Origin of the sequence: Pseudomonas sp. ok266, from assembly GCF_900110195.1 — a bacterium.
GTDB classification, from domain to species: domain Bacteria; phylum Pseudomonadota; class Gammaproteobacteria; order Pseudomonadales; family Pseudomonadaceae; genus Aquipseudomonas; species Aquipseudomonas neuropathica.
This window is the reverse complement of sequence record NZ_FOCU01000010.1, coordinates 115,344-173,014: the sequence shown is the minus strand read 5'-3', so window position 1 is coordinate 173,014 and position 57,671 is coordinate 115,344. Positions and strand designations below refer to the sequence as shown.

The 57,671-nt window shown below is 59.4% G+C and carries 45 protein-coding genes (1 of these 45 only partly in view); 24 read left to right on the top strand and 21 right to left on the bottom strand.

Annotation, left to right across the window (positions count from 1 at the left end; translation table 11 throughout):
- From BMY54_RS19680 to mreB, 6 genes are all read right to left on the bottom strand, one after another.
- On the bottom strand, window positions 1-2,998 hold the 5' portion of the coding sequence (locus BMY54_RS19680; RefSeq protein WP_093435938.1) for a YhdP family protein. The gene continues 809 nt to the left of window position 1, outside the view; only the first 2,998 of its 3,807 coding nucleotides appear in the window; its start codon is at window positions 2,996-2,998; its stop codon lies beyond the left edge, outside the window.
- A gap of 75 nt (window positions 2,999-3,073) precedes the next feature.
- Window positions 3,074-4,531 (bottom strand): ribonuclease G, encoded by a 1,458-nt coding sequence (rng, locus tag BMY54_RS19675; RefSeq protein ID WP_034154470.1) that lies wholly within the window; start codon window positions 4,529-4,531, stop codon window positions 3,074-3,076.
- Between the two features lie 58 nt (window positions 4,532-4,589).
- On the bottom strand, window positions 4,590-5,186 hold the full coding sequence (locus BMY54_RS19670; protein ID WP_093435934.1) for a Maf family protein: 597 nt from the start codon (window positions 5,184-5,186) through the stop codon (window positions 4,590-4,592).
- A 37-nt stretch (window positions 5,187-5,223) separates the two neighbouring features.
- Window positions 5,224-5,715: a rod shape-determining protein MreD gene (gene mreD / locus BMY54_RS19665; protein WP_034154468.1), complete on the bottom strand. Its 492-nt coding sequence runs from the start codon at window positions 5,713-5,715 to the stop codon at window positions 5,224-5,226.
- Entirely contained in the window at window positions 5,715-6,857 is a 1,143-nt protein-coding gene (mreC, locus tag BMY54_RS19660) for a rod shape-determining protein MreC (protein WP_093435930.1), read from the bottom strand. Before mreC ends, mreD begins: the two co-directional genes overlap by 1 nt.
- 141 nt (window positions 6,858-6,998) lie before the next feature.
- Complete coding sequence (gene mreB / locus BMY54_RS19655) at window positions 6,999-8,036, bottom strand: rod shape-determining protein MreB (RefSeq protein WP_002555108.1); 1,038 nt, start codon at window positions 8,034-8,036, stop codon at window positions 6,999-7,001.
- A gap of 211 nt (window positions 8,037-8,247) precedes the next feature.
- Between mreB and gatC the strand changes: the two genes are divergently transcribed.
- The 6 genes from gatC (at window position 8,248) to BMY54_RS19625 (ending at window position 13,467) form a co-directional block, all read left to right on the top strand.
- Entirely contained in the window at window positions 8,248-8,535 is a 288-nt protein-coding gene (gene gatC, locus BMY54_RS19650) for an Asp-tRNA(Asn)/Glu-tRNA(Gln) amidotransferase subunit GatC (protein WP_007901429.1), read from the top strand.
- Window positions 8,536-8,551: 16 nt separating this feature from the next.
- Window positions 8,552-10,003 carry an Asp-tRNA(Asn)/Glu-tRNA(Gln) amidotransferase subunit GatA gene (gene gatA, locus BMY54_RS19645; RefSeq protein ID WP_093435926.1) on the top strand — a complete coding sequence of 484 codons (1,452 nt, stop codon included), beginning with the start codon at window positions 8,552-8,554 and terminating at the stop codon, window positions 10,001-10,003.
- A 10-nt stretch (window positions 10,004-10,013) separates the two neighbouring features.
- A complete protein-coding gene (gene gatB, locus BMY54_RS19640; protein ID WP_093435922.1) occupies window positions 10,014-11,459 on the top strand; it encodes an Asp-tRNA(Asn)/Glu-tRNA(Gln) amidotransferase subunit GatB in 1,446 nt (481 codons plus the stop codon).
- A gap of 148 nt (window positions 11,460-11,607) precedes the next feature.
- The gene (locus tag BMY54_RS19635) at window positions 11,608-11,982 is read left to right on the top strand and encodes a septal ring lytic transglycosylase RlpA family protein (protein WP_093435918.1); all 375 of its coding nucleotides are present in this window, start codon (window positions 11,608-11,610) and stop codon (window positions 11,980-11,982) included.
- A gap of 46 nt (window positions 11,983-12,028) precedes the next feature.
- Window positions 12,029-13,090: a calcium/sodium antiporter gene (locus BMY54_RS19630; RefSeq protein ID WP_093435915.1), complete on the top strand. Its 1,062-nt coding sequence runs from the start codon at window positions 12,029-12,031 to the stop codon at window positions 13,088-13,090.
- Window positions 13,087-13,467 (top strand): carboxymuconolactone decarboxylase family protein, encoded by a 381-nt coding sequence (locus BMY54_RS19625; protein WP_093435910.1) that lies wholly within the window; start codon window positions 13,087-13,089, stop codon window positions 13,465-13,467. Before BMY54_RS19630 ends, BMY54_RS19625 begins: the two co-directional genes overlap by 4 nt.
- Window positions 13,468-13,575: 108 nt before the next feature.
- Here the strand turns inward: BMY54_RS19625 and BMY54_RS19620 are convergent, their stop codons facing one another.
- The 5 genes from BMY54_RS19620 to kdgD all read right to left on the bottom strand — a co-directional run bounded on the left by BMY54_RS19620 (window position 13,576) and on the right by kdgD (window position 20,242).
- A complete protein-coding gene (locus BMY54_RS19620; protein WP_093435905.1) occupies window positions 13,576-14,517 on the bottom strand; it encodes an AEC family transporter in 942 nt (313 codons plus the stop codon).
- 262 nt (window positions 14,518-14,779) lie between these two features.
- A complete protein-coding gene (garD, locus tag BMY54_RS19615; protein ID WP_093435900.1) occupies window positions 14,780-16,333 on the bottom strand; it encodes a galactarate dehydratase in 1,554 nt (517 codons plus the stop codon).
- An 11-nt stretch (window positions 16,334-16,344) separates the two neighbouring features.
- Window positions 16,345-17,709 (bottom strand): MFS transporter, encoded by a 1,365-nt coding sequence (locus tag BMY54_RS19610; protein ID WP_034154459.1) that lies wholly within the window; start codon window positions 17,707-17,709, stop codon window positions 16,345-16,347.
- Window positions 17,710-17,809: 100 nt separating this feature from the next.
- Window positions 17,810-19,255, bottom strand: a complete 1,446-nt coding sequence (locus BMY54_RS19605) for an aldehyde dehydrogenase family protein (RefSeq protein WP_093435896.1) — start codon at window positions 19,253-19,255, stop codon at window positions 17,810-17,812.
- A gap of 75 nt (window positions 19,256-19,330) precedes the next feature.
- The gene (gene kdgD, locus BMY54_RS19600) at window positions 19,331-20,242 is read right to left on the bottom strand and encodes a 5-dehydro-4-deoxyglucarate dehydratase (RefSeq protein ID WP_093435890.1); all 912 of its coding nucleotides are present in this window, start codon (window positions 20,240-20,242) and stop codon (window positions 19,331-19,333) included.
- Window positions 20,243-20,538: 296 nt separating this feature from the next.
- Between kdgD and BMY54_RS19595 the strand changes: the two genes are divergently transcribed.
- A complete protein-coding gene (locus tag BMY54_RS19595) occupies window positions 20,539-20,919 on the top strand; it encodes a hypothetical protein (RefSeq protein WP_093435886.1) in 381 nt (126 codons plus the stop codon).
- 4 nt (window positions 20,920-20,923) lie between these two features.
- On the opposite strand, the gene BMY54_RS19590 is transcribed toward BMY54_RS19595, so the two are convergent.
- The 4 genes from BMY54_RS19590 to BMY54_RS19575 form a co-directional block, all read right to left on the bottom strand.
- On the bottom strand, window positions 20,924-21,673 hold the full coding sequence (locus BMY54_RS19590) for a FadR/GntR family transcriptional regulator (RefSeq protein WP_175559635.1): 750 nt from the start codon (window positions 21,671-21,673) through the stop codon (window positions 20,924-20,926).
- A gap of 190 nt (window positions 21,674-21,863) precedes the next feature.
- Window positions 21,864-23,591 carry an ABC transporter ATP-binding protein/permease gene (locus BMY54_RS19585; protein WP_093435882.1) on the bottom strand — a complete coding sequence of 576 codons (1,728 nt, stop codon included), beginning with the start codon at window positions 23,589-23,591 and terminating at the stop codon, window positions 21,864-21,866.
- 96 nt (window positions 23,592-23,687) lie between these two features.
- Window positions 23,688-24,248: a response regulator transcription factor gene (locus tag BMY54_RS19580; protein WP_003221630.1), complete on the bottom strand. Its 561-nt coding sequence runs from the start codon at window positions 24,246-24,248 to the stop codon at window positions 23,688-23,690.
- Window positions 24,241-25,503, bottom strand: coding sequence for an ATP-binding protein (locus BMY54_RS19575; RefSeq protein WP_093435878.1), 1,263 nt, complete (start codon window positions 25,501-25,503; stop codon window positions 24,241-24,243). The genes BMY54_RS19580 and BMY54_RS19575 overlap by 8 nt, the downstream gene beginning before the upstream one ends.
- Window positions 25,504-25,818: 315 nt before the next feature.
- Between BMY54_RS19575 and BMY54_RS19570 the strand changes: the two genes are divergently transcribed.
- Window positions 25,819-26,535: an SIMPL domain-containing protein gene (locus BMY54_RS19570; protein WP_016984326.1), complete on the top strand. Its 717-nt coding sequence runs from the start codon at window positions 25,819-25,821 to the stop codon at window positions 26,533-26,535.
- Between the two features lie 171 nt (window positions 26,536-26,706).
- On the opposite strand, the gene BMY54_RS19565 is transcribed toward BMY54_RS19570, so the two are convergent.
- Window positions 26,707-27,063, bottom strand: a complete 357-nt coding sequence (locus BMY54_RS19565) for a DUF6124 family protein (protein WP_093435874.1) — start codon at window positions 27,061-27,063, stop codon at window positions 26,707-26,709.
- Between the two features lie 972 nt (window positions 27,064-28,035).
- On the opposite strand from BMY54_RS19565, the gene BMY54_RS19560 reads away from it, so the two are divergent.
- From BMY54_RS19560 to BMY54_RS19520, 9 genes are all read left to right on the top strand, one after another.
- Window positions 28,036-29,637, top strand: a complete 1,602-nt coding sequence (locus BMY54_RS19560; RefSeq protein ID WP_093435871.1) for an ABC transporter substrate-binding protein — start codon at window positions 28,036-28,038, stop codon at window positions 29,635-29,637.
- 260 nt (window positions 29,638-29,897) lie between these two features.
- Entirely contained in the window at window positions 29,898-31,523 is a 1,626-nt protein-coding gene (locus tag BMY54_RS19555) for an ABC transporter substrate-binding protein (protein WP_093435868.1), read from the top strand.
- A gap of 301 nt (window positions 31,524-31,824) precedes the next feature.
- Entirely contained in the window at window positions 31,825-33,423 is a 1,599-nt protein-coding gene (locus BMY54_RS19550; protein WP_093435865.1) for an ABC transporter substrate-binding protein, read from the top strand.
- A 176-nt stretch (window positions 33,424-33,599) separates the two neighbouring features.
- Complete coding sequence (locus BMY54_RS19545; RefSeq protein ID WP_093435862.1) at window positions 33,600-35,021, top strand: OprD family porin; 1,422 nt, start codon at window positions 33,600-33,602, stop codon at window positions 35,019-35,021.
- Window positions 35,022-35,098: 77 nt separating this feature from the next.
- Entirely contained in the window at window positions 35,099-36,694 is a 1,596-nt protein-coding gene (locus BMY54_RS19540; protein ID WP_093435859.1) for an ABC transporter substrate-binding protein, read from the top strand.
- A 73-nt stretch (window positions 36,695-36,767) separates the two neighbouring features.
- Complete coding sequence (locus tag BMY54_RS19535; protein ID WP_075947650.1) at window positions 36,768-37,778, top strand: ABC transporter permease subunit; 1,011 nt, start codon at window positions 36,768-36,770, stop codon at window positions 37,776-37,778.
- A gap of 10 nt (window positions 37,779-37,788) precedes the next feature.
- Window positions 37,789-38,715: an ABC transporter permease subunit gene (locus BMY54_RS19530; protein ID WP_093435855.1), complete on the top strand. Its 927-nt coding sequence runs from the start codon at window positions 37,789-37,791 to the stop codon at window positions 38,713-38,715.
- Window positions 38,716-38,725: 10 nt separating this feature from the next.
- The gene (locus tag BMY54_RS19525; protein WP_093435852.1) at window positions 38,726-39,694 is read left to right on the top strand and encodes an ABC transporter ATP-binding protein; all 969 of its coding nucleotides are present in this window, start codon (window positions 38,726-38,728) and stop codon (window positions 39,692-39,694) included.
- Entirely contained in the window at window positions 39,694-40,674 is a 981-nt protein-coding gene (locus BMY54_RS19520) for a peptide ABC transporter ATP-binding protein (RefSeq protein WP_007917625.1), read from the top strand. The genes BMY54_RS19525 and BMY54_RS19520 overlap by 1 nt, the downstream gene beginning before the upstream one ends.
- A gap of 213 nt (window positions 40,675-40,887) precedes the next feature.
- Here the strand turns inward: BMY54_RS19520 and BMY54_RS19515 are convergent, their stop codons facing one another.
- From BMY54_RS19515 to BMY54_RS19505, 3 genes are all read right to left on the bottom strand, one after another.
- Window positions 40,888-41,151, bottom strand: coding sequence for a hypothetical protein (locus tag BMY54_RS19515; RefSeq protein WP_093435848.1), 264 nt, complete (start codon window positions 41,149-41,151; stop codon window positions 40,888-40,890).
- Between the two features lie 160 nt (window positions 41,152-41,311).
- Entirely contained in the window at window positions 41,312-42,511 is a 1,200-nt protein-coding gene (locus tag BMY54_RS19510; protein ID WP_093435845.1) for an MFS transporter, read from the bottom strand.
- Between the two features lie 865 nt (window positions 42,512-43,376).
- A complete protein-coding gene (locus BMY54_RS19505; protein ID WP_093435841.1) occupies window positions 43,377-44,960 on the bottom strand; it encodes a peptide chain release factor 3 in 1,584 nt (527 codons plus the stop codon).
- 358 nt (window positions 44,961-45,318) lie between these two features.
- On the opposite strand from BMY54_RS19505, the gene BMY54_RS19500 reads away from it, so the two are divergent.
- The 5 genes from BMY54_RS19500 to BMY54_RS19480 all read left to right on the top strand — a co-directional run bounded on the left by BMY54_RS19500 (window position 45,319) and on the right by BMY54_RS19480 (window position 50,554).
- Window positions 45,319-46,008, top strand: a complete 690-nt coding sequence (locus BMY54_RS19500; RefSeq protein WP_169844036.1) for an ABC transporter permease — start codon at window positions 45,319-45,321, stop codon at window positions 46,006-46,008.
- Window positions 46,009-46,029: 21 nt separating this feature from the next.
- Window positions 46,030-46,935 carry a glycine betaine ABC transporter substrate-binding protein gene (locus BMY54_RS19495; RefSeq protein ID WP_093435838.1) on the top strand — a complete coding sequence of 302 codons (906 nt, stop codon included), beginning with the start codon at window positions 46,030-46,032 and terminating at the stop codon, window positions 46,933-46,935.
- Between the two features lie 12 nt (window positions 46,936-46,947).
- Window positions 46,948-47,601, top strand: a complete 654-nt coding sequence (locus tag BMY54_RS19490) for an ABC transporter permease (protein WP_093435835.1) — start codon at window positions 46,948-46,950, stop codon at window positions 47,599-47,601.
- Complete coding sequence (locus BMY54_RS19485; RefSeq protein ID WP_047291222.1) at window positions 47,598-48,755, top strand: osmoprotectant ABC transporter ATP-binding protein OsmV; 1,158 nt, start codon at window positions 47,598-47,600, stop codon at window positions 48,753-48,755. Before BMY54_RS19490 ends, BMY54_RS19485 begins: the two co-directional genes overlap by 4 nt.
- A gap of 635 nt (window positions 48,756-49,390) precedes the next feature.
- The gene (locus tag BMY54_RS19480; RefSeq protein ID WP_007915304.1) at window positions 49,391-50,554 is read left to right on the top strand and encodes a type III PLP-dependent enzyme; all 1,164 of its coding nucleotides are present in this window, start codon (window positions 49,391-49,393) and stop codon (window positions 50,552-50,554) included.
- A gap of 277 nt (window positions 50,555-50,831) precedes the next feature.
- On the opposite strand, the gene BMY54_RS19475 is transcribed toward BMY54_RS19480, so the two are convergent.
- Complete coding sequence (locus tag BMY54_RS19475) at window positions 50,832-51,587, bottom strand: tetratricopeptide repeat protein (RefSeq protein ID WP_093435832.1); 756 nt, start codon at window positions 51,585-51,587, stop codon at window positions 50,832-50,834.
- Window positions 51,584-52,264 carry a Fe2+-dependent dioxygenase gene (locus BMY54_RS19470; RefSeq protein WP_093435829.1) on the bottom strand — a complete coding sequence of 227 codons (681 nt, stop codon included), beginning with the start codon at window positions 52,262-52,264 and terminating at the stop codon, window positions 51,584-51,586. Before BMY54_RS19470 ends, BMY54_RS19475 begins: the two co-directional genes overlap by 4 nt.
- A gap of 207 nt (window positions 52,265-52,471) precedes the next feature.
- On the opposite strand from BMY54_RS19470, the gene BMY54_RS19465 reads away from it, so the two are divergent.
- Window positions 52,472-54,787 (top strand): TonB-dependent receptor, encoded by a 2,316-nt coding sequence (locus BMY54_RS19465; RefSeq protein WP_093435826.1) that lies wholly within the window; start codon window positions 52,472-52,474, stop codon window positions 54,785-54,787.
- 235 nt (window positions 54,788-55,022) lie between these two features.
- Window positions 55,023-57,551 carry a PepSY domain-containing protein gene (locus BMY54_RS19460; protein WP_093436294.1) on the top strand — a complete coding sequence of 843 codons (2,529 nt, stop codon included), beginning with the start codon at window positions 55,023-55,025 and terminating at the stop codon, window positions 57,549-57,551.
- Window positions 57,552-57,671: the final 120 nt, after the last annotated feature.

Below are 57,671 nucleotides of genomic sequence, written 5' to 3'. Positions count from 1 at the left end.
GAACCTTCGTCGGATCGACCGACGCCAACGGGTCTGGCGAATTTTCGTCAGCCTGTACCGTCGGGTCCGGCGCTGGCAGTTTCACGTACTGCAAATTCACCGCAATCGGCACGCCCTTGGCGTCCGGCAGGCTCGCCGAGCCCTTGGCCTGCTGGCTGTCGAGAGCCAGATTCCATGCGCCTGGTTTGCGATTGACCTGCACCGATGCCTGATCCAGCGTGGTCCCGAGTGCCGTGAGCTTGCCGACTTTGAAATCAGCACTGTTGAGCAATTGCTTGGCGCTGCCGCCCGGATCCTGCCCGGCGTATTTGTTCACCAGATCCTGCCACGGCGCGACGTCCAGTTCCGAGAGCACCCCGCGAACCCGCAAGCCTTTGGCGCCCGGCAGCACCGCTTCGCCGGCACCGAGGAACAATTCGCCACGGCCCTCGGCAAAATTGCTCGGCGGTGCTGCGAAGGTGAAATTGGCCAGTTGGTCGTAGTTGACCCAATAACGCCGCTCCTGCCCCTGCAAAGTCATGCGGAACACGGTATCGCGTCCGACATCTGCCGCCATACCGAACGGTGCCGGCAGATCCACCGCCACACCCTTCATGCTGGAACTGACCATCAACTGGCTGTCGGCGCCGTCCAGATTCAATTGCAACTGATAAGGAATGGTCCCGGAAACCGGCAATGGTTGCGTCACGCCCAGCCAGTCGGTGAGTTTCTTCACTTCGACCTGACCGGATGCGGCAACCCGGGTCTTGAGCTTGCCGGGGCTGCCATCAGCGAAGATCTGCGCGGTCACCGGTTTGTCGAACGCCCGCGCGGCGATGTTCTGCCCGCTGAGTCCTTTGGCGCTGTCGAAGCGGAAATCACCCTTGAGTTGGGTCAGCTCAAGCTTCGGCTCGGCGAGTTTCAGGCGCGCATTGGCGGTTTTGAAGTCGACCAGAATCTTCGGCAGGTCGCCGCCCTTGTCCAGCGGGATGTCCAGTTTGAGCTTGCCTTGCAGATCACCCGCCCCTTCCCATCCGGCAAAGGTCTCACCGGTGCCGATCGGCGCTTCCTGAAGAATCTTCAAGCCATCCCCCAACCCACCGGCAAAGGCGCCATCGAGGAACATATGCGTATGTTGTCCGGCCGGCACATGGGGAATATTGACGAAGACATCGCTGACTTGAGTGTCAAGCAACTGGCCCTTGTCGGCCACGATCCGCACACCGCTGTCTTCGATAAACACATCGCCACTGACCTTGCTCACGTGCGGCCAGCCCGGCTGGAACGCCAGTTCAGCGTCGTGCACTTTGAAGAACAGACTGATACTGCGATCGGCCTCCCCGGCATTTTTGCTCAGCGAGCCCTGATACTGGAAGAAGCCCTGATCGACTGCACCTTTGAGGATGGCCGTACGCAGCCACTCGTCGAGCGCTGGGCTGAGCACTTGAGGCAGGTACTTGGCCGTGTAGCGACCGTCGCCATCGACCAGACCGACCCGCAGGTCCATGTAGTCTTCCTGGCTATGGTCGAAATGCAGGCGTATCAGGAAATCGCCGGCAATCTTGCCTTCCTCGCCAAGCACCTTCAGGTACGGAGCGATCAGGGTGAAGCCGTCTTTGTCGAGCTTCCAGGTCAGCCGCGCATTGGCCTGAATGTACTGCCATGGCTTGGCGAAAATCGGGTCGAGGTGCAGGACAAAATCCTTGCTGTCCATGCGCAACTCGCCACCGTCCAGGTTACCGCTGAGGCTACCACTGACGTTTCGTGCTGCCGGAGCGCCGTGATAGGCATCGAAACCAACATTGTCCAGATTGCTGGCGAAACTGAATTTGTTGCCATCGGTGGCATTGGGGCGAAAATCCAGCAACACGTTACGCAGGCTACCGGTGACTTTCAGATGATCGACGGCCGTGGCGAAACCTTGCGGCAACGGCCCCAACGCATTGAGCAACGGGGTGATCGGAGTCAGATCGAGACGATCCGCCTGCAAGTGCCAGAGCTCTTCCACCTTGTCGGTTGCGCGCGTCTGCTTCAGTTGGACATGAGACTCCCAACGGTTTTCGCCGAAACTCATCGCCAGTGAATCGAGGGTAATGGTCGCACCCTCATCACTGTTCTCGTAGTAGGCATTAAGCGCCAGATTATTGATCTGGATCGGCTTGCGATCGGCATAGGCGCCGGTCAGTTGCGGAGCATTCAAGCGTAACGCGGCACTCTGCAGTGTGCCCTTGGCCCAATTGACCCAAAGTTCGCCACCGGCTTTGATCTCGGAAAAATTCCATTGCTGGGTCAGACGTTCTGGCAGCCACTTCGACCAGTCGCTTTGCGGCAGGCTGGCATAACCGTCCACCACACTGTCCTGCCATTGCTCCGGGCGAATCCGCGTGCGCAGGCTCAGTGCAACGGGCTGGCCATCCGGCAAGGTCAAACGCGCATCGAGCCGTTGACGGCTGGCGCCGGTTTTCAGATTGAGGCCGACATAGGTGAGGGTGAGCGGCGCGTGATCCAGCGGTTGCAAAGTTACCTGACTGTCGAGCACCGACAGTTGCTGAATCATTTGCGAACGATTGAACAGTTGCTGCGGGTCGAGCGGCTGATCGTGCTGCACCGGCAGACCTTCCAGCGCCCAACTGCCGTCCTCGGCTTCCTTGAGGCTGATTTTCAGGCCGTTGAGTTCAAGATGGGCAATGCGCACTTCGCGCGCCAACAAGCTGGCCCAAAGATCCGGTACCGCGCGCACTCGATCCAGACGCAACGCATTGGCGCCAGCGCCGACCATCACATCATGGGCCAGCAGGATCGGCGCAAAACCGCTCCAGTTGCCTTCAAGTTCGCCGATCTGCAACGGCATGCCGAGGGCGGCACTCGCTTTGTCTTCGATGTCGGCGCGATATTCGGCCACCAACGGGGTCAGCTCACGACCGAGACTGACGTACAACGCCATCAACACCAGAACCAACGCGCACAGGCCCAGCCCCCAGCGGGTGAGTGTGGCCAGAATGCGTGTCAGACGCTCCATGTCAGTTGGCTCCCATGGCAAAAATACTGCGAAAAGCTGAGGCCAGCCGCGGTGGAATAAAAGTGACGCAGGGGATCAGAGCAGCACCACGTCATATTGTTCCTGGGAATACATGGTTTCCACCTGGAAGCGTATGGTGCGACCGATAAACCCTTCAAGCTCGGCGACGTTACCGGATTCTTCGTCAAGCAAGCGATCCACCACTTTCTGGTTCGCCAACACCCGATAACCCTCGGCCTGATAGGCGCGCGCTTCACGGAGGATCTCGCGGAAGATCTCGTAACAGATGGTTTCCGCAGTCTTGAGTTTGCCACGCCCCTGACAACTGCTGCACGGCTCGCACAGCACCTGTTCGAGACTTTCGCGGGTACGCTTGCGGGTCATCTGCACCAGGCCCAACTCGGTGATGCCGATGATGTTGGTCTTGGCGTGATCACGCTCCAGCTGTTTTTCCAGGGTGCGCAACACTTGGCGTTGATGCTCTTCATCTTCCATGTCGATGAAGTCGATGATGATGATCCCGCCCAGATTGCGCAGGCGCATTTGCCGGGCGATCGCGGTGGCCGCTTCGAGATTGGTCTTGAAGATGGTTTCTTCGAGGTTGCGATGGCCGACGAAAGCTCCGGTGTTCACGTCGATGGTGGTCATGGCTTCCGCCGGATCCACCACCAGATAGCCACCGGATTTCAGCGGCACCTTGCGTTCGAGGGCTTTCTGGATTTCGTCTTCGACGCCATAGAGGTCGAAAATCGGTCGTTCACCCGGGTAGTGTTCCAGACGATCGGCGATTTCCGGCATCAGTTCGGCGACGAACTGCGTGGTTTTCTGGAAGGTTTCCCGGGAATCGATGCGAATCTTCTCGATCTTCGGGTTGACCAGGTCACGCAAGGTACGCAGCGCCAGACCGAGGTCCTCGTAAATCACGCTAGGCGCGGAGATGGTTTTGATCTGTTCGTTGATCTGGTCCCACAGGCGCCGCAGGTAACGGATGTCCATGAGGATTTCATCGGCGCCAGCGCCTTCGGCGGCGGTGCGCAGAATGAAACCACCGGCCTCCTTGATGCCTTCTTTGGCCACGCAATCGCTGACCACCTGCTTGAGGCGTTCGCGCTCGGCTTCGTCTTCGATCTTCAACGAGATGCCGACGTGGGCGGTGCGCGGCATGTACACCAGATAACGCGAAGGTATCGACAGCTGCGTGGTCAAGCGCGCGCCTTTGGAACCAATCGGGTCCTTGGTGACTTGCACCACCAGGCTTTGACCTTCGTGCACCAGCGCGCTGATACTTTCGACCGCAGGACCTTCACGTAGAGAGATTTCGGCGGCGTGAATGAATGCCGCGCGGTCCAGGCCGATGTCGACAAACGCTGCCTGCATACCCGGCAGCACGCGGACGATCTTGCCTTTATAGATGTTGCCGACAATCCCGCGCTTTTGTGTGCGCTCAACGTGGACTTCTTGCAGCACACCGTTTTCGACCACCGCCACGCGCGACTCCATCGGCGTGATGTTGATCAGAATCTCTTCACTCATGGCAGGATCTCGTTCAGGCGTGTTCACGATAATGGCCGCATCTGGATTCGTACGACGCTTATTGCGCGTTCAGGTTTTGCCAACAGGGTATGCCGAAATGGCCTAACAGTTCTGCGGTTTCGCAAATCGGCAACCCGACCACCGCCGAGTAACTGCCATTGAGGCCCGCGACAAACACCGCGCCGAGCCCCTGAATGCCATAACCACCGGCCTTGTCCCGTGGCTCGCCACTGGCCCAGTAAGCGGCCGCTTCCTCAATGCTGATCGCGCGAAACCGCACCAGACTGCGCACCACCCGCGACTCGCAGCGCTCGTCTTCAAGCACGGCGATGGCGGTCAGCACTTCATGCTCCTTGCCGGACAACATCATCAGCATGGCGCATGCATCGGCTTCGTCCACCGGTTTGCCCAGAATTTTGCCGTCCAGCACCACGGCAGTGTCAGCACCCAGCACGCAGAATGGCTGAGTGGACACGACCGTGCGGCGTCCGGCCTCGGCTTTGCCGCGCGCCAAGCGATCGACATAGGCCGAGGGCGACTCTTCGGGTGATGGGGTTTCGTCGATATCCGCACTGATGGCGGAGAACGGAACGCCGATCTGCGTGAGCAATTCACGCCGACGCGGCGATCCGGAGGCGAGGTAAAGCGGCTTCATCAAAACATCTCCCTGTTCAGTGCCCTGCTTCACCGGCTCAATTGATTTTGTAGCGTCGGCGCAATCCGCGTAGGGCAAAGCTGACCCAAGGCCAGAGCAAGGCGCTGACCAGCGCCGGAAGTACCAGCGCCAGGGTTGGTTGACGGTTACCGGTCAAGGCACTGAGCCACAGTTGCACCAGTTGCGCGAGGCCGAAGATCACCAGAATCACCAGGCATTGTTGCCACATCGGGAACATCCGCAGGCGTTGTTGCAATGACAATACGAGGAAGGTGATCAGTGTCAGGATCAGCGCGTTCTGACCGAGCAGATCGCCCTGCAGCACGTCTTCGGCCAGGCCCAGGCAAAACGCCGTGACCATGCCCACTGTGTGCGGCATATACAAAGCCCAGAATGTCAGGAGCAAGGCCAGCCATAGCGGGCGCAGGATTTCCATGAAAATCGGCAATGGCGACACGCTCAGGAGTATGCCGACAACAAACGTCAGCCAGACAATCCAGCCGTTACGCGATGCGGTAGCCCCGACCATTATTCTTGTCTCCCGGTTGTCGCTGGTGCGTTGACTGGCGGTTTGGCCGCAGGTCGCGCAGCCGGCTGGGCAGCTGGAGGTTTGGCCGCCGCTGGCGTCGCTGCCGGTGGTTTGGCAGCCGCTGGCGGTTTGCTTGCCGCGGGTTTGGCCGGTGTGGCGCTAGCGGCGGCGGTCGGTGCGGCAGGCGTCGCGGGCGTCGTAGCCGCTGCGGCAGGCGGGGTCACGGTTTTCGGTACAGTGGCCGGAATAATCGGACCGCCGCCAAAGGCATCAAGATTTTCCTGCGCTTGCGCCGCATCGTTGGCACGTTCTTCGGCGGTGCGGTTGTCGCTGAACACCAGCAACATGTAACGGCTGCGATTCAGCGCGGCGGTCGGCACGGCGCGGACGATGGCGAACGGCTGACCGGAATCGTGGATCACTTCCTTCACGGTCGCGACCGGATAGCCTGCCGGGAAACGCTGGCCAAGGCCGGAACTGACCAACAGGTCGCCTTCCTTGATATCGGCAGTGTCGGCGACGTGGCGCAATTCCAGGCGTTCAGGGTTGCCGGTGCCGCTGGCAATGGCCCGCAGCCCGTTGCGATTGACCTGTACCGGAATGCTGTGTGTGCTGTCAGTGAGCAGCAAGACACGCGAGGTGTAAGGCATCAACTCGACCACCTGGCCCATCAGGCCACGCGCATCGAGCACCGGCTGACCGAGCACCACGCCGTCGCGCTCACCTTTATTGATGATGATGCGATGGGTGAACGGGTTGGGGTCCATACCGATCAACTCGGCCACTTCGACCTTTTCGTTGACCAGTGCAGAAGAATTGAGCAACTCGCGCAGCCGAACGTTCTGCTCGGTAAGGGCGGCAAGCTTTTGCATGCGGCCCTGCAACAGCAGGTTTTCGGTTTTGAGTTTTTCGTTTTCGGCGACGAGCTCGGTGCGGCTGCCGAACTGGCTGGCGACACCTTCCCACAAGCGACCTGGCAGGTCTGTGATCCAGTAGGCATCCATCAGCACCAGCGACGCTTGTTTGCGCGCAGGCTTGAGCAGGTCAAAGCGGGCATCGACCACCATCAGCGCGATCGATAGCACGGCCAGCACCAACAGGCGCACGCCCAACGAAGGGCCCTTGGCGAAAAGCGGTTTAATAAGCCGCTCCTCCCAGGCAAATGTTCTGTTTATTCATACGGCATCAAACCGGCCTGGATGAAGACTGACAGAAGATAAACGCCAACAGGCAGCACTGCAAAGTGCTGCCTGCGCGCTCACCCACGTATTGCACTCGGCGACTTATTCGCTCGAGAGCAGGTCCATGGTGTGCTTATCCATCATTTCCAATGCACGGCCACCGCCGCGAGCCACACAGGTCAGCGGATCTTCGGCAACGATCACTGGCAGACCGGTTTCCTGGGCCAGCAACTTGTCGAGATCACGCAGCAGCGCGCCACCACCGGTCAGCACCAGGCCACGCTCGGCGATGTCGGAAGCCAGTTCCGGCGGCGATTGCTCCAGAGCACTTTTCACAGCCTGAACGATGGTTGCCAGGGACTCTTGCAGAGCTTCCAGCACTTCGTTGGAGTTCAGGGTGAATGCGCGTGGAACGCCTTCGGCCAGGTTGCGACCGCGAACGTCGACTTCGCGAACTTCGCCGCCCGGGTAGGCCGTGCCGATTTCCTGTTTGATGCGCTCAGCGGTGGATTCACCGATCAGGCTGCCGTAGTTACGACGCACGTAAGTGATGATCGCTTCGTCGAAGCGGTCGCCGCCAACGCGGACGGATTCGGCATACACCACACCGTTCAGGGAGATCAGCGCGATTTCAGTGGTACCACCACCGATATCCACGACCATCGAGCCGCGAGCTTCTTCTACCGGCAGGCCGGCACCGATCGCAGCGGCCATTGGCTCTTCGATCAGGAATACTTCACGGGCACCGGCACCAAGGGCCGATTCACGGATGGCGCGACGCTCAACCTGGGTGGATTTGCATGGAACGCAGATCAGCACACGAGGGCTAGGCTGCAGAAAGCTGTTTTCGTGAACCTTGTTAATAAAGTATTGCAGCATCTTTTCGCAGACGCTGAAGTCGGCGATCACGCCGTCTTTCATCGGACGAATGGCAGCAATGTTGCCCGGCGTACGGCCGAGCATGCGCTTGGCCTCGGTGCCGACAGCAACGACACTTTTCTGGTTACCGTGTGTCCGAATGGCCACAACCGATGGCTCATTCAGGACGATACCGCGCTCGCGCACGTAAATAAGGGTGTTGGCAGTGCCCAGGTCAATGGAAAGATCGCTGGAAAACATGCCACGCAGTTTCTTGAACATGGGAAAGGGACCCTAGGCAACGCGTGGGTAAAAAAGTGCGGCAAACTCTAACAACGACAGGGATTTTGGGCAAGGCGCCAATATGTTAAATTGGCCGCTTTTCTGTGCACCAAGCCCCACAATCGCGGCCTTATGACCGTAGAAGTGCGGTAGTGTTCCGACAATCTAACACACGGACGCCGTCCGTTCTGTTTTCCACAGGAGAATCCCGATGGCGCTAGAACGCTCCGACGTGGAAAAAATCGCTCATCTGGCCTGCCTTGGCCTCAATGATGCCGATCTTCCACACATTACTTCCGCTCTCAACAGCATTCTCGGTCTGGTCGACGAAATGCAGGCTGTTAATACCGACGGAATCGAGCCTCTGGCCCACCCGCTGGAAGCCAGTCAGCGCCTGCGCGCCGACGTTGTGACCGAGACCAATCACCGCGAGGCCTACCAGTCCATCGCACCAGCGGTCGAAAACGGCCTGTATCTGGTTCCGAAAGTCATCGACTAAAGGGAAAGAGCCTGCAATGCATCAAATGACTCTGGCCGAGATCGCCCGCGGTCTCGCCGATAAAAAGTTTTCCTCCGAAGAGCTGACCAAAGTCCTGCTGGCGCGCATCACCCAGCTCGATCCGCAGCTCAACAGTTTCATCAGCCTCACCGAAGAGCTGGCGCTCGAGCAGGCGAAAGCCGCCGATGCACGCCGCGCCAACGGTGAGAGCGGCGCCCTGCTCGGTGCGCCGATCGCTCACAAAGACCTGTTCTGCACCCAGGGCATTCGCACCAGCTGCGGCTCGAAGATGCTCGACAACTTCAAAGCCCCGTACGACGCCACTGTGGTCGCGAAGCTGGCGGCTGCCGGCGCGGTGACCCTGGGCAAGACCAACATGGACGAATTCGCCATGGGTTCGGCCAACGAGTCGAGCTGGTACGGCGCGGTGAAAAACCCGTGGAACCTGGAACACGTGCCGGGCGGTTCGTCCGGCGGTTCGGCGGCGGCAGTAGCCGCTCGTCTGTTGCCTGCGGCCACGGCCACCGACACCGGCGGTTCGATCCGTCAGCCGGCAGCCTTCACCAACCTCACCGGCCTGAAACCGACCTACGGTCGTGTTTCGCGCTGGGGCATGATCGCTTACGCCTCGAGCCTCGATCAGGGCGGGCCGTTGGCGCGCACCGCCGAAGACTGCGCAATTTTGTTGCAAGGTATGGCTGGCTTCGATCAGAACGACTCCACCAGCATCGATGAGCCGGTTCCGGATTACTCCGCCAGCCTGGGCGACTCGCTGCAAGGCCTGCGCATCGGCGTGCCGAAGGAATACTTCAGCGCCGGTCTCGACCCACGCATCGCCGAGCTGATCCAGAACAGCATCAAAGAGCTGCAGAAGCTCGGTGCGGTGATCAAGGAAATCAGCCTGCCGAACATGCAGCACGCGATTCCGGCGTACTACGTGATCGCCCCGGCAGAGGCCTCCTCGAACCTGTCGCGTTTCGACGGCGTGCGCTTCGGCCATCGCTGCGAGAACCCGGAAAACCTGATCGACCTGTACAAGCGTTCCCGTGGCGAAGGCTTCGGCGCGGAAGTGCAGCGCCGGATCATGGTCGGTGCCTACGCGCTGTCCGCCGGTTACTACGACGCCTACTACCTGAAAGCGCAGAAGATCCGTCGCCTGGTGAAGAACGATTTCATGGCTGCCTTTAATGAGGTCGACATCATCCTCGGCCCAACCACGCCGAACCCGGCCTGGAAACTCGGCGCCAAGAACAGCGACCCGGTCGCTGCCTATCTGGAAGACGTCTACACCATCACCGCCAACCTCGCGGGCCTGCCGGGCCTGTCGATGCCGGCCGGTTTTGTCGACGGTCTGCCGGTGGGCGTGCAGTTGCTCGCGCCGTATTTCCAGGAAGGTCGCCTGTTGAACGTTGCCCACCAGTATCAGCTCAACACTGACTGGCACACCCGCACCCCAACCGGCTTCTGAGGAGACACACATGCAATGGGAAGTCGTGATCGGGCTGGAGATTCACACTCAGCTCACTACCCGGTCGAAAATCTTTTCCGGTAGTTCCACCACGTTCGGCTCTGAGCCGAACACCCAGGCCAGCCTGATCGACCTGGGCATGCCCGGCGTTCTGCCGGTGCTGAACCAGGAAGCGGTGCGCATGGCGGTGATGTTCGGTCTGGCGATTGACGCCGAGATCGGTCAGCACAACGTGTTCGCCCGTAAAAACTACTTCTACCCGGACCTGCCGAAGGGCTACCAGATCAGCCAGATGGAGTTGCCGATCGTCGGCAAGGGCCACCTGGACATCGCCCTGGAAGACGGCACGGTCAAGCGTGTTGGCATCACCCGCGCGCACCTGGAAGAAGACGCCGGCAAGAGCCTGCACGAAGAATTCAACGGTGCCACCGGCATCGACCTGAACCGTGCCGGCACACCGCTGCTGGAAATCGTCTCCGAGCCGGACATGCGCAGCGCCAAGGAAGCCGTGGCTTACGTCAAGGCGATCCACGCACTGGTGCGTTACCTGGGTATTTGCGACGGCAACATGGCCGAAGGTTCGCTGCGTTGCGACTGCAACGTATCGGTACGCCCGAAAGGTCAGGTTGAGTTCGGCACGCGCTGCGAGATCAAGAACGTCAACTCGTTCCGCTTCATCGAGAAGGCAATCAACACCGAGATCCAGCGTCAGATCGAGCTGATCGAAGACGGCGGCAAAGTGATCCAGCAGACCCGTCTGTACGATCCAAACAAGGACGAGACCCGTCCGATGCGTTCGAAAGAGGAAGCCAACGACTACCGTTACTTCCCCGATCCGGACCTGCTGCCCGTAGTCATCGAAGAGTCGTTCCTCGGCGTGGTGCGCGCCACCCTGCCGGAACTGCCACCGCAGAAACGCGAGCGCTTCCAGAGCCAGTTCGGTCTGTCGGCCTACGACGCCAACGTGCTGGCCACCAGCCGTGAGCAAGCGGACTACTTCGAGAAAGTTGCAGCCATCGGCGGCGACGCGAAACTGGCGGCGAACTGGGTGATGGTCGAGTTGGGCAGCCTGCTCAACAAGCAAGGCGTGGACATCGACGAGTCGCCGGTTTCCGCTGAACTGCTGGGCGGCATGCTGCAGCGCATCAAGGACAACACCATCTCCGGCAAGATCGCCAAAGTGGTGTTCGAAGCGATGGCCAACGGTGAAGGCAGCGCGGACGAAATCATCGAGAAACGTGGCCTGAAACAGGTTACCGACAGCGGCGCGATCTCTGCAGTGCTGGACGAAATGCTCGCGGCCAACGCCGAGCAGGTTGAACAGTATCGTGCGGCGGATGAAGCCAAACGCGGCAAGATGTTCGGCTTCTTTGTCGGTCAGGCGATGAAAGCGTCGAAAGGCAAAGCCAACCCGCAGCAAGTGAACGAACTGCTGAAAAGCAAGCTCGAAGGCTGATGAAAATGGAGCCAGACAAACAGCCTGGCTCCATCCCCTGTAGGAGTGAGCCTGCTCGCGATAGCGATTTGACAGTCACTTTTCCGGTGTCTGACATTGCGCTATCGCGAGCAGGCTCACTCCTACATTTGTTTTTGGGAAACCTTGAATGAAGCGTCTGCTCAGCCTTTTCGCCCTGCTCTCCTTGCTGGCCGGTTGCGCCAGTACCGATATCATCGACCCGCACGGTTACGACCAGACCGGTGTCGCCTCTTATTACGGTGCCAAGCACCACGGTAAACGGACCGCCAGTGGCGAGCCGTTCAACCAGAATTCCCTGACCGCCGCCCACCGCCAGCTACCCTTTGGCACACGGGTGAAGGTCACCAACCTGAAAAACGATGAATCCGTTGTGGTCCGCATCAACGACCGTGGCCCGCATACCCGTGGACGCCTGATCGATGTGTCCCGCGAGGCCGCCGAACAACTCGGCATGCTGCGCAGCGGCACCGCGCGGGTTCGCGTGCAGGCCCTCGACGACTGATGGAGCGCTGACCATTTTCGGATTAGCCGATTTACCCCTGATCAGCGTGATCGAACTGCTCGCTGGCCTGTGCCTGCTGATCTTCGGCGCCGAACTGATGGTGCGCGCAGCGGTACGTCTGGCAGCACGCCTGCATGTGCGACCGCTGATCATCGGCCTGACCATCGTCGCCCTCGGCAGCAGCGCACCGCAAATGGCCGTCAGCCTGCAAGCGGCGCTGGCGCATAACCCGGACATCGCCGTCGGCAGTGTGGTCGGCAGCAGCATCTTCAACATCCTTGTCACCCTAGGGCTTTCCGCGCTGATCATTCCTCTGCGCGTCTCGCGGCAACTGGTGCGCCTGGATATTCCGCTGATGATCGGTGCCAGCCTGCTGGTATTCGTGCTGGCATGGAATGAAGAGATCGGGCGCTTCGACGGCATTCTGTTGTTGGCAGCTTTGGCGCTGTATCTCGGTTTACTGCTGCGCCAGTCACGGCATTCGACGCGACCGCATTCGGAACATCCTGAAACGGCGCATGCCTCGTGGTTCAGCAGCCTGTTGATGATCGTTATCGGTCTGGCGATGCTGGTGTTTGCCGGGCATCTGCTGCTGGGCGCCGCTGTCGTGGTGGCCACCGACCTGGGATTCTCCGAGCGAGTGATTGGCCTGACTGTGGTCGCCGTCGGCACGTCGCTGCCGGAACTGGCTACGTCATTGATCGCAGCCTTGCGCGGACAACGCGACATCGCCGTCGGCAACGTGATCGGCGCCAACCTGTTCAACCTGCTCGGGGTGCTCGGCCTGACCGCATTGATCGCACCGACGCCGCTGTCGGTGTCCCCGAACGCGCTGGATTTCGACCTGCCGGTGATGCTCGGCGTCGCCGCACTGTGCCTGCCGGTGTTCTATTCCGGCTACCGCGTGACGCGCGCCGAAGGTTTGCTGTTGCTCGGTTTGTACCTGGCGTACGGGCTGCACGTGGTGTCGTTCACCACCGGCATGCCGCTGGCCGGCAAGCTTGAGCGGCTGATGCTGTTTTATGTCTTGCCGACGCTGTTGACGTTTCTGCTGTTCACGTCGATCCGCGCTTGGCGCCGCCAACACCACAAGAGTGATACGCCATGACCGAATCGAAGAAGTCCGGGGTAGAAGTACGTCGCCAGGTAATGGGCGATGCGTTTGTTGATCGCGCGCTGGGCAACGCCACCGAGTTCACCCAGCCGTTGCAGGATTTCGTCAATGAACATGCCTGGGGTGGCGTGTGGAATCGCGAAGGTCTGCCGCTGAAAACCCGCAGCCTGATCACCCTCGCCGCGCTGACCGCGTTGAAGTGCCCGCAAGAGTTGAAAGGCCATGTGCGCGGCGCGCTGAACAATGGCTGCACGGTCGACGAGATTCGTGAGGCGCTGCTGCATTGCGCGGTGTATGCCGGCGTGCCGGCGGCGATCGATGCGTTTCGTGCAGCTCAGGAAGTGATCGATACCTACCAGAAGCCTGTGTGATTGAACTGACGCCTTCGCGAGCAAGCTCGCTCCCACATTGGAATGCATTTCAAATGTGGGAGCGAGCTTGCTCGCGAAGAGGCCCGGGAGAGCAACCCAAGATTCAGGCTAGATCCACCCACCCCATTGCAAAACAAAGATCCCGATATTGGTGGTAATCGCCGCCATCAACGTGGTCAACACAATGATCGCCGCCGCCAGCTCATGATTGCCCTGCGCCGCCCGGGCCATGACAAAACTCGCCGCCGCCGTCGGGCTGCCGAAGTACAGAAACAGAATCCCCAACTCCGCCCCACGAAAGCCCCACAACCACGCCCCCAGCGTCGCCAGCACCGGTAGACCGATCATCTTCACCAGGCTGGAACTGAGCGCCATGCTACCGCTCTTGCGCAATGCCGCCAGCGACAACGTGCCGCCAATGCAGATCAGCGCCAATGGCAAGGTAGTCTGCGCCAGATACTGGCCGGAAGTTTCCAGCCAACCCGGCAAACCGATCTTGAAATAGGCAAACGGCGCCGCCGCAATCACGCTGATGATCAGCGGATTGCTGAACACGCTTTTGCAGATGCTCCACGGATCGGACTTGATCACCGGGCTGTAAACTGCGAGCACAATGGTCGACAGCGTGTTGTAGAAAAGGATCACCAGCGCCGCGAGAATCGCCCCGAGGGAAATCCCGTAATCGCCGTACATGCTCGCCGCCAGTGCCAGACCGATCACGCCGTTATTGCCGCGAAACGCGCCTTGGGTGTAGATGCCGCGATCTTCACGCGGGCATCTGAAAATCGCCCAGCCCCAGGCCAGGGCAAAACTCACCAGCGTGGCGAGAGAAAAGTAGATCAGCAGGGACGGTTGCAACGCGGCGTGCAGGTCGGCGTGCAGAATGCCGAGGAACAGCAGCGCCGGCATGGTGACGTTGAACACCAGCGACGAGGCCGTGTGGATGAAGTTGTCGTTGATCCAGTCGATGCGCTTGAGCAGCACACCGAGAAACAGCATGGCAAACACCGGCGCGGTGATGTTCAGGGTTTCGAGGAAGATTGCCAGCATGCCGGGAAGCCTTGGGTGAGCGTCGTTAGGGGGCTAATGATAAGCCAAAAGCTTGAAAAGCCCCTCACCCTAACCCTCTCCCCGAGGGAGAGGGGACTGACCGAGGTGTCTTGTGTCATACATCGACCTGCAAGACCGAGTCGATTATGGATTCGGCAAAGCACTTTCAGGTCGATGTACTTCTTAAATATTCCCGGATCGGCCCCCTCTCCCTCCGGGAGAGGGCTGGGGTGAGGGTAGCTTTTGACCCACCCCCAAACCATCAAGTAATCGGCGCCGGATTGAACAACGTAATGTCGTTATGCAGCTTGTGCTTCTCCGCCCACGTCTGCTGCTTGCCGCTCGCCACATCCAGATAATAGTGGAACAGCTCCCAACCCAACTCCTCGATGGTCGCCCGCCCGGTAGCAATTCGCCCGGCGTCGATATCGATCAAATCAGGCCAACGCTGCGCCAACTCTGTCCGCGTCGAAACCTTCACAACCGGTGCCATCGCCAACCCATACGGCGTACCCCGCCCGGTGGTGAACACATGCAGGTTCATCCCCGCCGCCAACTGCAACGTCCCGCAGACAAAATCACTGGCCGGCGTCGCGCAGAAAATCAGCCCCTTCTGCTTGAACCGCTCGCCAGGGCCAAGCACGCCATTGATCGCGCTGCTGCCGGATTTGACGATCGACCCCAGCGACTTCTCGACAATGTTCGACAGCCCGCCCTTCTTGTTGCCGGGCGTGGTATTGGCGCTACGATCCGCTTCACCCTTGGCCAGGTATCGGTCGTACCAGTCCATCTCGCGCACCAGTTCCTCGGCGACGGTTTTGCTTTCGGCGCGCGATGTCAGCAGGTAAATCGCATCGCGCACTTCGGTGACTTCGGAAAACATCACCGTCGCCCCTGCCCGCAACAGCAAATCCGAGGCGTAGCCCAGCGCCGGGTTGGCGGTGATTCCGGAAAACGCATCGCTGCCGCCGCACTGCATACCCAGGATCAACTCGGAGGCCGGCACGGTTTCGCGGCGGCGCTGGTCGAGCTTCTTCAAACGGACTTCGGCCAGCGCCATGATCTGCTCGATCATCTCGGTGAAACCGTGACTGGAATCCTGCAAGCGATACAGCCATGGATCGCTGAGATCCACCGAAGCATCGTCCTCGTGCATGACCTGCCCGGCCTGCAACTTCTCGCAGCCCAGACTGATCACCAGCGCTTCACCACCGAGGTTCGGGTTGCGCGCCAGGTTGCGCACGGTACGAATCGGGATGTAGGCGTCAGTGGCAGTGATCGCCACGCCGCAGCCATAACTGTGAGTCAGCGCCACCACGTCATCGACATGCGGGTACTTCGGCAGCAGTTCTTCCTTGATGCGTTTCACCGCGTGATCGAGCACGCCGGTGACGCACTGCACCGTGGTGGTAATGCCGAGAATATTGCGCGTGCCGACGGTACCGTCAGCGTTGCGATAACCCTCGAACGTGAAGCCTTCCAGCGGTGCCTGCGCGTCCGGCACCTCGGTGGACAGCGGCAGGCTGTCCAGCGGCGGCGCGGTCGGCATGCGCAGTTGATCTTCCTTGATCCAACTGCCACGGCGAATCGGCTGCAACGCGTAGCCAATCACCTGACCGTAGCGAATCACTTGGCCGCCCTCGGGAATGTCTTCGAGGGTGACCTTGTGGCTCTGCGGCACAAATTCCAGCGTCACCAGGCCATCGGCAAATTCAGTGCCGGCCGGAGCGCCCTGGTCGTTGACCACGACCACCACATTGTCCCGCTCGTGCAGGCGGATGTGGCGCGGCGAGTCGGAATGTTCAATCAACTGCATGACGCCGCTCCTCAGGAATGCGCTTGAGACAATTTACCGGTGGCTTCAGTACCGCCATTGGTTGGCGGCTCTTTGAGGACCACGCGTTTGATCGGGCCAACGATCACCAGGTAGCTGAACACCGCCACCAGTGCGTTGGCACCGACAAACACCAGCGCCCATTTGAACGAGCCAGTGGAGCTGATGATGTAGCCAATCACGATCGGCGTGGTAATCGAAGCGATGTTGCCGAAAGTGTTGAACAGGCCACCGCTCAGGCCGGCGATCTGTTTTGGCGAAGTGTCGGAGACCACTGCCCAACCGAGTGCGCCAACGCCTTTGCCGAAGAAGGCCAGAGCCATGAAACCAACCACCATCCATTCCACATCAACATAGTTGCAGGCGACGATACTGCTGGAAACCAGCAGGCCAGCGATGATCGGTGCCTTGCGGGCGAAGGTCAGCGAGTGGCCTTTGCGCAGCAGGTAATCGGAAATCACCCCGCCGAGCACGCCGCCGATGAAGCCGCAGATGGCCGGCAACGAGGCGATGAAACCGGCCTTGAGAATGGTCATGCCACGCTCTTGTACCAGGTACACCGGAAACCAGGTCAGGAAGAAATAGGTGATGCCGTTGATGCAGTATTGACCCAGATACACACCGAGCATCATGCGGTTGGTCAGCAACTGACGGATGTAATCCCACTTCGGACCGTCGGCTTTTTTGCCTTGCTTGACGTCCATGTCGACCATGCCGCCGTTGTCGGCAATGAACTGCACTTCGGCTTCGTTGGCCAGCGGGTGTTGGCGCGGACTGTGGATAACCTTCAGCCAGATGCCAGAGAAGACGATGCCGAACACGCCCATGACGATAAACACGTGTTCCCAGCCGAAGGAGTAAACGATCCAGCCCATGAGCGGAGCGAACAACACGGTGGCAAAGTATTGCGCCGAGTTGAAGATCGCCGAAGCCGTACCGCGCTCGGCGGTCGGGAACCATGCCGCCACGATGCGCGCATTACCGGGGAACGACGGCGCTTCAGCCAGACCGACCAGAAAGCGCAGCATGAACAGCGCAACGATCGCCGTGGACATGCCGAACTCACCGACAAAGCCTTGCAGCACGGTGAACAGCGACCAGGTGAAAATGCTCAGGGCATAGACTTTTTTCGAGCCGAAGCGATCGAGCAGCCAGCCGCCGGGAATTTGCCCGGCCACATAGGCCCAACCGAATGCGGAGAAGATATAGCCGAGGGTGACCGCGTCAATGCCCAGATCTTTTTGCAGGCTGGAGCCGGCGATGGCGATCGTGGCGCGGTCGGCGTAGTTGATCGTGGTCACCAGAAACAGCATGAGCAGGATCAAATAGCGGACGTGAGTCGGCTTGGACGATTGCATGTAGATGTACTCCCACTGATTATTTTTATGCGCGGGTGAATCTTCTTTGGTCTTCCCTGTAGGAGCTGCCGAAGACTGCTCCTACAGGGGTATTGCCTTATCAGGAACCGATGTAACTGGTCTTCACGACCGTGTAGAACTCTTGCGCATAACGGCCTTGCTCACGTGAGCCATAGGATGAACCTTTACGGCCACCGAACGGAACGTGGTAATCGACGCCAGCGGTCGGCAGGTTGACCATCACCATCCCGGCCTGCGAATGACGCTTGAAGTGGTTGGCGTACTTCAGCGAGGTGGTCGCAATACCCGCCGACAGACCGAACTCGGTGTCGTTGGCCATCGCCAGCGCCGCGTCGTAATCGGCCACGCGAACGATGTTGGCCACCGGGCCAAAGATTTCTTCGCGGCTGATGCGCATCGACGCTTCACTGTCGGCAAACAGCGTTGGCGCGAGGAAGTAGCCTTCGGTGTCGCAGGTCACCAGACCGCCGCCGCTGACCAGACGCGCACCTTCGGACTGGCCGATGTCGATGTACTTCATGTCCTGTTCCAGCTGCGCTTGCGAAACCACTGGACCAATATCGGTACCGGATTTCAGCGCGTGGCCGACCTTGATCGACTTCATGCGCTCGGCCATGGCTTCAACGAACTTGTCGTGAATCCCGGCAGTGACGATCAAGCGGCTGGAAGCCGTGCAACGCTGACCGGTGGAGTAGAACGCGCTCTGCACCGACAGCTCGACCGCTTGTTTGAGGTCGGCGTCGTCGAGAATGATCTGCGGGTTCTTGCCGCCCATTTCCAGCTGCACTTTCGCCTGACGCGACACGCAGTTAACGGCGATCTGACGACCCACGCCCACCGAACCGGTGAAGCTGATGCCGTCGACTTTCGGGCTCTGCACCAACGCATCGCCAACCACGCGACCGCTGCCCATCACCAGGTTGAACACGCCAGCCGGGAAGCCGGCGCGGGAGATGATTTCCGCCAATGCCCAGGCACAGCCCGGAACCAGATCGGCGGGTTTCAATACCACGCAGTTGCCGTAGGCCAGGGCTGGGGCGATTTTCCACGCAGGAATCGCGATCGGGAAGTTCCACGGGGTGATCAGACCGACCACGCCCAGCGCTTCGCGAGTCACTTCAACGTTGACGCCCGGGCGCACCGACGGCACGTAGTCGCCGGACAAGCGCAGGCATTCACCGGCGAAGAATTTGAAGATGTTGCCGGCGCGGGTCACTTCACCGATGGCTTCGGGCAGGGTCTTGCCCTCTTCCCGGGCCAGCAGGGTGCCGAGCTCTTCGCGACGGGCGAGAATTTCGCTGCCGACTTTATCCAGCGAATCGTGACGGGCCTGAATGCCCGAAGTCGAGTACGCCGGGAACGCGGCGCGGGCGGCGTCGATGGCGGCGTGAACCTGAGTCAGATCAGCCTTGGCGTAGTCGCCGATGGTGTCACTCAGTTCCGAAGGGTTGATGTTGGCCGAGTAGTCGGCACCGGCAACCCATTCACCGTTGATGTAGTTGTCGTAGCGTTTTGCAGTTGTCACAGGGGCAGCCCTCACATCTCAAAGCCTTCACGCAAAAAGCCGCTGATTGCTCAGCGGCCTCGCTTTTATCGGGTGTTACTGCGCACCTTGCTTGTCGATCAGCGCGGCGAGCATTTCGTACTCTTCGCCGGTCAGATCGGTCAGCGGCGCCCGCACCGGGCCTGCGTCATAGCCGGCGATTTTCGCGCCTGCCTTGACGATGCTCACGGCGTAACCGGCCTTGCGGTTGCGGATGTCGAGGTATGGCAGGAAGAAGTCGTCGATGATCTTGCCGACGGTGGCGTGATCTTCACGGGCGATCGCGTGGTAGAAGTCCATCGCGGTTTTCGGAATGAAGTTGAACACCGCCGAGGAGTAAACCGGCACGCCCAGCGCCTTGTAGGCCGCGGCGTAGACTTCGGCGGTCGGCAGCCCACCCAGGTAGCTGAAGCGATCACCGAGGCGGCGGCGGATCGACACCATCAACTCGATATCGCCCAAGCCATCCTTGTAACCGATCAGGTTCGGGCAGCGCTCGGCCAGACGTTCCAGCAGCGGCGCGTTGAGGCGGCAAACGTTGCGGTTGTAGACGACCACGCCGATGTTGACCGATTTACACACGGCTTCAACGTGAGCGGCAACGCCGTCCTGGCTGGCTTCGGTCAGGTAGTGCGGCAGCAGCAACAAGCCTTTGGCGCCCAGACGCTCGGCTTCCTGAGCGTATTCGATGGCCTGGCGAGTCGAACCGCCGACGCCGGCCAGAATCGGCACGCTGGTTTCGCAGGTGTCGACGGCAGTCTTGATGATTTCCGAGTATTCGCTGGCGGCCAGGGAGAAGAACTCACCGGTGCCGCCGGCGGCGAACAAGGCTGAAGCGCCATACGGAGCCAGCCATTCCAGGCGTTTGATGTAGCCCGCGCGGTTGAAATCGCCCTGCGCGTTGAAATCGGTCACCGGGAAGGACAGCAGGCCGGCAGAGAGGATGGACTTCAGTTCTTGTGGATTCATTATTCGAACACCCTGGTAGCAACGTTTTTTGTGATTGGTCCGTTCAGCCTTCGCTGAAGTTGTAGGTCATCGTACAACTTAAAAGATAACCGTCAACTGCATTTCATCGTTGTGGGTGGTTTTTTGTCGGACAAAGATGTTCAGGGCGCAGGAGGGTTTGTCGCAAAGCCCCGTGTTTACTGGGCTGCATCCCGGAAATGTCTGGTCAAAATTCGTTTACTGAGCATTGGACAAACGCCGGGTAAGGTGCGACGACTGCCACGAAGGATCGTGGCGGACCACCGAAGGAAACTGAAATGTCCACGAATTACGCTGCCCCGACCCTTTCGCAAATCGCCGCTTCGTCCTCCGACATCCTCACGCTTCAGCTATCGACGCTGCCCGATGTGTTGACCGCACTCGTCCCGGATTCCAGCGACTTCCCGGCGAACTGGAGCGTTTACCCGATTCTCGGCGACGACCCGGAAACGCCCCTGTGGGCAGGCGAAGAAGTGGATACCGGCACTTGGGACGATGCTGAAGACGAGATGGAGAAACTAATGGGGATCGAATTGCAGATCACCAAAGAGGCACTGCGTCCGTACCTGAACACGGACGTCGAATTGCGCTACAAGTTTGTCGATGAGTCGAGTATGGAGCCGTTTTCGCAGGCGTTGACGTTGCGGATCGAGGCCTGACGGCTTAACCCCGCTGCGCCTGCGCCTCTTCATGAGCCTGGCGCAGTCTTTCACGGCTGTTGGTCAGGTGCAGACGCATCGCCGCACGCGCGGCATCTGAATCCTGACGGGCAATCGCGTCGTAGATTTCTTCGTGCTCACGGCTCAGGCGGCTCATGTAGTGCTGCTGATCATCATGGGCCAGTCGCGCTGAATTCAGCCGCGTACGCGGAATGATGCTGGTGCCCAGGTGGGTCATGATGTCGGTGAAGTAACGGTTGCCGGTGGACAGCGCGATTTCCAGGTGGAAGGCAAAGTCCGAAGCCACAGCATCACTGGCATGGGCAGCGCTTTCGTTGAGCGCATCGAGGGCGGCGCGCATGGTCGCCAGTTGCTCGGCGCTGCGACGTTGCGCGGCAAGGCCGGCAGATTCGACTTCGAGGCTGATGCGCAATTCGAGAATCGCCAGAACATCCCGCAGGGTGACGACGGTGGCCGGGTCGATGCGGAAACCACTCGGGCTTGGCGTGTCGAGTACGAAAGTGCCGATGCCGTGGCGGGTTTCCACTTGCCCTGCAGCCTGCAAACGGGAAATTGCCTCGCGCACCACGGTGCGGCTGACGCCATGGGCCTCCATGATCGCCGACTCGGTAGGCAGTTTGTCACCGCGCTTGAGCAGGCCATCGCGGATCTGCTCGCTCAGCACCGTCACCAATTCCTGGGCCAGGCTGCGGCGCTTGCGCGGGAGACGCGGGGTGTCGATCAGGTTTTCCATGGTGTGCATCTTGTCTCGAAAATTCGGCTTGGGGGCATCATAGCTCAAGCGGGTTGTACGATCACTTTCCGGTTTACATCGCTTTATGTAGGAGTGAGCCTGCTCGCGATGACGTCCGCACATTCAGCATCAATGTGACTGACCCAACGCTATCGCGAGCAGGCTCACTCCTACAGGGGTTTAACGGTGATCAGGCAGTCACGGTCTGTTCAACCAAGTGCCCGCTGTCGATCCGCACGTGCCGTGGATGGAAGCGTTTCAAGCTGCTGCGATGGCCAACGCTGACAATGCTCAGCCCCGGCAACTGATCGATCAGCGCCTGATAAAGCGTCGCTTCATCCTCTTCATCCATCGCCGAAGTCGCCTCATCCATGTACAGCCACTGCGGTGCATAAAGCAACGCACGGGCGAAAGCCAGTCGTTGCTGCTCACCCGGCGAGAGCATGCGTTGCCAGTGATTGGCCTCGTCCAGTCGCCCAATCAGATGCGGCAAGCGGCAGGTTTCCAGAACTTGTGCATAACGCTCCGGCGCGTAACTGTCGCCCGGCTGTGGATAACTCAACGCCTCGCGCAGAGTGCCGATCGGCAAATACGGTTTCTGCGGCAGGAACAGATACCGCGCCGCCGGCAAACGAATATTGCCGTGCCCCGCCGGCCACAAATGCCCCATCGCCCGCAGCAACGTCGACTTGCCGCTGCCAGAACGGCCGCTGAGCATCACCCGCTCGCCGGGTTCCACAGTCATGTCGGCACTGGTCAACAGATGGCGACCATCGGCCAGATCCAGACCGAGGTTGTGCACTTTCAATTCGCTGCCCTGATTCTGCACATCGATGGCCGGGGTGCGTTCTTCGTTGTTGCTCATCGCATTGCGGAAACTCAGCAACCGGTCACACGTAGCGCGCCACTCTGCCAGATCCTGATAAGCACTGATGAACCAGCTGAAGTTCTCTTGCACATTGCCGAAGGCCGAGTTGATTTGCATCAGCTCACCGAGTTCGATTTTGCCGCTGAAGTACCGTGGGGCCGCCACCATGAACGGAAAAATGATCGCGATCTGCCCATAACCCGAGGTAAAAAACGTGAGCCGCTTGGACACCCGCATGATGTCCCAGAAATTGTGCCAGACCAGCCCGAAACGGTTACTCAGGCGCCGGTTTTCATTCGGCTCGCCGTTGTACAAGGCGATACTCTCTGCATTCTCGCGAACCCGCACCATCGAGAAACGCAGGTCGGCTTCAAAACGTTGCTGGTTGTTGTTCAAACCGATCAGACGCCTGCCAATCAAATGCGTCAGCCAACTACCAATCACCGCGTACACCAATGCACACCAGAACATGTAACCGGGAACAGTGAAACCGAACACCTCAATGCTTCCGGAAACGCCCCACAGGATGATCGAGAACGACACCAGACTGACGACTGTGCGGATCAGACCCAAGCCAAGGGCCAGTGTGTTGGCCGTGAATTTATTAAGGTCTTCGGAGATCCGCTGGTCGGGGTTATCGGTATAGCCACCCTGCTCCAGCTGGTAGTAGTTCTTGTGCTCCAGCCACCGGGTGAAATGCTTTTCGGTGAGCCAGGCACGCCAGCGGATGGTCAGCATTTGCGTCAGATACTGGCGATACACGGAGCCGAGAATCGCCACCGCCGCGATACCGCAGAAATACAGGATCAACTGCCAGAAGGCCGCCTCGTCCTTCTTCTGCAAGGCGTTGTAAAAATCCTTGTACCAACTGTTGAGCCACACCGCGATCCATACGCTGAACAGCGTAAGCGCGATCACGGCAATCAGCAGCGTCCAGGCCTTGCCCTTCTCTTCGCTGCGCCAGTAAGGCGTGATCATCGCCCAAACCTTGCGAAAAAACTGCCCGCGCACAGCATCGTTGACCGCGGAATATTCAGCGTTCTGATTCATGGATAAGGCTCGAAATAGAAAAGAACAGACACGCACCGATCATAGATGATCGGTGCGTTTTATCGCGAGGGCTGGCGATAGTCGTTCAGCGCAGGTTCAGCGACGAACCGGGCGCTTCTGCAGTTTGCGCTGCAGGGTGCGGCGGTGCATGCCCAAGGCGCGGGCAGTGGCGGAGATGTTGCCTTCGTGTTCGGTGAGCACACGCTGGATGTGTTCCCACTGCAGGCGATCGACCGACATCGGGTTTTCCGGCACCAGACTGTCGAGGTCGGCGTGTTCGGACAGCAGCGCGGCCAACACGTCGTCGGCATCGGCGGGTTTGCACAGGTAATTGCAGGCGCCGCGCTTGATCGCTTCGACCGCGGTGGCAATGCTCGAATAACCGGTGAGGATCACCACGCGCATTTCCGGGTCCAGCTCCAGCAGCTTGGGCAGCAGCACCAGACCGGAATCGCCGTCCATTTTCAGGTCGAGCGCGGCGTAATCAGGCAGATCGGCCTGGGCGATGGTCAGGCCTTCTTCCGCAGAACCTGCGGTGCTGACGCGAAAGCCACGGCGAGCCATGGCACGGGCCATTACTCGGGTGAACGTTGCGTCGTCATCGACCAGCAGCAAATGCGGCAGCTCTTCGCCTTCGACTTGGATTTCGTCACTCATGTTGGTCTCCTCGGGCGCCGTGGGGCAGGCGCAGCTCGGTGAGCGTGCCGCCTTCCTCATGACTATAGAGTTTCACTGAGCCGCCGGCGCGTGTCACGCTGGCCTTGCTCAAAAACAGGCCCAGGCCGAAACCTTTGCCCTTGGTGGTAAAAAACGGTTTGCCGATCTGTTCGGCGATGGCCAGCGGCACACCGGCGCCGTGGTCACGAATGCTGATGGTCACGGTTTCCGCGTCCCAGTCCAGGGTCACCTTGAGGTTTTCCGGGCAGGCGTCGGCGGCGTTGTTGAGCAGATTCAGCAAGGCCTGGGTCAGATCCGGCGGCGGCGCCATGCGCGGCACGGTGCCTTGGCCGAGCCGATGGAAACGGTAACTGGCTTCCGGACGCATCAGGTGCCAGCGATTCAGCGCTTCGTCGAGCCAGTCGGTGACGTCCTGCATCTCGACAGCCAGACGCCGGTTGGCCTCGGCGGCCCGCACGAGTTGCTGCAAGGTCTCCTTGCAGAGTTTGACCTGATCCTGCAGCACCTTCAGATCATCCTGCAACATCGGGTCGGGATGATCCTGCTGCATTTCCTTGAGCAACACGCTCATGGTCGCCAACGGCGTGCCGAGTTCATGGGCAGCGCCAGCGGCCTGGGTGGCGACGGCGAGCAATTGCTGATCGCGCAGGCCTTCTTCACGGCGAATCGCGCGTAATTCTTCCTGACGGCGCAGCTCCTCGGCCATGCGTGCGGCGAAGAAGGTGATCACCGCAGCGGCCAGCGCAAAGCTCAGCCACATGCCGTAGATCTGCAGGTTCTCGCGGGCCACCGGCAGGGTTTCCAGCGGATAGAAACGCGTCAGCATCACGGTGTACAGCGCCAATGCGATACCGGAGAGAACTACCGAATAACGCCACGGCAGCGTCACGGCAGCGATGGTCAGCGGCACCAGGTAGTAGGAAACAAACGGGTTGGTCGAACCACCGGAGAAGTACAGCAGCGCACTGTGGATCACCAGATCACAGGCCAGTTGCAGCGCATATTCAAGCTCGGTCACCGGCCACGACGTACGCAGACGTACGGCGGTGAACACGCAAAGCAGTGTCGAGCAGCCAAGGGTCATCGCCAGTTGCACCCACGGCAACGGCAACAATTGCAGCCAGTAGGCCAGGCCAACGGAGCCAGCCTGCGCGGCGAGCACCAGGGTGCGGATGAAAGTCAGCCGCCAGAGGTTCTGGCGAGTGGCGGATGTCAGTTGTACGGGGGCGAGCATGAGCTCTCCTGATGAGCGCTCCAGGCGGATCGCACGGAGTATAACCAAGCCGCGCCCTTGAGAGGCGAAAGTGCGGCAAACGACCACATGGCGGAAACATCTTCGGCGGCTATAAGGACGCCTTCGCGAGCAGGCTCGCTCCCACCTTTGAAATGCATTCCCCTGTGGGAGCGAGCCTGCTCGCGAAGGGCTGCGCAGCAGCCCCGGCCATCTGTATAGAAGTTGTAACTGGGCGAACCGGATCATAAAAGCTAGAGTCTGATGGTTTCACGCAGGCCCCCGAACCATCACCTGCGCCCTCATCAAGGAGCTTTCATGCACACATTTCGCCGCAGCGCCGCCCTTCTCGCCCTGACCGTCGGCAGCATCGCCAGCCTTCCGGCCCTGGCCGCCGATGAGCTGCACTACAACCAGATTTCCCTGCGCGCCGAAGTCAGCACGGAAGTCGCCCGCGACCTGATGATCGTCACCCTCTACACCGAAGAACAAAACACCGACCCGGCCAAACTCGCCGCCGACGTCAGCACTACCATGAACAAGGCCCTGGCCCAGGCCAAGCAAGTCAAAGACATCACCCTGCGCCAGGGTAGCCGCAACAGTTACCCGATCTACGACACCAAAGGCCAGAAAATCACCGGCTGGCGTGAGCGCGCGGAACTGCGTCTGGAAAGCGCCGACTTCGCCGCCCTGTCCAAACTCACCGGCGAACTGCTGGGCGACCTGAAAATGGGCGGCATGGACTTCGCCATCGCCGACCCGACCCGCAAATCCAGTGAAGACCAGTTGCTCAAAGAAGCCGTGACCGCCTTCAAGGCCCGCGCCCAACTGGCGACTGATGCACTGGGCGGCAAGGGTTACAAAATCGTCAACCTGAACCTCAACAGTAACGGTTATCCACAGCCGTACCTGCGCGCACCGATGATGATGAAAGCGGCGGCGATGGACTCGGCGCCAGTGACGCCGGAAGTTGAAGCGGGCACCAGCCAGGTGAGCATGACGGCAGATGGCTCGATTGAAGTGTTGATGCAGTGATTTGATTTGCGCTGAATGAAAAACCGCCGATCGGTGAATGATCGGCGGTTTTTTTGTGCCTGGGATTTGCTGTGGATGAACCACCGTCTTCGCGAGCAAGCTCGCTCCCACAGTTTGAAATGCATTCCACCTGTGGGAGCGAGCTTGCTCGCGAAGAACGATAACGCGGTCTCAGGTCTGCAGATCAACCCGATCCAGCGCCCGATTCACCGCCAGCTCGGCCAGCATGATGATCTGCTGAATCGCCAACGCCGTATTGCGCTCGGGCCGGCCCAGTTGATCGGCAAAGTTACCGGTTAACGTGTTCGCCGACGCCAGTGACTCACAGGCATGCGCCAGCAGGCTTTCGGTGTCGATGTTCGGCTGGATCAGGAACATCGTGCTGGGCTGCCGGGGTTTGACCGGGTCGGGGCTGAGGTAGAAATCCAGGGCGCGTTTGATGGCTTCGCGGATTTTGATCTGGTCTTCGGCGCGGATGGCGTCTTCGAGTGGGGTATCGAGGAGTGGGTCAGGTATCAATTTATCCATGGAAAATTTCCTTATGAACTGACGCCATTCATTTCCGATCTCACTCGAGAAATGAGGTGGCAACTATGCACGGAGTGAGATTACCGGTAAGGAAACCAACCCGGCCGGACAAAAGTCCGCCCGTACATAGCCGCCATAAAAACTGCTGACAGCATGAGCTGGCGGCGATTATGGAGGGGCTTGTGCAGGTTTCCAAATTCAATAACCGGGAATCTCACCTCCCGATCGCTGAGTTTTCAGCGACACCCAGAGCCTAAAGAGCGCACGTCCGACGGACAACCTGAAAACCTTGTGGGAAGGTTCTGGTTATTTACATCAGATTTAAACAGCCAAAAGCCAACCCTCACCCTAGCCCTCTCCCAGAGGGAGAGGGGACTGACCGTGGTGTTTGGGAGAGTTACGCCGACGTGCGATACCGCGTCGAACTGAGGCTTTGAAAAACACACAAATCGGCCCCCTCTCCCTCCGGGAGAGGGCTGGGGTGAGGGGCAAATCCACCACAAAACCAAAGCCGAACACCCGCTTTTCACCACTCAATAGGCCGAGTGTCAGCTCGCCTGCTTTTGATCTTGACCCACCGGCGACGTCGGAAGGCTGAGTGGAGGGATTGATCCGGGGGTGGGAGCGCAGCGACCGTTTGGCGCAGCCAAACACAGCGGGAGTAGGTGCAGCGAAGCAAACCGGAGACGCTGCGCCCGGATCGATCCCGCAGCGAAGGAACCCCGAGCCCCAGCGAGCGGGCCGAACGTAGGAGCAAGCGTTTTTTGCTTACTTTTTTTGGCGCTTGAAAAAAAGTGAGTCGCCGTCAGGGCGAAACCCTAAGCAGCCGTTACCGCAGCAACGGATATGTACCCAAAAAAGCCCCTACATATACCGAGATAGACACTCCAACAGGAAAAACGATATTTCCGAACACCCCCAAATCCCCGCTACCCTCAAAAAACCACCACCTCCAATCTCCGCGGGGACTCCATGCCAAGATTCACTCTAAAACCACTATTAATCACCCTCGCACTAACAACCATAGCCCCGCTGGCAAACGCCGCCACAACCCTGGTCTACTGCTCCGAAGCCAGCCCCGCAGGCTTCGACCCCAGCCAATACACCAGCGGCACCGACTTCGACGCCTCCGCCGAAACCGTCTTCAACCGCCTCACCCAATTCAAACGCGGCGGCACCGACATCGAACCCGGCCTGGCGACAAAATGGGACGTCTCCAGCGACGGCCTGCAATACACCTTCCACCTACGCCAAAACGTAAAATTCCACACCACCGACTACTTCAAACCGACCCGCGACTTCAACGCCGACGACGTGCTCTTCACCTTCCAGCGCCTCCTCGACCCGGATAACGCCTTCCGCAAGGCCTACCCCGCCGAATCCCCCTACTTCACCGACATGGGCCTCAACACCACAATCAAATCGGTAGAAAAACTCGACGAGCAAACCGTGCGCTTCAACCTCAACAACGTCGACGCCGCGTTCGTGCAAAACCTCGCCATGAGCTTCGCCTCGGTGCAATCAGCCGAATACGCCGCGCAACTGTTGAAGGAAGGCAAAGCCGCCGACCTCAACCAGAAACCGATCGGCACCGGCCCGTTCGTATTCAAGCGCTACCAAAAGGACTCGCAGATCCGCTACGCCGCCAACACGGCCTACTGGAAACCCGAGGACGTGAAGATCGACAACCTGATTTTCTCGATCACCCCGGACGCCGCCGTGCGCCTGCAAAAACTCAAGGCCGGCGAATGCCAGGTCAGCGGCTACCCACGCCCGGCCGACATCGAAGTGATGGAAAAAGACCCGAATCTGCGTGTGCTCAAGCAGGCCGGTTTCAACCTCGGCTTCCTCGCCTATAACACCACCCACGCGCCACTCGACCAGCTCAAGGTGCGGCAGGCGCTGGACATGGCCATCGACAAACCGGCAATCATCAAAGCCGTCTACCAAAGCGCCGGCCAACTGGCCCAAAACGCCTTGCCGCCGGCGCAATGGTCGTATGATCCGAACATCAAGGACGCTCCCTACGACCCGGTAAAAGCGCGGGTGCTACTGAAAGAAGCAGGGGTTGCGCCGGGTGCAACCATCAACCTTTGGGCGATGACAGTGCAACGCGCCTCAAACCCGAATGCACGGATGTCGGCGCAGATGATCCAGCAGGATTGGGAGAAAATCGGCATCAAGGCCAACATCGTCAGCTACGAATGGGGCGAGTACATCAAACGCGCGAAAAATGGCGAACACGACGCCATGATTTATGGTTGGACGGGTGACAACGGTGATCCGGACAACTGGCTGGGCGTGCTCTACAGCTGCGCGGCGGTAAAAGGCAGCAACTACGCCAAATGGTGCGATCCGGCCTACGACAAACTGGTGCAACAGGCCAAGTTGGCCACCGACAAAGATCAACGGGTAAAACTGTATCAACAGGCGCAACTGATCCTCAAACAGCAGGTGCCGATCACACCTATTGCCAACTCCACGGTGTTCCAGCCGCTGCGCAAGGAAGTCACTGACTTCCGGATCAGCCCGTTCGGTCTTACCCCCTTCTATGGCGTGGGTATAAATAAGTAACACCAAGCCCCAAGGCGGCGCGCACAACGTGACCAATGCACCGTTTTGGGGCTTCATTTGCACCGTAAAAACCACCCGCAAACGGTCAAATGCGTCAGAAGTTACACAGATGCGACATTAAGGTACGTTCGTGCCACGCTTTGTGGCCGGCAGTCGTTCTGGATCTTGCAATGGGTATGGCCCCTGCATAAGTATCCGCAGGCACGACTCACGAGGTCGTACCTCACAACTAAAAAATGACAACAAATCATGAGGCCAACATGCTTAAACACGCGGTCATTCCGTTTTTAGTCGGCGCAGGCTTGTTAGCCTCCGCACCTTTCGCATCCGCTGCGACTAACCTGGTGTTCTGCTCCGAAGGCAGCCCGGCCGGTTTCGACCCAGGCCAGTACACCACCGGAACCGACTTCGACGCCTCAGCCGAAACCATGTTCAACCGCCTGACCCAGTTCGAGCGCGGCGGCACCGCCGTGATTCCTGGTCTGGCGACCAAGTGGGACATCTCCGATGACGGCCTGACTTACACCTTCCACCTGCGTGAAGGCGTCAAGTTCCACACCACCCCGTATTTCAAGCCGACTCGTGAGTTCAACGCCGACGACGTGCTGTTCACCTTCAATCGCATGATTAACAAGGATGACCCGTTCCGTAAGGCGTACCCGACCGAATTCCCGTACTTCACCGACATGGGGATGGACACCAACATCACCAAGATCGATAAAGTCGACGACCACACCGTCAAGTTCACTCTGAAAGAAGTCGACGCTGCGTTCATCCAGAACATGGCCATGAGCTTCGCCTCGGTACAGTCCGCCGAGTACGCAGCGCAGCTGCTGAAAGAAGGCAAGGCTGCCGACATCAACCAGAAGCCGATCGGCACTGGTCCGTTCGTGTTCAAGAGCTATCAGAAAGACTCCAACATCCGTTACACCGGCAACAAGGATTACTGGAAGCCTGAGGATGTGAAGATCGACAACCTGATCTTCGCCATCACCACTGACCCGTCGGTACGTATTCAGAAGCTGAAAAAGAACGAGTGCCAGGTCACCCTGTTCCCGCGTCCGGCCGACCTGAAAGCGCTGAAAGAAGACAAGACCCTGAAGATGCCTGACCAGGCTGGCTTCAACCTGGGTTACATCGCCTACAACGTGATGGACAAGGTCAAGGGCAGCAACGAAGCCAACCCGCTGGCCGACCTGCGCGTCCGTCAGGCGCTGGACATGGCCGTCAACAAGCCACAGATCATCGACTCGGTTTACCAGGGCGCCGGCCAACTGGCGGTCAACGCCATGCCGCCGACCCAGTGGTCTTACGACACCACCATCAAGGACGCCAAGTACGATCCTGAGAAAGCCAAGCAACTGCTGAAGGAAGCTGGCGTCAAGGAAGGTACCGAAATCGTTCTGTGGGCGATGCCGGTGCAGCGTCCGTACAACCCGAACGCCAAACTGATGGCTGAAATGCTCCAGTCCGACTGGGCCAAGATCGGCTTGAAAGTGAAGATCACCAGCTACGAATGGGGCGAGTACATCAAGCGTTCCAAAGGTGGCGAGAACCAGGCCATGATCATTGGCTGGAGCGGTGACAATGGTGATCCGGACAACTGGCTGAACGTGCTGTTCGGTTGCGACTCGCTCAGCGGCAACAACTTCTCCAAGTGGTGCGACAAGAAGTTCGACGGCCTCGTCAAAGAAGCCAAGCGTACAACCGACCAGGCCAAGCGCACCGAACTGTACAAAGAGGCGCAACACGTCCTCAAAGATGCAGTCCCGATGACACCTATCGCTCACTCGACGGTGTACCAACCCATGCGCGCCAACGTGCAGGATTTCAAGATCAGCCCATTCGGCTTGAACTCCTTCTACGGCGTCAGCGTCAGCAAATAAGGCACTGCAGCGGCGACGTTTATAACGTCGCCGTTGTTTTACCTGCCGAGAAGTTAGGAAATTGCCTACAACCAATTCCGCTGCGGATTACCGCAGAGGTATAGGACGCGTCGCCTTTTCCTACGAGATTTAAGGCATTTACGCATTTACTGCCAGAACCGCGGCCCCTACCGTCGGGTACTGACCAGTGTCTGCGTGGGCCACCGGTTTGCCGTACGTACTGGATTGAGCTCGATGCAACCAAAACGTCTCTGGATGAGGTGACGGTGCATTGAACAACACTAAAAAAAGAGGGAGCGTCATGCGCCATACCTTGATTTATTCCGCATTGCTGGGTGCCGGCCTGTTGGCCGCCTCGTCCGCCAGTTTCGCCGCCAGCAAAAGCCTGGTGTTCTGCTCTGAAGGCAGCCCGGCCGGTTTCGATACCGCGCAGTACACAACAGCGACGGATAACGACGCCGCCGAACCGATCTACAACCGTCTCGTCGAGTTCGAAAAAGGCGCGACCAATGTCGTACCCGGTCTGGCGACCAAGTGGGACATTTCCGAGGATGGTCTCAAGTACACCTTTCACCTGCGTGAAGGTGTGAAATTTCATACAACGCCGTACTTCAAGCCAACTCGCGATTTCAACGCCGACGACGTGCTGTTCACGTTTAATCGCATGCTCGATGCGCAACAACCTTTCCGTAAGGCTTATCCAACCGAGTTCCCGTATTTCAACGGGATGAGCCTGAACAAGAACATCGCCAAGGTCGAGAAGACCGGGCCGCTGACCGTGGAGTTCACGCTCAACAGCGTCGACGCCGCGTTCATCCAGAACATCGCCATGAGCTTCGCCGCCATCCTGTCCGCCGAATACGCCGACAAGCTGCTGGCCGAAGGCAAGCCAAGCGACATCAACCAGAAACCGATCGGCACCGGGCCGTTCGTGTTCAAGAGTTATCAGAAAGACTCGAACATTCGTTACACCGGTAATCAACATTACTGGGATCCGAGCCGGGTCAAACTCGATAACCTGATCTTTGCGATCAACACCGACGCCTCGGTGCGCGTGCAGAAGCTAAAGGCCGGCGAGTGCCAGATCACCCTGCACCCGCGCCCTGCCGATGTTGAAGCGCTGAAGGCCGATCCGAAACTGCAATTGATCTCCAAGCCGGGTTTCAACCTCGGCTACATCGCCTACAACGTTCGCCACAAGCCATTCGACCAGCTCGAAGTGCGTCAGGCGCTGGACATGGCGGTGAATAAACAAGGGATTCTCAACGCTGTTTATCAAGGCGCCGGCCAATTGGCCGTCAACGCCATGCCGCCGACCCAATGGTCCTACGACGACAGCATCAAAGACGCCGCCTACAACCCGGAAAAAGCCAAAGAGCTGCTCAAGGCTGCCGGTGTCAAAGAAGGCACCGAGATCACCCTGTGGGCGATGCCGGTGCAGCGCCCGTACAACCCGAACGCCAAACTGATGGCCGAAATGCTCCAGGCGGACTGGGCCAAGATCGGACTGAAAGTGAAGATCGTCAGCTATGAATGGGGCGAGTACATCAAGCGCACCAAGAACGGCGAGCACGACGTCAGCCTGATCGGCTGGACCGGTGACAACGGGGATCCGGACAACTGGCTCGGCACGCTGTACAGCTGCGATGCCATTGGCGGCAACAACTATTCCATGTGGTGCGATCCGGCTTACGACAAGCTGATCAAAGAGGCCAAGGTCGTCACCGACCGTGACCAACGCACCGTGCTCTACAAACAGGCTCAGCAATTGCTTAAACAGCAAGTGCCGATCACGCCTGTCGCCCACTCGACGGTCAACCAACCGTTAAGCGCCAGGATCGAAGGGTTCAAAGTCAGCCCGTTCGGTCGCAACGTGTTCTCGGGTGTCGGTATCGATTAAACCAGACGATTAGCCGCAATGCTGGGGGGCGCTGTCTAGCCCCTCACGCAAGCGCTTTGCCGAAATTCGCCAATCCGGCTTCTGGCAAACGTTTGCGATGTGTGAACGAGTTCTAAACCAATAACCGGCATACCAAAAAAAAGCCGGCATAAAAAGAAAGTAAAGGAGCTTCACCCATGAAACTGAGCAGCACCGCGATACTGGCCCTGGCCATCAGCAGCATCACCGCCACGGCGTACGCAGAACCTGCAAGTCAGGAGTTCGTCCCTACCACATTGGCCGGCAGTAGCGCCCAAAGCGAGGCCAAAGGCTTTATCGATGGACAAAGCCTGGGCGGCACAACCCGTAACTGGTACGCCAATGAACTGCGTCGTCGTGACGACAGCTTCAGCTACGTGAAAAACAGCGACAAATACACCTCGCCAACGGTAAGAACAAAGACCCCGCGTCGTATCAACTGGGTTCAGGGCACCATCGTCAACTACACCTCGGGCTTCACCCAAGGCACCGTTGGCGTGAGCACCGAAGTTGCCGCTTACAACGCCATCGTTCTCGACCGTGACCGCAAGGATATTGCTGGCGGCTCCAACCGCACCCTCGCCCATTCCGACGGTGATGCGGTCGACCAGTGGAGCAAACTGGGTCTGGCCAACGTCAAGTTCCGCGTGTCCAACACCACGTTGACCGCAGGTCGCCAGAACTTCAGCACGCCGATTGTCGATGTTATCGGCAACCGTCCGCTGCCTTCGAGCTTTGAAGGGATCAGTCTGCATAGCGAAGAGTTGAACAACCTGTCGTTCGACCTCGCCGGTTTCGACCGCGTCTCGCCACGTACCGAGCAGAGCCTGTCGAAATTCCGTTCCGAATACGGCGCCAACGGCGAAGAAACCGACAAGGTCTACACCGCGGGCGTGAACTATCAGCCGCTCAAAAGCCTGAAAACCAGCCTGTACGTCGCCAACGTCGAAGACTTCTGGAACCAGTACTACTTCGGCGGAACCCACGAATTGGGTGACAGCCAGGTATTGAGCCTGACCACCGGCCTGAACTACTACAAGACCGTCGACGAAGGCAAAAAGTTGATGGGCAACATCGACAACGATACCTACTCGCTGTCCTTGGGACTGACCCACCAGGCCCACAGCCTGACCTTCTCGTATCAGCAAGTGAACGGTAACGAGTACTTCGACTACCTGCACGAAACCAACGGCATCTACCTGGCCAACTCCCTGCTGTCGGACTTCAACGGCCCGAACGAGAAATCCTTCCAGATCGCCTACGGCATCAACATGGCCGAGTATGGCGTGCCAGGTCTGAAGTTCAACATCTACCAGGCTCGCGGCTGGGGCATCGACGGTACTCACTACCGTGGCACCGCTTACACCATTCCAGATGACAAGCGCGGCGATCTGAGTCTGATGGACGGCGAATCCCACTACGAATACGGCATCGGTGCTTCCTACGCCGTGCAGAGCGGTCCGCTCAAAGCCACCGCGATTCGCGCGACGTACACCACGCACCGCGCCAGCGAGCATCAGGCTGACGGCAACATCAACGAGTTCCGTCTCGTGACCACGATTCCATTCAACATCCTGTAAAAACGCCAGCCGACGGCTGACTCATGATGAGTCGGCCGTTCGGCTTTTTGTCTTCAACCGATTGCAGAGGGTTATCGATGAAAATGCTTCCCCTACGTGCGGCCATCGCGGCTGCGTTGCTGAGTGTCGCTGTTGGCGTCTCGGCCAAACCCTTGGTGGTCTGCACCGAAGCCAGCCCGGAAGGCTTCGATATGGTCCAGTACACAACTGCAGTCACGGCGGACGCTGTGGCCGAAACCATCTTCAACCGCCTGGCTGACTTCAAGCCCGGCACCACTGAAGTGATCCCGGCACTCGCCGAGTCCTGGGACATCAGCGAAGACGGCCTGACCTACACGTTTCACCTGCGCAAAGGCGTCAAGTTTCACACCACCGAATACTTCAAGCCGACCCGCGACATGAACGCCGACGATGTGGTCTGGAGCTTCCAGCGTCAGCTGGACCCGAATCACCCGTGGCACAAACTGTCGAGCGTGGGCTTCCCGTACTTTGAAAGCATGGGCTTCAAGGAACTGCTGAAAAACGTCGAAAAAGTCGACGACAACACCGTCAAGTTCACCCTGACCCGCCGCGAAGCGCCGTTCCTGGCCGATATCGCGATGGCGTTCTCCTCGATCTACCCGGCCGAATACGCCGACCAATTGCTCAAGGCCAACAAGACAGGTGACTTGAACAACAAGCCGATCGGCACCGGCCCGTTCATCTTCCAGCGTTATGCAAAAGACGCGCAGGTGCGTTTCAAGGCCAACCCGGATTACTTCCGTGGCAAGGCGCCGGCTGACGCGCTGATCCTGGCGATCGCCACCGACAACAACGTGCGCCTGCAGAAGCTCAAGGCCAACGAGTGCCAGATCGCCCTGTATCCGAAGCCGGATGACATCCCGAGCATCAAGAAAGACAGCAACCTGAAAGTCGATGAGCTCGACGCGATGACCGTCTCGTACGTCGCCATGAACACCCAGCACAAGTACATGAGTGACGTGCGCGTGCGCAAAGCCATCGATATCGCCTTTGACAAGGAAGCCTATGTCAACGCGCTGTTCGGCAAAGGCAATGCGTCGGTCGCGGTCAACCCGTACCCGCCGACCCTGCTCGGCTATAACCACGACCTGAAGAACCCGCCACGTGACCTCGATGCCGCCCGCAAGCTGCTCAAGGAAGCCGGGGTTCCGGAAGGCACCGTGTTTACCCTGTTTACCCGCAACGGTGGCGGTCCGACCAACCCCAACCCGATGCTCGGCGCGCAAATGATGCAGGCTGACCTGGCGAAAGTCGGGATCAAGATCGACATTCGCGTGATGGAATGGGGCGAAATGCTTAAACGCGCCAAGGCCGGCGAACACGATATGGTCTCGGCCGGATGGGCGGGCGACAACGGCGACCCGGATAACTTCCTGACGCCTATGCTCAGTTGCGAAGCGGCAAAAAATGGCGAGAACTACGCTCGCTGGTGCAACGAGAAATTCCAGGCACTGCTGGATGAAGCACGGGCTAAAGTAGATCCGGCCGAACGCGCAAAGCTCTACGAACAGGCGCAAGTGCTGTTTAATCAGGATCAGCCATGGATCAGCATGGCCCACACCAGGATGTTTACTGCAATGCGTAACAACGTAGAGGGCTATCACATCAGCCCTCTCACCACTAATAACTTCGCCACTACCCAGGTGAAGTAGATAAGAAACTCCCGGCGTCCCTGACCCCAGGGATGCCGGGCACGCCTAACCGGCTGATGAGGTACCACACACGATGTTTAGTTTTATTGCCCGCCGACTGGGGTTGTTGATCCCCACGTTTTTCGGCATCACCTTGCTGACTTTCGCGTTGATTCGCATGATTCCGGGCGACCCCGTGGAAGTGATGATGGGCGAACGTCGGGTCGACCCCGAAATGCACGCTCAGGCAATGGAACGCCTAGGTCTGAACAAGCCGCTGTATGCCCAGTATCTGGACTACATCGGCAAACTGGCTCACGGCGATCTCGGCGAATCCCTGCGCACGCGTGAAAGCGTATGGACCGAGTTCACCTCCCTCTTCCCGGCGACCTTGGAACTGTCCATGGCCGCCCTGCTGTTTGCCGGCATTCTCGGGCTTCTGGCCGGGGTGATCGCGGCACTCAAGCGAGGATCTCTGTTCGACCACGGGGTGATGGGCATCTCCCTCGCGGGGTATTCGATGCCGATCTTCTGGTGGGGCCTGATCCTGATCATGTTCTTCTCGGTGAGCCTGGGCTGGACCCCGGTTTCCGGGCGCATCGACCTGCTCTATGACATCGAGCCGCGCACTGGTTTCATGCTGATCGACACGCTGCTGGCCGATGACGTCGGCGCCTTCTTCGATGCCCTGCATCACCTGATCCTGCCGGCCATCGTCCTCGGCACCATTCCGCTGGCGGTGATCGCGCGAATGACCCGTTCGTCGATGCTCGAAGTGCTGCGTGAAGACTACATCCGCACCGCCAGGGCCAAAGGCCTGTCGCCGTCGCGCGTGGTGTTCGTGCACGGTCTGCGTAACGCACTGATTCCGGTACTCACCGTGGTCGGCCTGCAAGTCGGCACCCTGCTGGCCGGTGCGGTTCTGACCGAAACGATTTTCTCCTGGCCCGGCATCGGTAAATGGCTGATCGAAGCCATCGGCGCCCGGGACTACCCGGTTGTGCAAAACGGCATCCTGTTAATCGCCTGCCTGGTGATTCTGGTCAACTTCGTAGTGGACATCCTCTACGGCTTTGCCAACCCACGCATCCGTCATCAGCGCTGAGGTCCATACCATGAGCACTCCAACATCCTCAGTAGACACGTCCGCCCCAAACGCGGATCAAAGCCTGCTGTACCCGTCTCCGTACAAAGAATTCTGGCAAGCCTTCTCGAAGAACAAGGGCGCAGTTGCCGGCCTCATGTTCATGCTGCTGATCATCTTCTGCGCGCTGTTCGCGCCGTGGGTTGCGCCGCATAACCCGAGCGAGCAATACCGCGACTTCCTGCTGACGCCGCCGGCGTGGCTGGAAGGCGGGCAGATGCAATTCCTGCTCGGCACCGATGAACTGGGGCGTGACCTGCTGTCGCGTCTGATCCAGGGCTCGCGTCTGTCGCTGCTGATCGGCTTGTCGTCGGTAGTGATGTCGCTGATTCCGGGGATCCTGCTCGGTCTGTTCGCCGGTTTCTTCCCGAAGATGATCGGCCCGACCATCATGCGTCTGATGGACATCATGCTGGCCCTGCCGTCGCTGCTGCTGGCGGTGGCGATTGTCGCCATCCTCGGCCCTGGCCTGATCAACACCGTGATCGCTATCGCTGTGGTTTCGCTGCCGTCCTATGTGCGTCTGACCCGCGCGGCCGTGATGGGCGAACTGAACCGCGACTACGTGACCGCCGCGCGCCTGGCCGGTGCCGGTCTGCCACGTCTGATGTTCATCACCGTGTTGCCCAACTGCATGGCGCCGCTGATCGTGCAGGCGACCCTGAGCTTCTCGTCGGCGATTCTCGATGCCGCAGCGTTGGGCTTCCTCGGCCTTGGCGTACAACCGCCAACCCCTGAGTGGGGCACCATGCTGGCCTCGGCCCGTGACTACATCGAACGCGCCTGGTGGGTGGTGAGCCTGCCTGGTTTGACCATTTTGCTCAGCGTGCTGGCAATCAACTTGATGGGCGACGGTCTGCGCGATGCGCTGGACCCGAAACTCAAGAACGCCGCCTGAGGAGATTCCCATGTCACTGCTAGAAATCAAGAATCTCAACGTTCGCTTCGGCGACAAGACCGCGACCCCGGTGGTCGATGGCCTCGACCTGAAAGTCGACAAAGGCGAAGTACTGGCCATCGTTGGCGAGTCGGGTTCGGGTAAATCCGTGACCATGATGGCGCTGATGGGCCTGATCGAGCACCCCGGCATCGTCACCGCCGACTCGCTCAGCTTTGACGGCAAAGACATGCTCAAGCTGAGCAATCGTCAGCGTCGGCAAATCGTCGGCAAAGACCTGTCGATGGTCTTTCAGGACCCGATGACCGCACTGAACCCGAGCTACACCGTCGGTTTCCAGATCGAAGAAGTGCTGCGTCTGCACCTGAAAATGTCCGGCAAGCAAGCGCGCAAACGTGCGATCGAACTGCTGGAAAAAGTCGAAATCCCGGGCGCCGCCAGCCGTATGGACGCCTACCCGCATCAACTGTCCGGCGGTATGAGCCAGCGCGTTGCGATCGCCATGGCGATTGCCGGCGAACCGAAACTGCTGATCGCCGACGAACCGACCACTGCTCTGGACGTAACGATTCAGGCGCAGATCATGGATCTGCTATTGGCGTTGCAGAAAGAACAGAACATGGGCCTGGTGCTGATCACCCACGACCTCGCGGTCGTGGCCGAAACCGCCCAGCGCGTCTGCGTGATGTACGCAGGGCAAGCCGTTGAAGTCGGTCAGGTGCCGCAACTGTTCGACATCCCGGCACACCCGTACAGCGAAGCGCTGCTCAAGGCGATTCCCGAGCACAGCCTCGGCGCCGCACGCCTGTCGACCCTGCCGGGCATTGTCCCGGGCCGCTACGACCGTCCGCAGGGCTGCCTGCTGTCGCCGCGCTGCCCGTACGTGCAGGACAGCTGCCGCGCGCAGCGTCCAGGCCTTGATCCGAAAAGCCACAGCCTCGCCCGCTGCTTCTTCCCGCTGAACCAGGAGGTGGCGTAATGGCCGTCGTACTTACCGCCCGCGACCTGACCCGTCACTACGAAGTTTCCCGTGGCCTGTTCAAGGGCCATGCGACCGTGCGCGCCCTGAACGGCGTGTCGTTCGAACTGGAAGCCGGCAAGACCCTCGCCGTAGTTGGCGAGTCGGGCTGCGGCAAATCCACCCTCGCCCGCGCGTTGACGCTGATTGAAGATCCGTCTTCCGGATCCTTGAAAATCGCCGGCCAGGAAGTCGCCGGTGCCGACAAGGCCCAGCGCAAGCAACTGCGCAAAGACGTGCAGATGGTCTTTCAAAGCCCGTATGCCTCGTTGAACCCACGGCAGAAAGTCGGTGACCAGCTCGGCGAACCGCTGCTGATCAACACCAACCTCTCCGCCGCCGAGCGTCGCGAGAAAGTCCAGGCGATGATGAAGCAGGTCGGCTTGCGTCCTGAGCACTACCAGCGTTATCCGCACATGTTCTCCGGCGGTCAGCGTCAGCGTATCGCCCTGGCTCGCGCGATGATGCTGCAACCGAAAGTGCTGGTAGCGGATGAACCGACCTCGGCATTGGACGTGTCGATTCAGGCGCAGGTGCTCAACCTGTTCATGGATCTGCAGCAGGAGTTCAACACTGCGTACGTGTTCATCTCGCACAACCTTGCGGTGGTGCAACACGTGGCCGACGACGTGATGGTGATGTACCTCGGTCGCCCGGTGGAGCTGGGGCCGAAGAACGACATCTACGAGCGCCCGCTGCACCCTTACACCCAGGCGCTGCTGTCAGCGACCCCGACCATTCACCCGGACCCGAACAAGCCGAAAATCAAGATCGTCGGCGAACTGCCTAACCCGCTGAACCCGCCACCGGGCTGCGCTTTCCACAAGCGCTGCCCGTACGCGACCGAGCGTTGCAGCACTGAAGAACCAGCCTTGCGCCAGCTCGACAGCCGGCAGGTGGCTTGCCACTACGCCGAGCAGTTCCTCGACGGCGCGGCGTAAGCAAATCTGGAGAGCGATACAAAACACTGTGGGAGCGAGCTTGCTCGCGAAGGCGTTGGATCATTCAACATAAATGTCGCCTGATACACCGCTTTCGCGAGCAAGCTCGCTCCCACAGTGATCGCATTTCAAAGAGAGTGACGTGTTAACCAAACCCCTCCCACCTCAATTGCGCATCAGTCGAGGCGGAAGGGGTTTTCTTTTGTCTGCGATTTACGTCTGGCCATCGCCTTCGTCATCCGGATCATCAGTGTCCGGCTCATCAGTGGTCGAGTCGTCATCATCGGCGCTGCCGCCCTGGTCCTGATCGCCCGGCTCGGACTCAGACTTGGCCAGCATCAAGCCGCTATGCCCGACCTTTCCGTTGAAGGCCTGGGAATCGTGATCCTCGCACTCGGCCCAGGCCGTCGCGGTGCCGAGGGACAGCATGACCATCACTTTCAACAGCAATAAAACCCGTAGCAACCTGCTTTTCATAGCTGACTCCATCCATTTTCAGGTGAGACATTCGTGCCTGACTGGCGCTGTGTGAAATCTAGTTCCGATCCATCGGGTTCACCAGATAGGACGCTAAGGAGCAGGCAGAAATGCCCTTCATGGAAAGACAGTTTTCGAATAATGCTCATAGCCGCAACAGCTAAGCGCCGCCGCGTGATCGCGTGGCCTGCCACGTCAACGGCATGGAAATCAACACCATCAGCGCACTCGCCAGCCACACACTGTGGCCGCCGAAATGACCGTACAACTGGCCACTGAGTACCGGTGACAACAGCGCACTGGCGCTCCAGCTCATAAAGAACAGGCCGAAGTACTGACCGCTTTTACCGCCTTGGGCAAAACGCATGGCCAGCACATTCAGCGGCGGCATGAAAAACGCCTCGCCCAGGGTCCAGATCAGCGTCGACAGGCAGACGTAAAACAGCCCGGAACCGAACGGCAGCATACCGAGTCCGCAGGCCAGCAACACACTGCCGAGCAGCATTTGCCGGCGCATCCCCCAACGCTCGCCCCAGTGCGACAGCGGAATCTGCAGGGCGATCACCAACAACGCATTGAGCCCGAACTGCCAGCCGATCGCCTCGGTGCTCAAATGATAGTAATCACGCAGATAGTTGCCCAGCGTGCTGTAGACCGTGTCGAACGCGATGCCGAGCACGGCCGTCGCTGCCAGCAACCAGAGAAACGGTTTGTCGCGATACGGCACACCCGAACCACCGGCGCCGACTGTGGATGACTCTTCATTGATCAGCACCGGACGCTGCCACGTGGTGCGAACAAACCAGAGCAACGCCAACAACGTCATCGCCGCACTGCCGAAAAACACCCAGCGAAAATCGGTCTGCGCCAACACCCCGCCCGCCACACCGGCGGCGGCCATCCCAAGGTTGCGCGCAACCCGACTCAACGCCTGCGCACGCGAGCGCTGCGTCACCTCGCAATACTCCATGATCAGCCGCTGATGCAGCGTGCGGATGGCCCCATCGATCATCCCACTAAGCAACAGTAATGCAGCGAGCAAAGGCACCTGCGTCACCAGCCCCAGCAGGATCAGCACCCACACCGAAATAAAGAACAGCGTTGCCGTCAGCCGCGCCGTGCGCACATGATCACTGAGCCAGCCACCGAGCATCGACCCCAGCAGCAAACCCGCGCCGTACGCCGACAGCAACCAGCCAACCGTCTCGATCGCCAGCCCCAGTTCCTGACGCAGGTACAACGCCATGAACAGCTTGACCATGCTGCTCAAGCGATTGATGAACAACAGCGCCGCGAGCACCCAGGCCATCACGCCGAAATAGCCGTTCAGCCGTAGCAGGTGAGTCAGCCGACTCGTCATTCCATTGACCTCTCAAAACGACTTGCGTGGAGCTGGAACACTAACGGTCAGCAGGCGGGTTGTCGCGTTCAAGAACATCGAGACCACAAAAAACCGAGTCGTCCTACAGCCATTGCGCGCGATAAAACCGTACCGAAGATCAAAAGCCCCTCACCCTAACCCTCCCGAAACGTCGGACCGCCCGGAGGGAGAGGGGACTGACCGCAGTGATTACGAGAGCTACGCCGACGTGCGATACCGCGTCGAGCTCAGATTCTGAAACAGATCAAAAGCCCCTCACCCTAGCCCTCCCGAAACGTCGGACCGCCCGGAGGGAGAGGGGACTGACTGCAGTGTTTGGGAGAGCTACGCCGACGTGCGATACCGCGTCGAACTGAGGCTTTGAAAAACACACAAATCGGCCCCCTCTCCCTCGGGAGAGGGCTGGGGTGAGGGGCAAATCCAACACAAATCCAAAGCCGACCACGCCCCGCTCTTCACCACTCAACAGGATGAGCGTTAGCTCGGCTGCAGCTCTTGATCTGTAGGGCGACGTCGGAAGGCTGAGTGGAGGGATTGATCCGGGCGTGGGAGCGCAGCGACCGTTTGGCGCAGCCAAACACAGCGGGAGTAGGTGCAGCGAAGCAAACCGGAGACGCTGCGCCCGGATCGATCCCGCAGCGAAGGAACCCCGAGCCCCAGCGAGCGGGCCGTACGTAGGAGCAAGCGTTTTTGGTTACTTTTTAGGCGTTTGTAAAAAGTGACCCGCCGTAAGGGCGGAACCCTAAGCCGCCATCACCCAAAAACGGATATACCCCCAAAACCAAAGCAAAAAAAAGCCCCCTAGGCATACACCTAGAGGGCTTCGGACAAACCAATTCAGAACTTAATGATGCTCACGCGTCGCCCGGAATTTCACATCCGGCCAACGCTCTTCCATCAACGCCAGGTTAACCCGCGTCGGCGCAAGGTAAGTCAGGTGACCACCGCCATCGACCGCCAGGTTCTCCACAGCCTTGTTGGAAAACTCCTCAAGCTTCTTCTTGTCGCTGCAATCGATCCAGCGCGCGGAATACACAGTAATCGGCTCGTACGAGCACTCAACCTTGTATTCCTCCTTCAAACGGCTGGCGACCACATCAAACTGCAGCACACCGACGGCGCCCAGAATGATGTCGTTGCTGCGCTCCGGGAAAAACACCTGCGTCGCGCCCTCTTCAGCCAGTTGCTGCAGACCCTGACGCAACTGCTTGGACTTCAACGGATCACGCAGACGCACACGACGGAACAGCTCCGGCGCAAAGTGCGGAATGCCGGTAAACCCGAGGGTTTCACCTTCACTGAAGGTGTCGCCGATCTGGATCGTGCCGTGGTTGTGCAGACCGATGATGTCGCCGGCAAAAGCTTCTTCAAGCTGTTCCCGCTCGGAGGAGAAGAACGTCAGGGCGTCGCCGATACGCACGTCCTTGCCGGTGCGCACGTGGCGCATCTTCATGCCTTTCTCGTACTTGCCGGAGCAAATGCGCATGAAGGCGATACGGTCGCGGTGTTTCGGGTCCATGTTCGCCTGGATCTTGAAGATGAAGCCCGAGAACTTCTCTTCCACCGGCTCAACGGTACGCTCGTTAGCGACACGGGCCAGCGGACGCGGCGCCCAATCAACAACGGCGTCAAGTACGTGGTCAACACCGAAGTTGCCCAGTGCCGTACCGAAGAACACCGGGGTCAGTTGACCGTCGAGGAATTCCTGCTGGTTGAATTCGTGGCAGGCGCCTTGAACCAGTTCCAGCTGTTCGATGAAGCGGTCGTACTCGTCGCCCAGATGCGCGCGGGCTTCGTCGGAATCGAGCTTCTCGATGATTTTGGTTTCGGTGCGTTCGTGACCGTGACCGGCGGTGTAGACAATGATGTAGTCGTCAGCCAGGTGGTACACGCCCTTGAAGTCACGGTAGCAACCGATCGGCCAGGTGATCGGCGCAGCCTTGATCTTCAGCACGGCTTCGATCTCGTCGAGCAGTTCGATCGGGTCGCGGATGTCACGGTCGAGTTTGTTGATGAAGCTGACGATCGGCGTGTCACGCAGACGGCAGACGTCCATCAGCGCAATGGTCCGTGGCTCGACACCTTTACCGCCGTCGAGGACCATCAATGCCGAGTCCACCGCCGTCAAGGTGCGGTAGGTATCTTCGGAGAAGTCTTCGTGGCCCGGGGTGTCGAGCAGGTTGATCATGTGCTCGCGATACGGGAACTGCATGACCGACGTGGTAATGGAAATACCCCGTTGCTTCTCCATCTCCATCCAGTCGGATGTCGCATGGCGATCGGATTTACGGGATTTCACCGTACCGGCCACTGCAATCGCCTTGCCCATCAACAGGAGCTTTTCGGTGATCGTGGTTTTACCGGCATCGGGGTGGGAAATAATGGCGAAAGTGCGGCGTTTCGCGACTTCGGCGGCCTGGTTGGTCATGGGAAATCGCCTGGCGGTGATTCAAAAAAGGGCCGCGATTATAGCCCAACTCGATGCAATAACCGAACCGTTGAGCACATTAAGGGTGGCCAAATGCTGCCGCAGATGGGAACCTTTTAAAGCCCGGAGACGTCCATCCCCTGTTACGAATTTTCGTCAGGGGCTGAAAAATCAGCAAGTTAGCCTGACGAGGCTGCGCTCATGGCTCGCTTTCAGACCGCTTTTTGCCGGTGCTGAGGGAGCTGCTTCTCGCGAACGTTTATTCCCGGCAGCCATGTATGGCATGCCACACGGGAGGGCGTTCGCCGACTACAAAAAAAGGAGTCCGCCTGTGGCTATCCGCTATGGCAAAGGGCTGATGGGAGGTGCGGTGGTGATCGCGCTCCTGGCCCTGCTGGTCCACTGGATCGGCATCAACACGATCGAACACTACCGCGACGATTTGTTGTTTTACCTGCAAGCTCATCTGATTCTCGTCCTCGCTTCAATGCTGGCCGCCCTTGTCGTGGGCATCCCCGCCGGCATCTTCCTCAGTCGTCCGACCATGGTCGGTCGCGCTGAACGCTTCATGCAGATTTTCAATATCGGTAACACCGTGCCGCCGCTGGCCGTGCTCGCGATTGCTCTGGGCGTCCTCGGCATTGGCAGTGGCCCGGCGATCTTTGCTTTATTCCTCGCTTCGTTGCTGCCGATTGTGCGCAACACCTACGAAGGCCTGAAAAATGTCCAGGGTTCGCTGAAAGAAGCGGCCGTCGGCATCGGCATGACCCCGCGCCAGGTGCTGTGGAAAGTCGAATTGCCCAACGCCGTGCCGATCATTGTCGGCGGTGTGCGCGTGGCTTTGGCGATCAACGTCGGCACCGCGCCGCTGGCCTTCCTGATCGGTGCCAACAGCCTCGGCAGCCTGATCTTCCCTGGCATCGCCCTGAACAATCAGCCGCAACTGCTGCTCGGCGCCGCGTGCACCGCGCTGCTGGCCTTGCTGCTCGATGGCGTCGTCACCCTCGCCAGCCGTCTCTGGCTGGAACGCGGTTTGCGCCCGTCTTAAGGCTTTTGCGAAGGAATGAATATGAAACGACTTAGCTTGATGTTAGGCCTGATGTTGAGCAGTGCCCTGCTGTTTGCAGGCATCGTCCAAGCCGCTGAAAAACCGGTGATCCGCCTCGGCGCCCGAGTCTTCACTGAGCAAACCCTGCTCGCCGAAATCACCGCGCAATACCTGCGCAGCAAAGGTTACGACGCGCAGATTACCGGCGGTCTGGGCAGCAACCTCGCCCGCAGCGCCCACGAAAGCGGACAACTGGACATGCTTTGGGAATACACCGGCGTGTCGCTGGTGGCCTACAACCATGTCACTGAAAAACTCGACAGCGCCCAGTCCTACGCCCGGGTAAAAGAACTCGACGCGAAAAAAGGCCTGGTCTGGCTGACCCCGTCGAAATTCAGCAACACCTACGCCCTCGCCCTCCCTGAAAAGGTCGCCGAGGAATATCCGCAGATCAACAACATCAGCCAGTTGAACGAAGTGCTGCGCGCCGAGGCCAAGACCAATCATCTGGTGGCGCTGGACACCGAGTTTGCCAACCGCTCCGACGGTCTGATCGGCATGGTCGATCTCTACGGCATGAACCTGACCCGCAAAAATATCCGCCAGATGGATGCCGGGCTGGTTTACACGGCATTGCGCAACGGTCAGGTGTTCGCCGGTCTGGTCTACACCACCGACGGTCGCCTCAACGCCTTCGGCCTGAAACTGCTGGAAGACGACAAGCATTACTTCCCCGACTACACCGCCGCACCGGTGGTGCGTCAGGCTTACCTCGACGCGCACCCGCAACTGGCCGAGCAACTCAAGCCATTGGCCGAACTGTTCGATGACGAAACCATGCGCCAGCTCAACGCGCGGGTCGACGTCGATCACGAGAGCCCATCGAAAGTTGCCGCCGATTTTCTGCGCCAGCACCCACTTGATTAAGGAGGAAAAGTCATGGAATTTCTGAACGCCTTTTCCCACCTCGACTGGCAGCAGGTGATGCACCTGACCTGGCAGCACATCACCCTGGTCGGCATCGCCGTGACCCTGGCGATTGTCGTTGGCGTGCCGCTGGGCATTCTGATGACCCGCTTTCCGCCCCTTGCCGGGCCGTTGCAGGCCAGCGCCACGGTGCTGCTGACCGTGCCGTCGATTGCCCTGTTCGGCCTGCTGCTGCCGTTCTACTCCAAGTTCGGCCAGGGCCTCGGGCCGATGCCGGCGATCACCGCCGTGTTCCTTTATTCACTGCTGCCGATCATGCGCAACACCTACCTCGCCCTCACTGGCGTGGAACCGGGCATCCGTGAAGCAGCACGCGGCATCGGCATGACCTTCGGCCAGCGCCTGCGCATGGTCGAGTTGCCGATTGCGGTGCCAGTGATCCTCGCCGGCGTACGCACCGCCGTGGTGATGAACATCGGCGTGATGACCATCGCCGCGACCATCGGCGCCGGCGGCCTCGGTGTGTTGATCCTCGCTTCCATCAGCCGCAGTGACATGTCGATGCTGATCGTCGGCGCGCTGCTGGTCAGTCTTCTGGCGATTTTCGCCGACCTCGTTTTGCAGTGGCTGCAACGCTCGCTGACTCCAAAAGGACTCCTGAAATGATCGAACTTCAAAATCTCAGCAAGACCTTCCAAAGCAACGGCAAAGACGTCAAAGCTGTGGATTCGGTAAGCCTGACCGTCAATGAAGGCGAAATCTGCGTGTTCCTCGGGCCCTCGGGTTGCGGCAAAAGCACCACGCTGAAGATGATCAACCGCCTGATCAAACCGACCTCGGGCAAGATCCTCATCAACGGCGAAGACACCACCGATCTCGACGAAGTAACCCTGCGTCGCAACATCGGTTACGTGATCCAGCAGATCGGCCTGTTCCCGAACATGACCATCGAAGAAAACATTGTCGTCGTGCCGAAACTGCTCGGCTGGGACAAACAGAAATGCCACGACCGCGCCCGCGAGTTGATGAGCATGATCAAGCTGGAGCCCAAGCAGTATCTGCATCGTTACCCACGCGAATTGTCCGGTGGTCAGCAACAGCGCATCGGTGTGATCCGCGCGCTGGCGGCGGATGCGCCGCTGTTGTTGATGGACGAACCGTTCGGTGCGGTCGACCCGATCAACCGCGAGATGATCCAGAACGAATTCTTCGAAATGCAGCGCGCGCTGAACAAGACCGTGATCATGGTCAGCCACGACATCGACGAAGCGATCAAACTCGGCGACAAGATCGCGATCTTCCGCGCCGGTAAACTGCTGCAGATCGATCACCCGGACACGCTGCTGGCGCATCCGGCGGACGATTTTGTCAGCAACTTCGTCGGCCAGGACAGCACGCTCAAGCGCCTGCTGTTGGTGAAGGCTGAAGATGCGGCGGACAACGCGCCATCGGTGAGCCCGGAAACCCCGGTGGCCGATGCGCTGGAATTGATGGATGAGCATGACCGTCGCTACGTGGTGGTCACCTGTGCCGAGAACAAGGCGCTGGGTTATGTGCGTCGTCGCGATCTGCACCGTCAGACCGGTACGTGCGCGCAGTTCCTGCGTGAGTTCAATGCCACAGCGGCGTACGACGAGCATTTGCGCATCCTGCTGTCGCGGATGTACGAGTTCAACCGTTCGTGGCTGCCGGTGATGGATGCCGAGCGGGTGTTCCTTGGCGAGGTGACGCAGGAGTCGATTGCGGCTTATCTGAGTTCGGGTCGTTCGCGCGGGATGAAGACCAACATCGTCTCGCCGGCTGAAGCGGTAGTCGCCTAAAAATACACAACCTGTGGGAGCGAGCTTGCTCGCGAAAGCGCAATATCAGTCAACAACGATGTCGATTGTGAAAATGCCTTCGCGAGCAAGCTCGCTCCCACAGGATCCGGGTGATTTTTTCTTCACTCATCAGGCGGAAAAGAATCTCAACACCTGAGAACCAGGCAGCATGCTCTGGACAGCCTTCCAAACAACCAAAATCCCCCTCTCTCCTTCCTCTCGTGGCCAACGTCGCCGAAGTTGCAGCCATCACACTTACCCACGACTTCGCCGACAAAATCCACGAACGTGCAGGTATTTTTAACACTGGAAAATTCCCGGGGAACATCTGCCCGTCATCTCGGTCGGCTACAAAGAGTGATGAACGCGACGTACGTCAGAAGCGTGCAAAAACGCGACATTTTTAGTTGATCTCAGGCCCCTCACGCCCTAAAGTTTGCGCCGAACGTCCATGCTGGAAACGATCCATCCGGCTCAAGTACTGACGACGAGACAGCAAGGCCAAGGGTAAAACCACCCGTGGCCTTTTTGCTTTCGGCGACATGCCTTGGGAAGTAGGCGAACCAAAGTGGGGATACGGAGGGCGTTCATTTGCACCCATTGTTTAACTTAGTTTGCCAGTAGGAGTTCCCAGCATGTCGATCCAGGTCGAAGACTATTTCGCGCGCGCTACATTCGACAAAATGAAGGCGTTCGCCGACAAACAGGAAACCCCGTTCGTGGTGATCGACACCGCGATGATCGCCCAGGCCTACGATGACCTGCGCGCCGGTTTCGAATTCGCCAAGGTCTACTACGCGGTCAAGGCCAACCCGGCCGTCGAGATCATCGACCTGCTCAAAGAAAAAGGTTCGAGCTTCGACATCGCCTCGATCTACGAGCTGGACAAGGTAATGGATCGTGGCGTCAGCCCGGACCGTATCAGCTACGGCAACACCATCAAGAAATCCAAGGACATCCGCTACTTCTACGAGAAGGGCGTGCGTCTGTTCTCCACCGACTCCGAAGCTGACCTGCGCAACATCGCCAAGGCGGCCCCGGGTTCGAAAGTCTATGTGCGCATCCTCACCGAAGGCTCGACCACGGCTGACTGGCCACTGTCGCGCAAATTCGGCTGCCAGACCGACATGGCCATGGACCTGCTGATCCTCGCTCGCGACCTCGGTCTGGTGCCTTACGGCATCTCGTTCCACGTCGGCTCGCAGCAACGCGACATCAGCGTCTGGGACGCAGCGATCGCCAAGGTCAAAGTGATCTTCGAACGCCTGAAAGAAGAAGACGGCATCCACCTGAAGCTGATCAACATGGGCGGTGGCTTCCCGGCCAACTACATCACCCGCACCAACAGCCTGGAAACCTACGCTGAAGAAATCATCCGCTTCCTCAAGGAAGACTTCGGTGATGACCTGCCGGAAATCATTCTCGAGCCGGGCCGTTCGCTGATTGCCAACGCCGGTATTCTGGTCAGCGAAGTGGTACTGGTTGCACGCAAGTCGCGCACCGCCGTCGAGCGTTGGGTGTATACCGATGTGGGCAAGTTCTCCGGCCTGATCGAAACCATGGACGAAGCGATCAAGTTCCCGATCTGGACCGAGAAAAAAGGCGAGATGGAAGAAGTGGTCATCGCCGGCCCGACTTGCGACAGCGCCGACATCATGTACGAGAACTACAAGTACGGTCTGCCGTTGAACCTGGCGATCGGTGATCGTCTGTACTGGCTGTCGACCGGTGCGTACACCACCAGTTACAGCGCAGTTGAGTTCAATGGCTTCCCGCCGTTGAAGTCGTTTTACGTGTAAGAGCAACTGCGAGTTTCAAGCTGCTAGCTGCAAGTGAAAAGCCCATGACGTGTCATGGGCTTTTTTGTGTCTGTGCGTTCGGCTTGAAGTTTTGCCGGGTACTTGAGACCGAGGCCCCTCACCCCAGCCCTCTCCCGAGGGAGAGGGAGAGGGAGCCGATGTGTAAGCTTTTCAAAATTGAGTTCGACTGGATATCTCAGGTCGATGTATAGCGCCAGAACGACGCGGTCAGTCCCCTCTCCCCCTGGGAGAGGGCTAGGGTGAGGGCTTTGCGAATTCAGACGCGCTGCAAGTCTGTGCATCGAAGCGCGAACTGAGCAGCCATCCCCTGAATCCTGGGATCTGTCGCACCTGACAGCGTCTGACTCGCCACCCGCAGAAAATTCAGATTGCCGCCGGCCAAAGCTTTCTCAAGCCAATCGACCGCCTCATCAATCCGCCCCTCATCCGCTAAAACTGCAGCGAAACTGAACTGCCCACGAAAATCCCCACCGTCGGCCGAACGCCGATACCAATCGCGCGCCGCAACCGGATCCGCCGGGCACACCAGCCCCTCTTCCAGATACCGCCCCAGCAGATTCATCGATTTCGCATGGCCCAGTTCAGCCGCGCGGCGATACAGCGCCAATGCCTGAAGGTGATCTACCGCAACCCCGCGTCCCGTCGCGAGCAGATTGGCGAGGTTGTACATCGCCCAATCCAGTCCGGCATTCGCTGCGATCCGATAATGCTGCGCAGCAACCGACGCATCCGCCGCAATGCCCCAACCATGCTCATGACAACGCCCGAGCATGTTGCGCGCCATCAGGTGCCCACGCCCGGCAGCGATGCCGAACCAGCGCAGCGCCAGCGTTTGATCCTGGGCGATGCCTAGGCCGTCGAGCAGGATTTGCCCAAGCAACGCCTGCGCCTCTACTTCGCCCTCACCCGCCGCGAGCAAAATCGCCTGCGCGGCACGGGCCGGGCTTTCGGCGAGCATGGCGCTAAGTTGTTCGCCGTCGAGGACTTCTTCCCGACGCAGTTGAAAACTCATACCTCGACCCAGCGACGGAGCAAGTTGTGATACGTGCCGGTGAGGCGAATCAGTGACGGGTGATCAGGCAGGTCTTGACTCAGTTGCTGAATCGCCCCGTCCATCTCGAACAACAGCGCGCGCTGGCTATCTTCACGCACCAGACTTTGTGTCCAGAAGAACGACGCATAACGCGCGCCACGTGTGACCGCGTTGACCTTATGCAGGCTGGTGCCGGGGTACAAAACCATGTCGCCGGCCGGCAACTTCACCCGTTGCGTGCCGAAGGTGTCCTGGATCTCCAGCTCGCCGCCGTCGTAATCCTCGGGCTCGCTGAAGAACAGCGTCGCCGACAGATCGGTGCGCACCCGCTCGATGCTGCCCTTGGGTTGGCGCACGGCGTTATCGATGTGGAAATCGAAACTGCCACCGGCCGTGTAACAGTTCACTAACGGCGGGAAGACTTTGTGCGGCAACGCGGCGGACATGAACAGTGGATTTTTCCACAAACGTTCCAGCATCGCTGCGCCGATTTCCTTGGCCAGCGGATGACCTTCGGGCAGCTGCAAATTGTGCTTGGCCTTGGCCGACTGAAAGCCAGCGGTGATCTTGCCATCAGCCCAATCGGCCTGCTCCAGCGCCTCACGGATACGCTGCACTTCGTCTTTCGCGAACAGTCCGGGGATGTGCAGCAGCATGGCGATGTCACCTGATGGCAAAGAGGCGGCAATGGTATTGATTCTTATTGACTGTGTAAAACCCGAGAGACGAATGAACTGGCAAAAACCGTAAGGTTAAATTGTAAAGAATGTAAATTCAGTGCGAATAACAATGTTTCGCAATTGATACGAATAACTGTTTACCCTATATTCCGCGGCCTCAAATCCTTGGGGAGGGGAATAAAAATGGCACGTCAACACGCACAATTACCGGTCAGTTCACCACGTCTGCTCGCCTCTGCAATCGGTGTGGCAATCACCGCCGGTTCCGCTGGCCAGATGGTGTTCGCCGCTGAAAAAACCGACAGCAAAGCCTCCGGCAATGCCATCGCCCTGGACGCCACCGCCATCACCGGCGAAGCCCAGGATTCGACGTCCTATCAGGTCGAAAAAGCCTCCTCGCCCAAGTACACCGCGCCGCTGGTCGATACACCGCGCTCGGTCACCGTTATTCCGCAACAAGTGCTCAAAGACACCGGCGCCCTGAACATGCAGGACGCGCTGCGCACCGTGCCGGGCATCACCTTCGGCGCCGGTGAAGGCGGCAATCCACAGGGCGACCGTCCGTTCATTCGTGGTTTCGACGCGCAGGGCGACACCTACCTCGACGGCGTGCGCGACACCGGTTCGCAAAGCCGCGAAATCTTCGCCGTGGAAAACATTGAAGTCAGCAAGGGCCCGAACTCCGCCATCGGCGGTCGTGGCGCAGCGGGCGGCAGCATCAACCTGGTGAGCAAGAAAGCGCACCTGGGCAATTCGTTCGACGGCGGCTTCACCTGGGGCTCCGACCAGACTCAGCGCTATACCCTCGACGGCAACTACCAGTTCAGCGACACCGCCGCCGGCCGTCTGAACCTGATGAGCCACGAGAGCAATGTCGCCGGTCGCGACAAAGTCGATTACGACCGCTGGGGTATCGCCCCGTCCCTGGCGTTTGGCCTGGGCACCGACACCCGCGTCAACCTCGACTACTACCATCTCGAAAGCAACGACACCCCGGACTCGGGCGTGCCGTACACCATTCCAGCCGGTGGCTCCGCTGCACGCACCAAATCCAATCCGGACAAGCCTTACGCTGGCGGTGACCACAGCAATTTCTACGGTCTGGATCGTGACTTCCGCAAGGGCCGCACTGACACCGCGACCTTCGCCATCGAGCATGACCTGAGCGATTCGCTGACGATCAAGAACACCCTGCGTCACGGCAGCAGCATGCAGGATTACATCCTGACCCAGCCGGACGACAGTAAAGGCAACGTCAACAACGGCACGGTCTGGCGTCGGGCCAATACTCGGGTGAGCAACACCGATACCACCACCAACCAGACTGACCTGTTCGGCAATTTCTACGTCGCCGGCTTCAAGAACAGCTTCTCCACCGGCGTCGAATACACCCGTGAGGAAAGCCAGAAGTCTTCGTACAACGTCAACACCGACACCACGCCGCGCACCAGCGCAGTGACCACTAACTGCAACCCGGGCCTGATCGGCGCCGCCAGTGGCTACAACTGCACCTCGCTGTCGAACCCGAACCCGAACGATCCGTGGAACGGCGCGATTTCGCGCAACTACGCCGGCACCGACACCCAGGCCAACACCTACGCGCTGTATGTGTTCGATACCCTGGAGCTGTCCGAGCAGTGGCTGGTGAACATGGGCCTGCGTTACGACCACTTCGACACCGACTACAAGACCTACAACGCCGCTGGCACCACCACGTCCAAGGGCGATGACACCAGCGAGTTCGTCACCGGTCAGTTCGGCGTCGTCTACAAGCCTGCGGAAAACGGCAGCATCTACGCCTCCTACGCCACCTCGGCCACGCCACCGGGCAACACCTTGGGCGAGGGTCAGGAAGGCAACCCGTTGGGCGGCACCCCGGATCGCAGCGGCAACCTGCTGAGCAGCGACATGGAGCCGGAAACCACCAAGAACTATGAAATCGGCACCAAGTGGGATCTGCTCAACGATCGCCTGTCGCTGACCGCTGACATCTTCCGCACCGAGAAAGAAAACGCTCGTGTGCAAGTCGACACCACGTCGTACGAAAACGCCGGCAAGACCCGTGTGCAAGGTGTCGAGCTCTCGGCCAGCGGCAAGATCACTGACAAGTGGCAAGTGTTCGCCGGTTACGCCTTCATGGACAGCGAACAAGTCGACGGCGGCCCGCTGGGCAAGGCCAACGACGGCAACGAACTGCCTAACACGCCGAAAAACAGCGCCAGCCTATGGACCACTTACCAGGTCACGCCGAAGCTGACCCTCGGTGGCGGCGCGTTCTACGTCGACGATGTGTACGGCAGCGTGGCCAACACCACCATGGTTGACTCGTATGTTCGCTACGACGCGATGGCTGCGTACAAATTGACCAAGAACGTCGACCTGCAACTCAACGTGCAGAACCTGACCAACGAAACCTACTACGACAAAGCCTTCTCGACACACTTCGCCAACCAGGCGGCGGGCCGTACGGCACTGTTGAGCACCAACTTCCACTTCTGACCGATGTGGAAACCTGTGGGAGCGAGCTTGCTCGCGAAAGCGCTGGGTCAGTCAAGTAGAGGCTGACTGACACGACGCCTTCGCGAGCAGGCTCACTCCTACAGGGAATGCGCCGCCAGGCTTGGCCCCGTTCATTCCATTGAACGGGGCTTTTGTGCGTAATAAAGAACGCTTCTCGATAACCCACGGCATAATGCGCGCCGTGAAGACAATTTCCGAATGGACGGCGAGTGACGTGTTGAAGAAAACCCTGTTCCAGTTGCACTGGTTTTTTGGCATCACCGCAGGCCTGGTGCTGGCGTTGATGGGCATCACCGGCGCGGCCTATTCGTTTCAGGACGAAATCCTGCGGGCGCTGAATCCCTCCGTCCTGCAGGTGGAAAAACAAGTCGCCGGTGTCTTGCCGCCCGTCGAACTGGTCGAGCGCATCGAAGCCACGTCGGGGAAAAAAGTCTCGATGCTCTGGGTCGAGACCGACAGCGGCAATGCCGCCAAGGTGTTCTTCACCCCGCCCAAGGGTGAACGTCGCGGCGAGATGCGCTACTTCGACCCGTACACCGCCGAGTTCATGGGCGACGCGGTCGGCCAGGATTTCTTCGGCCTGATGCTGCAACTGCACCGTTTCCTCGCCATGGGCGATACCGGGCGCAACATCACTGGCGCCTGCACGCTGATCCTGCTGTTTTTCTGCCTCTCTGGTTTGTATCTGCGCTGGCCACGGCAGTGGCACAGCTGGCGCGTGTGGCTAACGCTGGACTGGAAGAAAAAGGGCCGCGCCTTCAACTGGAACCTGCATTCGGTAGCCGGTACATGGTGCTTGTTGGTGTATCTGCTGCTGGCACTGACCGGGTTGTCGTGGTCATACGAGTGGTACAACAAAGGCCTGACCAAGCTGCTTTCCGACGCACCACAAAACGAGCGCGTGCGCGGTGGTCGTGGCCCGGCACCGGAAGGCCCTGCGCCGACAGCCGATTACGCGGCGATGTGGAGCAGCATCTACAGCGCCGCTGGCCCGGGTCTGGCCGCGTACAACATCCGCATGCCGGCCATCGCTGGCCAACCGGCGACCGTGTTCTACCTGCTCGACAGCTCGCCGCATGATCGCGCCCTGAACCAGATCACCCTCGACCCGGCCACGGGCCTGGTCAAACGCGTCGACCGTTACGCCGACAAGAGCTTCAAGGCGCAACTGCTGACCAGCATTTATGCGCTGCACGTCGGCAGCTATTTCGGCCTGGTCGGGCGGATCATCATTACCCTCGCGGCAGTGTGCATGCCGCTGTTCTTCATCACCGGCTGGCTGCTGTACCTCGACCGTCGGCGCAAGAAAAAGCAGATCAAGGATGCGCGCAAAGGCCTCGGACAACCGACTGGCAATGCCTCGGCGTGGCTGATCGGTTTCGCCAGCCAGAGTGGTTTTGCCGAACAACTGGCATGGCAGACCGCCGGCCAATTGCAGGCTGCCGGACTGCCGGTGAAAGTGCAGCCGCTGGCGAATGTCAGCGAGCAGGATCTGCGTGAATCGAACAACGCGCTGTTTGTGGTGAGCACGTTCGGCGACGGCGAAGCGCCGGACAGCGCGCGCGGATTCGAGCGCAAAGTGCTGGGCAAAGCGGCAACCCTCGACAGTCTGAATTACTCGGTGCTCGGTCTCGGCGATCGTCAATATCAGCACTTCTGTGGTTTCGCCAAACGCCTGCACCAATGGTTGGCGGAGCACGGCGGCAAGACATTGTTCGCGCCGGTCGAAGTCGACAGCGGTGATCCCTATGCCCTGCGCCATTGGCAAACCCAACTTGGCCTACTCACCGGGCAAGCGCCCGTGGATACCTGGCAAGCACCGAGTTACGACAACTGGACGCTGGTACGCCGCGAACTGATGAACCCGGACAGCAGCGGTGCGCCGGTTTACTTGTTGGGCCTGAGCGCACCGAACACCAGCAGTTGGCTGGCCGGTGATCTGGTCGAAGTGCTGCCGCGCAACTGCCCGTGGGCCATCGAACACTTCCTCGACGGCCTCGGCATTCGTGGCGAAACCACCGTGAAAATCAACGGCCTCGACGAGCCGCTGGAAGTCGCGCTGGCCTCGCGGCAATTGCCCGAGCACCGTGCACATCTGGTCGGTCTGCATGCGCAATCGCTGGTCGACGCGATGGTGCCGCTGGCCATGCGCGAATACTCGATCGCCTCGATTGCCGCCGACGGCGTGCTGGAGTTGATCGTGCGCCAGGAACAGCATGCCGACGGCACCCTTGGCATCGGTTCCGGCTGGCTGACTGAGCACGCGCCCGTGGGCGGAAGTATCAGTTTGCGGGTGCGACGCAACAGTGGTTTCCATCTGCCGAACGAACCGCTGCCGATGATTCTACTGGGCAACGGTACGGGTCTGGCCGGGTTGCGCAGCTTGCTCAAGGCGCGGATTGCCGATGGTCAGCAGCGCCAGTGGTTGCTGTTTGGCGAGCGCAATCGTGAGCACGATTTCCTCTGCCGCGCGGAGCTGGAAGAGTGGTTGATCAATGGTGATCTGGAACGGCTGGACCTGGCGTTTTCGCGGGATCAGGCTGATAAGGTTTATGTGCAGGATCGCTTGCGTGAGTCGGCTGCAGAGTTGAAGAAATGGCTGGCGGACGGGGCGGTTATTTATATCTGTGGCAGCTTGCAGGGGATGGCTTCGGGGGTTGATCAGGTGCTCAATGATATCCTCGGCAGCGCCGAAGTCGAACGCCTGATCGAACAGGGCCGCTATCGCCGCGACGTCTATTAAAAGCCCCTCACCCTAACCCTCTCCCGGAGGGAGAGGGGACTGATTGGGGGAGATTCACGCAATACGCCGACCTGAACGTGCTTCACCGAATCCATAATCGAGAAAGGCTTTGTATCCAAT

Coding starts and splice junctions, on each gene's coding strand:
- rng (WP_034154470.1), bottom strand. CDS start 4,531: ATGAGTGAAGAGATTCTGATCAACATCACGCCGATGGAGTCGCGCGTG.
- BMY54_RS19670 (WP_093435934.1), bottom strand. CDS start 5,186: ATGAAGCCGCTTTACCTCGCCTCCGGATCGCCGCGTCGGCGTGAATTG.
- mreD (WP_034154468.1), bottom strand. CDS start 5,715: ATGGTCGGGGCTACCGCATCGCGTAACGGCTGGATTGTCTGGCTGACG.
- mreB (WP_002555108.1), bottom strand. CDS start 8,036: ATGTTCAAGAAACTGCGTGGCATGTTTTCCAGCGATCTTTCCATTGAC.
- gatC (WP_007901429.1), top strand. CDS start 8,248: ATGGCGCTAGAACGCTCCGACGTGGAAAAAATCGCTCATCTGGCCTGC.
- gatA (WP_093435926.1), top strand. CDS start 8,552: ATGCATCAAATGACTCTGGCCGAGATCGCCCGCGGTCTCGCCGATAAA.
- gatB (WP_093435922.1), top strand. CDS start 10,014: ATGCAATGGGAAGTCGTGATCGGGCTGGAGATTCACACTCAGCTCACT.
- BMY54_RS19635 (WP_093435918.1), top strand. CDS start 11,608: ATGAAGCGTCTGCTCAGCCTTTTCGCCCTGCTCTCCTTGCTGGCCGGT.
- BMY54_RS19625 (WP_093435910.1), top strand. CDS start 13,087: ATGACCGAATCGAAGAAGTCCGGGGTAGAAGTACGTCGCCAGGTAATG.
- BMY54_RS19620 (WP_093435905.1), bottom strand. CDS start 14,517: ATGCTGGCAATCTTCCTCGAAACCCTGAACATCACCGCGCCGGTGTTT.
- garD (WP_093435900.1), bottom strand. CDS start 16,333: ATGCAGTTGATTGAACATTCCGACTCGCCGCGCCACATCCGCCTGCAC.
- BMY54_RS19610 (WP_034154459.1), bottom strand. CDS start 17,709: ATGCAATCGTCCAAGCCGACTCACGTCCGCTATTTGATCCTGCTCATG.
- kdgD (WP_093435890.1), bottom strand. CDS start 20,242: ATGAATCCACAAGAACTGAAGTCCATCCTCTCTGCCGGCCTGCTGTCC.
- BMY54_RS19595 (WP_093435886.1), top strand. CDS start 20,539: ATGTCCACGAATTACGCTGCCCCGACCCTTTCGCAAATCGCCGCTTCG.
- BMY54_RS19590 (WP_175559635.1), bottom strand. CDS start 21,673: ATGGAAAACCTGATCGACACCCCGCGTCTCCCGCGCAAGCGCCGCAGC.
- BMY54_RS19585 (WP_093435882.1), bottom strand. CDS start 23,591: ATGAATCAGAACGCTGAATATTCCGCGGTCAACGATGCTGTGCGCGGG.
- BMY54_RS19580 (WP_003221630.1), bottom strand. CDS start 24,248: ATGAGTGACGAAATCCAAGTCGAAGGCGAAGAGCTGCCGCATTTGCTG.
- BMY54_RS19575 (WP_093435878.1), bottom strand. CDS start 25,503: ATGCTCGCCCCCGTACAACTGACATCCGCCACTCGCCAGAACCTCTGG.
- BMY54_RS19570 (WP_016984326.1), top strand. CDS start 25,819: ATGCACACATTTCGCCGCAGCGCCGCCCTTCTCGCCCTGACCGTCGGC.
- BMY54_RS19565 (WP_093435874.1), bottom strand. CDS start 27,063: ATGGATAAATTGATACCTGACCCACTCCTCGATACCCCACTCGAAGAC.
- BMY54_RS19560 (WP_093435871.1), top strand. CDS start 28,036: ATGCCAAGATTCACTCTAAAACCACTATTAATCACCCTCGCACTAACA.
- BMY54_RS19555 (WP_093435868.1), top strand. CDS start 29,898: ATGCTTAAACACGCGGTCATTCCGTTTTTAGTCGGCGCAGGCTTGTTA.
- BMY54_RS19550 (WP_093435865.1), top strand. CDS start 31,825: ATGCGCCATACCTTGATTTATTCCGCATTGCTGGGTGCCGGCCTGTTG.
- BMY54_RS19545 (WP_093435862.1), top strand. CDS start 33,600: ATGAAACTGAGCAGCACCGCGATACTGGCCCTGGCCATCAGCAGCATC.
- BMY54_RS19540 (WP_093435859.1), top strand. CDS start 35,099: ATGAAAATGCTTCCCCTACGTGCGGCCATCGCGGCTGCGTTGCTGAGT.
- BMY54_RS19535 (WP_075947650.1), top strand. CDS start 36,768: ATGTTTAGTTTTATTGCCCGCCGACTGGGGTTGTTGATCCCCACGTTT.
- BMY54_RS19530 (WP_093435855.1), top strand. CDS start 37,789: ATGAGCACTCCAACATCCTCAGTAGACACGTCCGCCCCAAACGCGGAT.
- BMY54_RS19525 (WP_093435852.1), top strand. CDS start 38,726: ATGTCACTGCTAGAAATCAAGAATCTCAACGTTCGCTTCGGCGACAAG.
- BMY54_RS19520 (WP_007917625.1), top strand. CDS start 39,694: ATGGCCGTCGTACTTACCGCCCGCGACCTGACCCGTCACTACGAAGTT.
- BMY54_RS19515 (WP_093435848.1), bottom strand. CDS start 41,151: ATGAAAAGCAGGTTGCTACGGGTTTTATTGCTGTTGAAAGTGATGGTC.
- BMY54_RS19510 (WP_093435845.1), bottom strand. CDS start 42,511: ATGACGAGTCGGCTGACTCACCTGCTACGGCTGAACGGCTATTTCGGC.
- BMY54_RS19505 (WP_093435841.1), bottom strand. CDS start 44,960: ATGACCAACCAGGCCGCCGAAGTCGCGAAACGCCGCACTTTCGCCATT.
- BMY54_RS19500 (WP_169844036.1), top strand. CDS start 45,319: ATGGGAGGTGCGGTGGTGATCGCGCTCCTGGCCCTGCTGGTCCACTGG.
- BMY54_RS19495 (WP_093435838.1), top strand. CDS start 46,030: ATGAAACGACTTAGCTTGATGTTAGGCCTGATGTTGAGCAGTGCCCTG.
- BMY54_RS19490 (WP_093435835.1), top strand. CDS start 46,948: ATGGAATTTCTGAACGCCTTTTCCCACCTCGACTGGCAGCAGGTGATG.
- BMY54_RS19485 (WP_047291222.1), top strand. CDS start 47,598: ATGATCGAACTTCAAAATCTCAGCAAGACCTTCCAAAGCAACGGCAAA.
- BMY54_RS19480 (WP_007915304.1), top strand. CDS start 49,391: ATGTCGATCCAGGTCGAAGACTATTTCGCGCGCGCTACATTCGACAAA.
- BMY54_RS19475 (WP_093435832.1), bottom strand. CDS start 51,587: ATGAGTTTTCAACTGCGTCGGGAAGAAGTCCTCGACGGCGAACAACTT.
- BMY54_RS19470 (WP_093435829.1), bottom strand. CDS start 52,264: ATGCTGCTGCACATCCCCGGACTGTTCGCGAAAGACGAAGTGCAGCGT.
- BMY54_RS19465 (WP_093435826.1), top strand. CDS start 52,472: ATGGCACGTCAACACGCACAATTACCGGTCAGTTCACCACGTCTGCTC.